This window comes from Oceanimonas sp. GK1 (assembly GCF_000243075.1).
GTDB lineage: Bacteria > Pseudomonadota > Gammaproteobacteria > Enterobacterales > Aeromonadaceae > Oceanimonas.
The window spans coordinates 287,968-344,378 of record NC_016745.1; the positions used below are offsets into that span (position 1 = coordinate 287,968).

The 56,411-nt window shown below is 62.5% G+C and carries 55 protein-coding genes and 1 riboswitch (1 of these 56 running past the window's edge); of the genes, 18 read left to right on the forward strand and 37 right to left on the reverse strand.

Going from position 1 to position 56,411, the window contains the following annotated elements; translation table 11 throughout:
• The first annotated feature begins 545 nt into the window (after positions 1–545).
• Entirely contained in the window at positions 546–1,403 is an 858-nt protein-coding gene (gene sseA, locus GU3_RS01445; RefSeq protein WP_014290780.1) for a 3-mercaptopyruvate sulfurtransferase, read from the forward strand.
• 45 nt (positions 1,404–1,448) lie between these two features.
• Here the strand turns inward: sseA and GU3_RS01450 are convergent, their stop codons facing one another.
• Positions 1,449–1,826: a YijD family membrane protein gene (locus GU3_RS01450; RefSeq protein WP_014290781.1), complete on the reverse strand. Its 378-nt coding sequence runs from the start codon at positions 1,824–1,826 to the stop codon at positions 1,449–1,451.
• 23 nt (positions 1,827–1,849) lie between these two features.
• Positions 1,850–2,461, reverse strand: coding sequence for an HTH-type transcriptional repressor FabR (gene fabR / locus GU3_RS01455; protein ID WP_014290782.1), 612 nt, complete (start codon positions 2,459–2,461; stop codon positions 1,850–1,852).
• A gap of 308 nt (positions 2,462–2,769) precedes the next feature.
• Here fabR and GU3_RS01460 point away from each other — a divergent pair, with 308 nt between their 5' ends.
• On the forward strand, positions 2,770–4,113 hold the full coding sequence (locus GU3_RS01460; RefSeq protein ID WP_014290783.1) for a sodium-dependent transporter: 1,344 nt from the start codon (positions 2,770–2,772) through the stop codon (positions 4,111–4,113).
• A gap of 426 nt (positions 4,114–4,539) precedes the next feature.
• Here GU3_RS01460 and GU3_RS01465 read toward each other — a convergent pair whose 3' ends face one another.
• From GU3_RS01465 to GU3_RS01480, 4 genes are all read right to left on the reverse strand, one after another.
• Positions 4,540–6,693: a S9 family peptidase gene (locus tag GU3_RS01465; protein ID WP_083829429.1), complete on the reverse strand. Its 2,154-nt coding sequence runs from the start codon at positions 6,691–6,693 to the stop codon at positions 4,540–4,542.
• 175 nt (positions 6,694–6,868) lie between these two features.
• A complete protein-coding gene (locus tag GU3_RS01470) occupies positions 6,869–7,183 on the reverse strand; it encodes a YdbL family protein (RefSeq protein WP_041542841.1) in 315 nt (104 codons plus the stop codon).
• Positions 7,184–7,193: 10 nt separating this feature from the next.
• The gene (locus GU3_RS01475; protein ID WP_014290786.1) at positions 7,194–7,379 is read right to left on the reverse strand and encodes a YnbE family lipoprotein; all 186 of its coding nucleotides are present in this window, start codon (positions 7,377–7,379) and stop codon (positions 7,194–7,196) included.
• Complete coding sequence (locus GU3_RS01480) at positions 7,376–9,148, reverse strand: YdbH domain-containing protein (RefSeq protein WP_014290787.1); 1,773 nt, start codon at positions 9,146–9,148, stop codon at positions 7,376–7,378. Before GU3_RS01480 ends, GU3_RS01475 begins: the two co-directional genes overlap by 4 nt.
• 89 nt (positions 9,149–9,237) lie before the next feature.
• Here GU3_RS01480 and GU3_RS01485 point away from each other — a divergent pair, with 89 nt between their 5' ends.
• Positions 9,238–9,594 (forward strand): DUF2500 domain-containing protein, encoded by a 357-nt coding sequence (locus GU3_RS01485; RefSeq protein ID WP_014290788.1) that lies wholly within the window; start codon positions 9,238–9,240, stop codon positions 9,592–9,594.
• Here GU3_RS01485 and GU3_RS01490 read toward each other — a convergent pair.
• Positions 9,575–10,003, reverse strand: a complete 429-nt coding sequence (locus GU3_RS01490; protein ID WP_014290789.1) for a DUF411 domain-containing protein — start codon at positions 10,001–10,003, stop codon at positions 9,575–9,577. The two genes, GU3_RS01485 and GU3_RS01490, sit on opposite strands and share 20 nt — an antisense overlap.
• Positions 10,004–10,144: 141 nt before the next feature.
• Here GU3_RS01490 and GU3_RS01495 point away from each other — a divergent pair, with 141 nt between their 5' ends.
• Positions 10,145–10,534, forward strand: a complete 390-nt coding sequence (locus GU3_RS01495) for a SirB2 family protein (protein WP_014290790.1) — start codon at positions 10,145–10,147, stop codon at positions 10,532–10,534.
• A 21-nt stretch (positions 10,535–10,555) separates the two neighbouring features.
• On the opposite strand, the gene GU3_RS01500 is transcribed toward GU3_RS01495, so the two are convergent.
• Positions 10,556–12,097, reverse strand: a complete 1,542-nt coding sequence (locus tag GU3_RS01500; RefSeq protein ID WP_014290791.1) for a M14 family zinc carboxypeptidase — start codon at positions 12,095–12,097, stop codon at positions 10,556–10,558.
• A 209-nt stretch (positions 12,098–12,306) separates the two neighbouring features.
• Here GU3_RS01500 and GU3_RS01505 point away from each other — a divergent pair, with 209 nt between their 5' ends.
• Positions 12,307–13,269 (forward strand): YafY family protein, encoded by a 963-nt coding sequence (locus tag GU3_RS01505; protein ID WP_014290792.1) that lies wholly within the window; start codon positions 12,307–12,309, stop codon positions 13,267–13,269.
• A 64-nt stretch (positions 13,270–13,333) separates the two neighbouring features.
• Positions 13,334–14,401, forward strand: coding sequence for a cell division protein FtsZ (gene ftsZ, locus GU3_RS01510; protein ID WP_014290793.1), 1,068 nt, complete (start codon positions 13,334–13,336; stop codon positions 14,399–14,401).
• A 66-nt stretch (positions 14,402–14,467) separates the two neighbouring features.
• On the opposite strand, the gene gltS is transcribed toward ftsZ, so the two are convergent.
• The 4 genes from gltS to GU3_RS01530 form a co-directional block, all read right to left on the reverse strand.
• A complete protein-coding gene (gene gltS, locus GU3_RS01515) occupies positions 14,468–15,676 on the reverse strand; it encodes a sodium/glutamate symporter (RefSeq protein WP_014290794.1) in 1,209 nt (402 codons plus the stop codon).
• A 34-nt stretch (positions 15,677–15,710) separates the two neighbouring features.
• Entirely contained in the window at positions 15,711–16,661 is a 951-nt protein-coding gene (gene hutG / locus GU3_RS01520; protein WP_014290795.1) for a formimidoylglutamase, read from the reverse strand.
• Between the two features lie 21 nt (positions 16,662–16,682).
• Positions 16,683–17,405: an IclR family transcriptional regulator gene (locus GU3_RS01525; protein WP_014290796.1), complete on the reverse strand. Its 723-nt coding sequence runs from the start codon at positions 17,403–17,405 to the stop codon at positions 16,683–16,685.
• A 428-nt stretch (positions 17,406–17,833) separates the two neighbouring features.
• Positions 17,834–18,946, reverse strand: a complete 1,113-nt coding sequence (locus GU3_RS01530) for an endonuclease/exonuclease/phosphatase family protein (RefSeq protein WP_014290797.1) — start codon at positions 18,944–18,946, stop codon at positions 17,834–17,836.
• Positions 18,947–19,013: 67 nt separating this feature from the next.
• Between GU3_RS01530 and GU3_RS01535 the strand changes: the two genes are divergently transcribed.
• From GU3_RS01535 to GU3_RS01550, 4 genes are all read left to right on the forward strand, one after another.
• The gene (locus tag GU3_RS01535; protein ID WP_014290798.1) at positions 19,014–19,313 is read left to right on the forward strand and encodes a DUF3634 family protein; all 300 of its coding nucleotides are present in this window, start codon (positions 19,014–19,016) and stop codon (positions 19,311–19,313) included.
• 79 nt (positions 19,314–19,392) lie between these two features.
• Complete coding sequence (locus tag GU3_RS01540) at positions 19,393–20,082, forward strand: hypothetical protein (RefSeq protein ID WP_014290799.1); 690 nt, start codon at positions 19,393–19,395, stop codon at positions 20,080–20,082.
• A gap of 127 nt (positions 20,083–20,209) precedes the next feature.
• Complete coding sequence (locus GU3_RS01545) at positions 20,210–20,884, forward strand: cytochrome b/b6 domain-containing protein (protein ID WP_014290800.1); 675 nt, start codon at positions 20,210–20,212, stop codon at positions 20,882–20,884.
• A 603-nt stretch (positions 20,885–21,487) separates the two neighbouring features.
• Positions 21,488–22,702: a choline transporter gene (locus tag GU3_RS01550; RefSeq protein WP_014290801.1), complete on the forward strand. Its 1,215-nt coding sequence runs from the start codon at positions 21,488–21,490 to the stop codon at positions 22,700–22,702.
• 50 nt (positions 22,703–22,752) lie between these two features.
• Here GU3_RS01550 and GU3_RS01555 read toward each other — a convergent pair whose 3' ends face one another.
• Positions 22,753–23,211 carry a cytochrome c gene (locus GU3_RS01555; RefSeq protein ID WP_014290802.1) on the reverse strand — a complete coding sequence of 153 codons (459 nt, stop codon included), beginning with the start codon at positions 23,209–23,211 and terminating at the stop codon, positions 22,753–22,755.
• 214 nt (positions 23,212–23,425) lie between these two features.
• Between GU3_RS01555 and GU3_RS01560 the strand changes: the two genes are divergently transcribed.
• Positions 23,426–23,842, forward strand: a complete 417-nt coding sequence (locus tag GU3_RS01560) for a universal stress protein (RefSeq protein ID WP_014290803.1) — start codon at positions 23,426–23,428, stop codon at positions 23,840–23,842.
• On the opposite strand, the gene GU3_RS01565 is transcribed toward GU3_RS01560, so the two are convergent.
• The 6 genes from GU3_RS01565 to GU3_RS01590 form a co-directional block, all read right to left on the reverse strand.
• Positions 23,839–24,465, reverse strand: coding sequence for a DUF3047 domain-containing protein (locus GU3_RS01565; RefSeq protein WP_041542844.1), 627 nt, complete (start codon positions 24,463–24,465; stop codon positions 23,839–23,841). The genes GU3_RS01560 and GU3_RS01565 overlap by 4 nt on opposite strands.
• A 32-nt stretch (positions 24,466–24,497) precedes the next feature.
• Positions 24,498–24,782, reverse strand: coding sequence for a DUF1294 domain-containing protein (locus GU3_RS01570; protein WP_014290805.1), 285 nt, complete (start codon positions 24,780–24,782; stop codon positions 24,498–24,500).
• Between the two features lie 36 nt (positions 24,783–24,818).
• Complete coding sequence (locus tag GU3_RS01575; RefSeq protein ID WP_014290806.1) at positions 24,819–25,676, reverse strand: delta-class carbonic anhydrase; 858 nt, start codon at positions 25,674–25,676, stop codon at positions 24,819–24,821.
• Positions 25,677–25,789: 113 nt separating this feature from the next.
• Positions 25,790–27,622 (reverse strand): ABC transporter ATP-binding protein/permease, encoded by a 1,833-nt coding sequence (locus tag GU3_RS01580; RefSeq protein ID WP_050899351.1) that lies wholly within the window; start codon positions 27,620–27,622, stop codon positions 25,790–25,792.
• Entirely contained in the window at positions 27,588–28,286 is a 699-nt protein-coding gene (locus tag GU3_RS01585; protein ID WP_014290808.1) for a DUF2459 domain-containing protein, read from the reverse strand. The genes GU3_RS01580 and GU3_RS01585 overlap by 35 nt, the downstream gene beginning before the upstream one ends.
• 142 nt (positions 28,287–28,428) lie before the next feature.
• Positions 28,429–28,923 carry a hypothetical protein gene (locus GU3_RS01590; RefSeq protein ID WP_014290809.1) on the reverse strand — a complete coding sequence of 165 codons (495 nt, stop codon included), beginning with the start codon at positions 28,921–28,923 and terminating at the stop codon, positions 28,429–28,431.
• Positions 28,924–29,200: 277 nt separating this feature from the next.
• Here GU3_RS01590 and zntB point away from each other — a divergent pair, with 277 nt between their 5' ends.
• The gene (gene zntB / locus GU3_RS01595) at positions 29,201–30,172 is read left to right on the forward strand and encodes a zinc transporter ZntB (protein ID WP_014290810.1); all 972 of its coding nucleotides are present in this window, start codon (positions 29,201–29,203) and stop codon (positions 30,170–30,172) included.
• 16 nt (positions 30,173–30,188) lie between these two features.
• Here the strand turns inward: zntB and GU3_RS01600 are convergent, their stop codons facing one another.
• From GU3_RS01600 to GU3_RS01615, 4 genes are read right to left on the reverse strand one after another with little or no spacing between them, the layout of a single operon-like run.
• A complete protein-coding gene (locus GU3_RS01600) occupies positions 30,189–31,568 on the reverse strand; it encodes an ABC transporter ATP-binding protein (protein WP_014290811.1) in 1,380 nt (459 codons plus the stop codon).
• Positions 31,565–32,401: an ABC transporter permease gene (locus tag GU3_RS01605; protein WP_014290812.1), complete on the reverse strand. Its 837-nt coding sequence runs from the start codon at positions 32,399–32,401 to the stop codon at positions 31,565–31,567. Before GU3_RS01605 ends, GU3_RS01600 begins: the two co-directional genes overlap by 4 nt.
• Positions 32,398–33,333 (reverse strand): ABC transporter permease, encoded by a 936-nt coding sequence (locus GU3_RS01610; RefSeq protein WP_014290813.1) that lies wholly within the window; start codon positions 33,331–33,333, stop codon positions 32,398–32,400. Before GU3_RS01610 ends, GU3_RS01605 begins: the two co-directional genes overlap by 4 nt.
• Positions 33,330–34,850, reverse strand: a complete 1,521-nt coding sequence (locus tag GU3_RS01615) for an ABC transporter substrate-binding protein (protein WP_014290814.1) — start codon at positions 34,848–34,850, stop codon at positions 33,330–33,332. Before GU3_RS01615 ends, GU3_RS01610 begins: the two co-directional genes overlap by 4 nt.
• A gap of 166 nt (positions 34,851–35,016) precedes the next feature.
• Between GU3_RS01615 and GU3_RS01620 the strand changes: the two genes are divergently transcribed.
• A complete protein-coding gene (locus GU3_RS01620) occupies positions 35,017–35,556 on the forward strand; it encodes a glutathione peroxidase (protein WP_014290815.1) in 540 nt (179 codons plus the stop codon).
• 45 nt (positions 35,557–35,601) lie between these two features.
• Here GU3_RS01620 and GU3_RS01625 read toward each other — a convergent pair whose 3' ends face one another.
• Positions 35,602–37,134, reverse strand: coding sequence for a TerC family protein (locus GU3_RS01625; RefSeq protein WP_014290816.1), 1,533 nt, complete (start codon positions 37,132–37,134; stop codon positions 35,602–35,604).
• Positions 37,135–37,474: 340 nt separating this feature from the next.
• On the opposite strand from GU3_RS01625, the gene GU3_RS01630 reads away from it, so the two are divergent.
• The 3 genes from GU3_RS01630 to GU3_RS01640 are packed head-to-tail and all read left to right on the forward strand — an operon-like array spanning position 37,475 to position 39,839.
• The gene (locus GU3_RS01630; RefSeq protein ID WP_014290817.1) at positions 37,475–38,221 is read left to right on the forward strand and encodes a 5-oxoprolinase subunit PxpA; all 747 of its coding nucleotides are present in this window, start codon (positions 37,475–37,477) and stop codon (positions 38,219–38,221) included.
• A complete protein-coding gene (pxpB, locus tag GU3_RS01635) occupies positions 38,218–38,922 on the forward strand; it encodes a 5-oxoprolinase subunit PxpB (RefSeq protein ID WP_014290818.1) in 705 nt (234 codons plus the stop codon). The genes GU3_RS01630 and pxpB overlap by 4 nt, the downstream gene beginning before the upstream one ends.
• A complete protein-coding gene (locus GU3_RS01640) occupies positions 38,919–39,839 on the forward strand; it encodes a biotin-dependent carboxyltransferase family protein (RefSeq protein ID WP_014290819.1) in 921 nt (306 codons plus the stop codon). Before pxpB ends, GU3_RS01640 begins: the two co-directional genes overlap by 4 nt.
• Positions 39,840–39,971: 132 nt before the next feature.
• Here the strand turns inward: GU3_RS01640 and GU3_RS01645 are convergent, their stop codons facing one another.
• The 12 genes from GU3_RS01645 to menA all read right to left on the reverse strand — a co-directional run bounded on the left by GU3_RS01645 (position 39,972) and on the right by menA (position 52,962).
• Complete coding sequence (locus tag GU3_RS01645) at positions 39,972–41,354, reverse strand: NAD(P)-binding domain-containing protein (protein WP_014290820.1); 1,383 nt, start codon at positions 41,352–41,354, stop codon at positions 39,972–39,974.
• A 163-nt stretch (positions 41,355–41,517) separates the two neighbouring features.
• The gene (gene thiE, locus GU3_RS01650) at positions 41,518–42,132 is read right to left on the reverse strand and encodes a thiamine phosphate synthase (protein ID WP_014290821.1); all 615 of its coding nucleotides are present in this window, start codon (positions 42,130–42,132) and stop codon (positions 41,518–41,520) included.
• The gene (gene thiM / locus GU3_RS01655) at positions 42,129–42,926 is read right to left on the reverse strand and encodes a hydroxyethylthiazole kinase (RefSeq protein WP_014290822.1); all 798 of its coding nucleotides are present in this window, start codon (positions 42,924–42,926) and stop codon (positions 42,129–42,131) included. Before thiM ends, thiE (GU3_RS01650) begins: the two co-directional genes overlap by 4 nt.
• Before the next feature lie 141 nt (positions 42,927–43,067).
• Positions 43,068–43,469: a TM2 domain-containing protein gene (locus tag GU3_RS01660; protein WP_041543439.1), complete on the reverse strand. Its 402-nt coding sequence runs from the start codon at positions 43,467–43,469 to the stop codon at positions 43,068–43,070.
• Positions 43,470–43,957: 488 nt separating this feature from the next.
• Positions 43,958–44,971 carry an IS110 family transposase gene (locus GU3_RS01665; RefSeq protein ID WP_014290824.1) on the reverse strand — a complete coding sequence of 338 codons (1,014 nt, stop codon included), beginning with the start codon at positions 44,969–44,971 and terminating at the stop codon, positions 43,958–43,960.
• 205 nt (positions 44,972–45,176) lie between these two features.
• A complete protein-coding gene (gene thiH, locus GU3_RS01670) occupies positions 45,177–46,298 on the reverse strand; it encodes a 2-iminoacetate synthase ThiH (RefSeq protein WP_014290825.1) in 1,122 nt (373 codons plus the stop codon).
• Positions 46,295–47,065 (reverse strand): thiazole synthase, encoded by a 771-nt coding sequence (locus tag GU3_RS01675; RefSeq protein WP_014290826.1) that lies wholly within the window; start codon positions 47,063–47,065, stop codon positions 46,295–46,297. Before GU3_RS01675 ends, thiH begins: the two co-directional genes overlap by 4 nt.
• A gap of 1 nt (position 47,066) precedes the next feature.
• Entirely contained in the window at positions 47,067–47,267 is a 201-nt protein-coding gene (gene thiS, locus GU3_RS01680; protein ID WP_014290827.1) for a sulfur carrier protein ThiS, read from the reverse strand.
• Complete coding sequence (locus GU3_RS01685) at positions 47,267–48,025, reverse strand: molybdopterin-synthase adenylyltransferase MoeB (RefSeq protein WP_014290828.1); 759 nt, start codon at positions 48,023–48,025, stop codon at positions 47,267–47,269. The genes thiS and GU3_RS01685 overlap by 1 nt, the downstream gene beginning before the upstream one ends.
• Positions 48,026–48,027: 2 nt before the next feature.
• Positions 48,028–49,536, reverse strand: a complete 1,509-nt coding sequence (gene thiE / locus GU3_RS01690; protein ID WP_014290829.1) for a thiamine phosphate synthase — start codon at positions 49,534–49,536, stop codon at positions 48,028–48,030.
• Positions 49,533–51,488: a phosphomethylpyrimidine synthase ThiC gene (gene thiC, locus GU3_RS01695; RefSeq protein WP_014290830.1), complete on the reverse strand. Its 1,956-nt coding sequence runs from the start codon at positions 51,486–51,488 to the stop codon at positions 49,533–49,535. Before thiC ends, thiE (GU3_RS01690) begins: the two co-directional genes overlap by 4 nt.
• Positions 51,489–51,561: 73 nt before the next feature.
• Positions 51,562–51,663, reverse strand: a riboswitch (TPP riboswitch).
• Positions 51,664–52,089: 426 nt separating this feature from the next.
• A complete protein-coding gene (gene menA / locus GU3_RS01700) occupies positions 52,090–52,962 on the reverse strand; it encodes a 1,4-dihydroxy-2-naphthoate octaprenyltransferase (RefSeq protein WP_014290831.1) in 873 nt (290 codons plus the stop codon).
• Between the two features lie 126 nt (positions 52,963–53,088).
• Here menA and GU3_RS01705 point away from each other — a divergent pair, with 126 nt between their 5' ends.
• Positions 53,089–53,997: an o-succinylbenzoic acid (OSB) synthetase gene (locus GU3_RS01705; RefSeq protein ID WP_014290832.1), complete on the forward strand. Its 909-nt coding sequence runs from the start codon at positions 53,089–53,091 to the stop codon at positions 53,995–53,997.
• A gap of 109 nt (positions 53,998–54,106) precedes the next feature.
• Positions 54,107–56,086, forward strand: coding sequence for an exoribonuclease II (locus GU3_RS01710; protein WP_014290833.1), 1,980 nt, complete (start codon positions 54,107–54,109; stop codon positions 56,084–56,086).
• 121 nt (positions 56,087–56,207) lie between these two features.
• Here GU3_RS01710 and rhuM read toward each other — a convergent pair whose 3' ends face one another.
• Positions 56,208–56,411: the final stretch of a virulence protein RhuM/Fic/DOC family protein gene (gene rhuM, locus GU3_RS01715; RefSeq protein WP_014290834.1), read on the reverse strand. The gene runs 804 nt beyond the window's last position; the window shows 204 of its 1,008 coding nt (coding positions 805–1,008); the start codon falls outside the window, past its right edge; the stop codon is at positions 56,208–56,210.

The following is a 56,411-nucleotide window of genomic DNA, read 5'->3' on the forward strand; positions in this document are numbered from 1 at the left end:
CATGTCACCCCCTTTTGGGTTGTCGTATGGTTAGTCCGTAAACCAAGTTGCTCCCTGCAATCCCTGACAATACCTTTTCCTTAAGGTGATCCTCTTCCCGTTCCGTCGGTGCGTCCTATGGTCATCCTGACCGCAGTTCATCCTGAGCTGCTTGACTGTCTCCGTCCTGGGAGGTGTCCCTTACCGCGTCCTGCGGTGTTCCTTTCGCCGTTCCTGGCAGCCGGTCTTTCCTGACCAACTTCCCTTGCTCCTTGCCCTTCTAACTATAGGGAACTTTGATTTTGCCTCAAGTCACCGACCGGAGATAAACCCATGCCTCATCGTACGTCATAATATGCATATAGAATACAAGCGTTTGTTTATAAACAAGAAAGTGAGATTATGCTCAGTATATTCCGCAACCGAAAACGCCTTTTCCCACACACCAAGTAAGAGATCTCGCACAAGGCTACGGGACATTATCGCCACCCACTGACCCGACAACAAAAGGGTGGCGCGTCTGCCCGGGCTTCCTTAGGATAATCCAGTCTATTGAGGGAGGTTTTATGCACAAACTGGAATTACCGTCGCCACTGGTAGAAGCCCAATGGCTGGCTGATCACCTGGACCATCCGGATCTGGTGGTGCTGGATGCCAGCTGGCACATGCCCGCCACCGGCCGCAATGGCCTGGAAGAATGGCGACAGCAACGTCTTCCCGGTGCCCGCTTCTTTGACTTTGACGGTCGCATCAAGGATCAGCATACCAGCCTGCCCCATATGCTGCCGGACGAAACCCTGTTCGCCCGGGAAGTCTCCGCACTGGGCGTCAGCAACCACCAGACCATTGTCATCTACGACAGCCTGGGCCTGTTTGCCGCGCCCCGGGCCTGGTGGATGTTTCGTGCCATGGGCCACGAGAACGTAGCCGTGCTTAACGGTGGCCTGCCCGCCTGGCAACAGGCCGGTCTGCCCCTGGAACAGGGGGAACCCGCCGCCGTTGAGCCGGGCCGGTTTACTGCCGAGCGCCAGTCTCACTGGATAGCCGACGCCACCGCGGTGGAGCAGGCGCTGCAGCAGGACGGTTACCGGGTGCTGGATGCCCGCAGCCGGGAACGTTTCAGCGGCGCCGCCGCCGATCCCCGCCCTGGCGTGCGCGCCGGCCACATGCCCGGCGCCGCCTGTCTGCCCTTTAACGAGCTGCTGAAAGACGGTTACCTGCTGCCCGCCGAGCAATTGCGCGCCATCCTGTCCCCCCTGGTGAAGGCCGAACAAAAACTGATCTGCAGTTGCGGCTCGGGCGTGACCGCCGCCATTCTGGCCCTGGCCGCCGAGCTGGCCGGGCATCACCATATCGCGGTGTACGACGGCTCCTGGACCGAATGGGGCGGCTCGGCCCATCTGCCGGTGGAAAAAAACGCATAAAAAAACCCGCCGAGAGGCGGGTTTTTCAATGCCAGGGGCAGAAACTTACTTCTGCGCTTCGGCCTTGGGCGCCGGGCGCTCGGCCACACCCATCTTGATGGCCAGCCAGATCACCAGCACCAGGGTGATCATCACCGACAGGTAGTTGGTGCCCATTTCCGGAAACTGGGTACGCAAAAAGGCGGAGTAACCAAATACGCCAATCAGAAAACTCAGCAGGGCGCATACCGGGGTATCGCCTTCCATGGGCACGCTCAGGTATTCCTGATACAGCATGTGGGCCGCCAGTACCAGCGAGATGATGGGGAAAATGGAAAACGCCAGCTCACTGACGCTGAGCGTGGCCAGGGTGGCGTTGCCACACAGCCCCACCAGCAGTGCCAGCAAAATGGGTTTACGGCGAATGTTCTTGTTTCCAGACATAGTGATCCTTCCTGATTTAAGGCCTAGAGCCGTTTTGCCTTGTTATATGCATCTGCGCCCTTGGCGATCATGCGCAGCTGCAGAATCATGCGCTCCGCCAGTGCGGCACGCTCTTCCTCGTTCATGTCCAGCGCATCGGCGCCGGCACTGAACACCAGCGTCACCATGGCCTGGGCCTGGGCCTCGGCATAGTCGCGGCTGGTATTCTGCTTCTCTTCCAGGTAGTCGGTGAGCTCGGCGGTAAAATGCTGGATCTCCCGGGCCACCGCCTGACGAAAAGCCGCAGAGGTGCCCGACCGCTCCCGCAACAGCAAGCGGAACACGTCGGGACTGCTGTCGATAAATTCCATAAAGGTCTTTACCGAAATCTGAATCACACTGCCGCCGTCGGCAATGCGCTGGCGCGCCTGGCGCATCAGCTGGCGCAGGGTCAGCCCACCCTCGTCCACCAGCGTCAGCCCCAGCTCTTCCATGTCCTTGAAATGACGGTAAAAGGACGTTGGCGCCAACCCCGCTTCCCGGGCCACCTCGCGCAGGCTGAGACTGGAAAAACTGCGCTCGGCGCTCAGCTGACGAAACGCGGCTTCCACCAGGGACCGCCGGGTTTTTTCTTTTTGTTGCGCGCGAACGCCCACGACACACCACGCTCAAAACTTTAATGGTCGAATCATACCTTGTTGTGCCGAACCGGTCAGCCCCGATTGGTCAATTTGTGATTGTCCGCAGTCCGGCCTTCAAGACGACGCAAGCAATCAGCTCTGAGTGACGCCATTCCGCCACCATTTTTACCCTATCTTTCGCTTGTTAAAGGAGGGAGATCACTATTGAATCCTGCCCCTCCCGGTTTCCTTTGACAAAAACTCTGCAAAACTCCATAGTCTTCGCCATTTTCTACCTAAGCCAACTGTATGCTTAAGTTTACAGTCACCAGGAGCAAGCAGACGTGAATGCAAGGGCGCAGTTCAGCAGCAAGCTGGGATTTGTCATGGCCGCCGCCGGCTCGGCCATCGGCGTGGGCAACATATGGGGCTTTCCCACTCAGGCGGCCAGCAACGGCGGTGGCGCCTTTTTGCTGGTCTATCTGCTGATGATAGGGTTGTTGGGCTACCCCATGCTGGTGGCCGAGATCACCATCGGCCGCCACGGCCAGGCCGGCCCCTTTCACGCCCTGCAGAAACTCACCGGCAATGGCGCCGGCAAGGCCATCGCCGGCCTGGTGGGGCTGGCGGCGGTCATCACCGTCAGCCTGATATTCACCTTCTATGCCATCGTCTCCGGCTGGTTTATCGCCTATGCGCTCGAGCCCCTGGCCCGTCTGCTGGGCATGAACGCCGACTGGCTGACCGGCTTTTCCACCTCGCGCAACCTGGTGTTCACCCTGCTGTTTGCACTGCTGAGCCTCTATGTGGTCAGCCGGGGCCTGGAGCAGGGCATCGAGAAGTGGTCGAGCCGGCTGATGCCGCTGCTGCTGATGATGCTGATCGTGCTCACCGGCTATATGCTGACCCAGCCCGGTGCCGGCGAAGGCCTGAAGGCCTACCTGGTACCCGACTTCGACCGCGTACTGCACCGGGACGTGCTGATCGGGGCCCTTGGCCAGAGCTTTTTCTCCCTGTCGCTGGGCGCGGCAGTCATGATGCTGTACGGCTCCTACCTCAGCCGCCAGGCCAGCATTCCGGCGCTGGCCGCTCAGGTAACCCTGCTTGATACCAGCGTGGCCTTTCTCGCCGGCCTGCTGATTTTGCCGGCCATGTACGTGGCCCAGCATAACGGCGTGGCCATTTTTGCCGACGACGGCAGCCTGCTGAGCTCCGACACCCTGGTGTTTTCGGTGCTGCCGGCGCTGTTCGAAACCATGGGTCAGGCCCAGTACCTGATCGCTTTTGCCTTTTTCCTGCTGATGATAGTGGCGGCGCTGACGTCCTCCATCTCGATGCTGGAAGCGCCGGTGTCCCTGGCCATGGAAAGCACCGGCCTGTCACGCATCAAGGCCACCTGGCTGATGACCGCCCTGTGTACCCTGGTCAGCGTGATCATCGTGTTCAACTTCGCCAGCCTGTTCGGGCTGGTGATCACCGTCACCACCCAGTATGCCCAGCCGCTGGTCAGCCTGTGCATCACTCTCTATGCCGGCTGGGTCTGGCAGCGTAACAAGGTGCTGGCCGAGCTCAAGGCCGGCTGCCCCGGGGTGGAGCAGGGCCTGTTCTGGAAAATCTGGCCCTGGTATGTGCGCTTTGTGTGCCCGGTGCTGGTGCTGGTGGTCATTATTCAGTCCATCGGCGGCTAAACACCTCACACTCCCAAAATACAAAAGGGCCGCCATGCGGCCCTTTTGCGTGGTCGTCTGTTAGCCAGATGCAAGCACGAAGCACCAGCAGAGTTGCCTCCACCGACACGCTTCCAGCCCATCCATGGGACGCTCGTCAAATGTCATCCATGACATTTGACGGTCGGTTACGGCAATCCCTGCTGTTGCTTCGTTGAGCATGGGCGCCGCATGTTGGAAGCAGGCTGGCAACCCGGTGTTGAGCAATGAAGGACAAAGGGTATTGTTTCGCCGCACTCTCTGCGCCATCCCTGGCGCAGCGAAGCCTACATGGATGTATTCACGGCGTGTCGGCGAAACAGTGCGCTTTGGCCGACGATATCGCACGGCCAGGCAGCTGACGAATAAACCAAAGGGCCGCATGGCGGCCCTTTGGCTTTTACCTGCTTAGCGCGTGACTTCACCGTCCGGGGCACTGAGGCCCGCGGCCAGGCGAGTGCCCTGCTCTTCGTCGGCCAGGGCCAGCAGGAAGGCGTATTCCCGGGCCAGTTCGCGGTAGGATTCAAAGCGACCCGATTTGCCGCCGTGACCGCTGTCCATGTCGCAATGCAGCAGCAGCAGGTTATCGTCGGTCTTCATTTCCCGCAGCTTGGCCACCCACTTGGCCGGCTCCCAGTACTGCACCTGAGAGTCGTGCAGGCCGGTGGTCACCAGCATATTGGGGTAAGCCTGGGGCTTCACCTGATCGTAGGGGCTGTAGGACTTCATGTAATGGTAATAGTCGGCGTCGTTGGGATTGCCCCACTCGCCGTATTCACCGGTGGTGAGCGGAATCGACTCGTCCAGCATGGTGGTCACCACATCCACAAAGGGCACCGCTGCCACTACCCCCTTGTACAGATCCGGTGCCATGTTGACCACCGCCGCCACCAGCAGGCCGCCGGCGCTGCCGCCGGACGCAAACACCCGCCCCTTGTCGCCGTAACCCTGCTGCACCAGCGACTCGGTCACGTCGATAAAGTCGTTAAAGGTGTTCTGCTTGCTCATCAGCCGGCCCTGCTCGTACCAGTCCCGGCCCAGCTCCTCACCGCCACGCACGTGGGCGATGGCATACACAAAGCCCCGGTCAAGCAGGCTCAGGCGGGCGCTGCTGAAATCCGGATCCATGCTGGCACCGTAGGAGCCGTAGGCATACACCAGCAGCGGATTGCTGCCGTCGCGCCTGAATCTGTCGGCCCGGTATACCAGAGACACCGGCACCCTGGCCCCGTCCCGCGCCGTAACCCAGACCCGCTCGCTGCGATAGTCGTCGGCGTTGAAGTGGTCGCCCACATACTGCTGCTTGAGCTCCCGGCGCTCCTGAGTGTCCATGTTCACTTCATAAATGGTCACCGGCCGGGTCATGGAGGAATAACCGTAACGCAGCCAGGGCGTATCGGCCTCGGGGTTGGTGCCCATCCAGCTGACATAGGCGGGATCGTCAAACTGAAGCTGACGCTCGCGGCCATCCTGGCGATGGATCTGGCGCAGATGCAACAGGCCCTCGCTGCGCTCTTCCAGTACCAGCCAGTCGCGGAACAGGGCAAAGCCCTCCAGCAGCACTTCGTCCCGGGCGGGGATCACCGGCTGCCATTGCGCGGGCTTGCCGGCCGTGTCGGTGACGTAGAGGCCGAAGTTGGCGCCGTCCTTGTTGGTGCGCACATAAAACTGCCCCTGGTAATGGTCCAGATCATACTCGTGACCATGCTGGCGGGGCAGAAACACTTGGGGCTCGGCATTCGGATCATCGGCCGGAATAAGGTGGATCTCACTGGCGTCGGTATTCCAGGCGCCGATGAAGATGTAGTCTCCCGAGCGGCTCTTGTAGAGGCTGGTATAAAAGCCGCTGTCCTGCTCCTCGTGCACCAGCACGTCCTCGCTCTGCGCGGTGCCCAACGTATGGCGATAAACCTGGAACGGCAGCAGGGTGCTGTCGTCCTGTTTCACGTAAAACAGGGTTTTACCGTCTTTTGCCCACACCAGGTTGCCGGAGGTATTTTCCAGCACCTCGGGGTAAAGCTCGCCGGTGTCCAGCGACTTGAAGCGCACCTGGTACTGGCGGCGGGACAGAAAGTCTTCGGAAAAGGCCAGGGTACGCTGATCCGGGCTCACCGCCATCTGCCCCTGCCCATAATAGGACTGGCCCTCGGCGCGCTGATTGCCGTCGAGCAGCACTTGCACCTGGTCCGGCTGGCCGTCGGGATAGCGCTCGGCAATGCCGTATTCCTGGCCCTGCTGATAGCGGGTGCGATACCACCAGCCCTGCTTCAGGTAGGGAACCGTGTTGTCGTCCTGGCGAATCCGCGCCACCATCTCCTGAAACAGCGACTCCTGCAGCCCGTCGAGGGGCGTCAACACCCGCTCGCTGTAGCGGTTTTCCTGTTCCAGGTAGTTGAGCACGTCGGGATCATCGCGCTCGTCGTCGCGCATCCAGTGATAATTGTCCACACGCAAATCGTCGTGGCTGGAAAGCACATGGGGGATTTTTTTGGCGACAGGCGGTTTTACTTCCACGTCGGTTCCTTTGGCATAGGGTTTGGCACAAGCCACCCATGCTAACATCAGGCAAAGCCGTACCCTATTGCGCACGCGTCACTCCTTTTCGCTTTGTATAAAAAACGAACGAATACTATCTACAGAATACGACGCCAGCCAGCCAAACCGGTGAAAAATGCCAAATAAAACAGGAAAAAAATTCAAATGAAGCCGCTGGGCGCGGCCGTTTAAGGGAAAGTGATCACTTACGCTGCCAGCGGCCGTCGGCCAGCTGTACATACTGGCCGGCGGGGGTGCGCTCTATGTTGAGCTGACCGGCCCGGCTTTGCACCACCACCAGGCTGGTACCGGTTTTTTGGGCAATATCCCGGTAGCTTTCCAGCCGCTTGCGGTTAATGTCGTTCACAATGGCACTGACCTGAGCATTGCCCTGCACCGCCCCCACCAAGCCGTTGAGTTGTTCGCCAATCAGTCCCTGCTGCTTGGCCTGTTGCAGATCCAGCGCCCAGGCCGACAGGCTCAGGGTTGCCGCCAGAAACATCGCCAACCATCGCATATTCCGCTCCTCAGAACAGTTCCTGCTCTTGTTCAAACAGTTTTTCCAGCTCCCGGTCTACCCGGACCCGGATCTCGTGATCCACCTTGACGTTAAGGTTCACCGTAATGGGCTTGTCGGGCACCATTACCTCTACCCGGGGGGTACAGGCGGCCAGCAGCAACAGGCCCCCGAGCACAACCGCTATCGGTTTCATTGATTCGTCTCCCCTTGCAGGCGCGCCGGCAGCCGCTCACTCAACTGCCCGGCAAAGCGCAGGCTTGCCAGCAACTGTAACAGGTTTTCCTGGTGCCGGTAATTGAAGTTAACCGGGTGCAGTTTTCCTGCCACCGGCGCCTGGCCCTGCAACCGGGTCAGCACCACTGCCTCGCCGTCCCCGGCCATCGACACCTCGGCATCCAGGTGGTGATACCGCAAATCCTGCAGCATGCCCAGAGTCAGACTCAGGGAGAGATTGTCTTCGGCGGTGGTGGCCAGGGACTCCCCGGCCTGGTAGGAGACCCAGCCATCCCGCCCCCACACACGGCCGTTTGCCACGCTTACGCCGCCGGCCATCACAAAGGGCAGCCGGCCCTGCAGCTTGCCGTCACCGGTCAGCCCCGGCACTGCCGCCAGGTTCAGCAAGCGCGCCAGGGAAATGTCCTGCAGGTGCAGCTCCCCCTGCGTGGGAGTGCTCAGCGGCATGGGAGACAGCGCCAACCGGCCTTCCAGCACTTTTCCGGTGAGCCCGGACAGCCAGGGCCCTCCCTGACGCCAGTCCAGGGCGGCGTGAATGTCGGTCACCGGCACCCCGGTGCTGAGCTCGCCGATGGCCAGGCCGCTGTGCGGGCTCAGTGCCGGCCGTCCGTTCCGCCAGACCAGCCCAAGCCTGCCCGCCACTTGCTCGGCACGCAGCTCGCCCCGGCGCAACCGGCCGTCCTTCAGCACCAGATCCAGCGCTGGTACGGCATTCGGCTGGCTGCCAATCCGTCCCGCCAGTCGCAGCTCGCCGCTGTCCACCTCAAACGCGGGCAGCTGCAGCCAGCCATTCAGCCAGCCGGCCACCGCCGCCAGTGACAACGTCTGTTCGGGCAGGGTCAGCATCAGGCCCTGCTGCCATTGCCAGTGGCCACTGACTTGCAGCTCCGGATTCAGCCGCAAGCGCAACCCGCCATGACGATGATCGGTCAACGCCAGATCCAGCTCTGCTCCGGGCAACGGCTGTTGCTGCCAGCGCCCATCCTGCCAGCCCAGGGTCCAGCGGCCGAGGCCGTTCAGCGGCAGCGTACTCGCCGGGCGCAGGCTCAGCCCGCGCAGCCGCAGCTGTCGCCAGGCCAGGGTTTCCATGGTCAGACGAGTCTCTGGCCGCCATTGCCAGCCCCTCTCGGTGGTGTCCAGCACCCCGTTCAGCCGCAGGGTGCCCGCCAGCGGTGCCGGTAGCGCCGTGGTGGCGGTCAGTTGCAGTGCCTGCCCCGGACGCCAGTCGCCCTGCATCTGTACCGGCCCGCTCAGGCTCGGCAACAGCAGGCGGCCGGGCAGCTCGCCTTGCCAGCGCCAGCCGCCCTGATCCGGCCTCAGCAGCACCGCCAGGGCACCGGCCTCGGTGTGCCAGTCAACCTGCACGCCGGTGTCGCTGCGCCGCAGCAGCGCCGGGCCGGCCAGTACGGCGTCACCGGGCAGGTACAGGGTGAGCTGTTCAATGGAAAAGTCGATCGGCGGCAGGGTCAGCAGCAGCGACAGCGCATTACCCTCGCCTTCCGCGCCCCGGTTACCGCTGCGCGAGCAGGTCAGATCCAGGCTCAGCTCGGCCAGGCTGCCGCTGAGTTCGCCTTCACGCCAGTGCAGGCGGAACGCCTCTGCCCGCTCCCTGGGACAGGCCGGCACCCGTGCCCGTTCCAGACTGGCGTCCAGCGTCAGCCCGGGAGGCGGCGCCTGTGCCGACACCAGCCCGGTCCAGAGCAAGGCCGCCAGGAGGCAGCATCCCATTCGGCAAGATGGCACCGTCATAGCAAAAATCCACTTGCGTCGTTCGGCCGAGGCCTTAAGCTGAAGCCAACGACAAGGAGGGAGCCAATATGGACAAGTTCGTGCTCTGGGCCATTATCATCGTCGCCTTCGTGGTGCTCGGCCGGCAGCTGTACCGGCGTTTTTACGACCATATTCAGCCTCAGCACAGCCTCAAGGTGGTGATCACCGGCAAGCAGGTGCGGGAATTCATGGGCCGCACCCGCCAGGAAGAAACCGATCTGCCTCCGGCCCGGATCAATTACTACGTGAGCTTTCGACCCCGGAGCGGCGGTCGGGAGCGGGAGTTCCAGGTCAGCGAGCACCTTTACGAGCAGCTCACTCCCAACACCGCCGGCACCCTGGTGATCAAGGGCCGGCGTTTTATCGCCTTTGAGCCGGACGAAGTTATCCTGGATAACGACTGAACAGGCTGGTATTGCCCTGCTCGTCAAAGCTCATGACCTCGTAAGGCGTGCCGGGAATGTCCATGCCCGGCGCGCTCTGGGGCATGCCGGGAATGGTCAGGCCGCGCACCTCGGGCTGCTGCTCCAGCAGCCGTTTTACGTCTGCCGCCGGCACATGCCCTTCAATCACATAGCCCCCGACGTGGGCAGTGTGGCAGGATGCCAGCTCCCGTTTGACTCCGGCCCTGACCTTGATCGACTCCATGTGCTCGGTGTCGATGCTGTTCACCTCAAAACCGGACTCGCGCATGTGCGCCACCCAGTCTTCACAGCAGCCACAGGTGGGCGACTTGTACACGGTGACCGGCCCGGTGGCGGCCAGCACCGGCGCCGCCAACAGTGCGGCCAGACTCAAAACGACTTTTTTCATCGGTAATTTCCTCTCGTCAAGCAACGGCTCCAGACTAGCAAACCCGGCGGGCAAGATCCCCTGCCAGCGGTATTCAGACCGGCGTCAAACGGTTATGCTAGCGCCACTTATTGTTCATTCTACCGCGTTTCCGGAGTCCCAATGTCATACTTTGCCGTCAAGCATGCGCACATGATGTTCGCCATGATCAGCATAGTGCTGTTTATGCTGAGAGCCTGGCTGGCCGTGCCTTCTCCCGCCCGGATCAGCAACAAGCTGCTGAAAATACTGCCCCACGTCAACGACACCCTGCTGCTGCTGTGCGGCATCTGGCTGGCGGTCAGCCTTAACCAGATCCCCTTTGGCAACAGCCCCTGGCTCACCGCCAAGGTCGTGGGCCTGGTGCTGTACATCATTGTCGGCACCATCGCCATCAAGCGCGGCAAAACTCAAGGGCAGCGGCTGGTGGCGGCGCTGGCCGCCATCGCCATCTTTGCCTACATCTACGGCGCCGCCGTCAGCAAGTCGCCGCTGTCCTGGCTGGCACTGTAATCCCGCCGCCCGGCGGCCTGCCTATTGCTCGTCGCCGGGCCCGTTCAGCCACACCGGAAAGACCGGAAAGGGGCCCGGCGCCAGCCAGCGCCACGCCGGCTCCTGATACAGGGCATTGGCCGAACGCGGATCCAGCATCAGCGCCGCCAGCGGTCCCAGGGGTTGCGCCGTGGGCACCAGCAAGTCGCCAGGCCCCAGGGTCACCCGCGCGGATTCGGCCCTGGCCTTGACCCGCCACTTTTCCCGCACCCCGGGCCGGGCCCGGGGCTGAGGCAGCAGGGCATCAATCTGCAGCCGCTCCGCCGCCAGCACGCGCGGCGCCCGCACCGTCTCAAAGCGAATATGATGCCGTTGCAGCCAGCGGGCCATGCGCTCCCGCTCCCGGGTCACCCCATAGGCCGGCGGCAGTACCACCGGCTCGCCGGTGATAATGGCATTGTGATTGGCAAAGGCATGGTATTGGCGATGGCCATCGACCAGCCGTACCAGCGGCAGCCATACCTCGGGTTGCGCTGCGTTGGGGCCGAAATGCACATCCATCCACAGGGTGCGACCGTCTTCCCCGGCTCCCCGCCAGCCGCTGCGGGCTTGCCGCGACACCGCCACCAGCCGGGCACTGTCTTCGGCGGCCAGCTGCAACAGGCTCAGCAGCGCCAGGTGCTGCTTGCGCACTCGCTCGGCAATGTTGCGCGGCGTGGGGTAACGGCCCGCCTTGTTGTCGAGCCGGCTTTCCACCAGCACCGATACCCGCCCCTGCAGGGCCGCGTAGTTGCGCAGGTTGGTGATGCCCAGCCCGCCCCGGGCCACGATCTGCCCCAAGTGCGTAATTTCACCCCGGTAGGGCTCGGCCCGCACGCCGGCCTCCGTCACCCGCTGCACCAGCGCCGGCAGCAAATACCGCTGGGTATACTCCCGCAGGCCGGCATCAATATTGGGGTTGTTGCCCACCTCGAACTGCACTTCCACGTCGGTCAACCAGCCCTGCTGTTTGGTGAGCACCCGCTTCCAGATGCCGGACTCGTGGGCGTCGTACACCAGATCCGGATCAAAGGTCTGCAGGGCATCCACCAGCAGGCGGGTTTCGCCGGCGCTGAGCGCCACATAGTCAATATTGGTATTGTCGTCGTTGGCGTTGTGGCGACGGGACAGATCCCGCCCGTCGGGGTTGGCCATGGCCACCAGCACCAGGTTGAGTCGCTCCAGCAGGGCGCTGTGCTCACCATTGGCCAGCTCCCGGATCAGCCGCTGCACCGCCTCCGCCCCCGCCGGCTCGTTGCCGTGCTGGGCCGCCAGCACCAGCACCGTGGCCTTGTCCGGCTCGGGCCGGTAACGGTGCAAAAAGGCCGGAGACGACGACACCAGCATGGCCTGCACCGGCCGGCCGCCGGCGGAGTTGCCCAGCGGCACCAGCCGAGCCTGTTCGACGCCCTGATCGAGCTCGGCAAGGTAATGGCCAATGTCGCGACTGTCGGGCAACACCAAAAAGTGTTCGTTTTCCAGGGGGGGGAGCGGCACCACAGCAGCCCAGCCGAGACCGCTGCACACCCACACCAGTAACGCCATCAACCTCATAATAAACCCGAAAAGAGTCAGCTATTTCAGTTAGTTATAGCTGCTGTTCGGGCTGCAGCGCAAACGGTGCAGCACGTCAGAAATGGTCCCAATCCGGGCATCTGTAGAAAAATAGCGACACTCGCCCACGAAAAGCATGCGTCAGAACTTGTCACACCCTCTGCCTAGGATACAATCATCCCAAGCAAGAGGGCATAACCATGAGTAAGAAACTGCTGAGACAACTGACCCTGGCGCGCTGTGTTCCCTATCGTCCCTACAAGCTGACCGCGCGCCAGCTGCAAGAAAAACTGGAAGAGGAAGGAATTCAGGTCAGCCTGCGGACCGTGCAGCGGGATCTGGAAGAAATGTCCGGCATGGGCCTGTTCGATCTGACCTCGGATGATCGCAGCAAACCCCATGGCTGGTGTTTCGAACGCAATGGTTTGAACGACTTCGCCAACTTCATGCCGCTGGGTCTGGCCATGGCGCTCAAGACCTGGAACGACCAGGCCGCCGATCTGCTGCCGGCCAGCGTGCTGACCGAACTCAACCCCATCATCGACAAGGCGACCCAGGTCATCAACGACAGCCAGAGCGAGCTGGCCAGCCGCTGGATGGAAAACGTGGTGCAACTGCCCAAGCCTTTCCCCGGCAGCCCGGAAATGCGCCGCGCCACCACCATTCGTGACGCCCTGTGGCGAGGCCGCAAGTTCAGCGCCGAAATCAAGCGGCTGATCAAGGGCCGTACCGTCTGGCTGCGCTATGAACAGGTGAACCCGCTCGGCATCGTCACCCGCAAAGACGGCCCCATGCTGCTGTGCACCGTGTCGGACATGGATCCCAAGATCTACGGCATTCCCTTTGAGCACATCAAGGACGTGGAGCTGACCAGCCGGCCGGTGACCCAGCCGCGGGAATTCAGCGTGCACAAACTGATCCGTGAAAAGGGCTATCAGGAAGAAACGGAAACAATTCATTTCGTGGGCCGCATCGCCAACCCGAGCCGCTCCCTGCTGGAAGAAACCATTCCGGGCCACAATCCCCGATTGACCCGTTATGACAAGCAAAGCATGATGGTGGAAACCGACGTGAAAGATTCGCCCGAATTTCGTCGCTGGCTGACCGACATGGCCGGCAAGGTAGAAATCCTGGCGCCCGAATCACTGAAAACCCCCAAGTAACAGCATCGACACCGATGGCAAGGGCTGACTGGTTCAGCCCTTTTGTTTTTCCACGGAGACCAGGATGGATCAGTTCCTTTTTGAACCCGCCGAACCCGACTGCGACACCATCCGCATCAGCGTGGTGGGCGTGGGCGGCTGCGGCGGCAACACCGTCAATCTGCTGGCCGAGCACAGCCTGCCGGCCCACGTCAGCACCATGGCCATGAACACCGACGCCAAGGCCCTGCAGCAATGCCGGGTGGAAACCCTGCAACTGGGCCGGGAACTGACCCGGGGCCTCGGCGCCGGCGCCGAGGCGGAAGTGGGCCGCCAGGCCGCGGAAGAAAGCGAAGCCGATATTCGTGCCCGCCTGCAGGGGGCGGATCTGTGCTTTATTACCGCTGGCATGGGCGGTGGCACCGGCACCGGCGCCGCGCCCGTGGTGGCGCGTCTGGCCCGGGAAATGAACATCATGACGGTGGCCATCGTCACCCGCCCCTTTGGCTTTGAGGGCAAAAAGCGCGCCCGCATGGCCGAACAGGGCCTGGAGACCCTGGCCGAGCACACCGACGCCCTGCTGGTGCTGCCCAACGACTACCTGCTGCGGGTGTTGGGTGCGCGCACGCCGTTGCTCAAGGCGTTTTCCGAAAGCAGCAAGGTCATTCAGAACGCGGTGCGCGGCCTGGCGGACATCATTGGCCAGACCGGCCTGATTAACATCGACTTTGCCGACGTGCGCACCATCATGAGCCAGCAGGGCAAGGCGGTGATGGGCATTGGCCTGGCCCGGGGCGACAACAAGGTGGAAGAAGCCACCCTGCAGGCGCTGAACAACCCGCTGCTGGAAAAGGTGGAGCTGGAAGGCGCTCGAGGGGTACTGCTCAACGTGGTGGCCTCCATGGACATCGGCCTCGACGACTTTCAGAAAATCGGCGACCGGGTGGCCGAGTGCGTGGGCGAGGACGCGACCGTGGTGTCGGGTATCACCCTGGATCCGGAGCTGACCGACAGCATTCAGGTCACCATGATCGCCACCGGCATTCAGCCGCCGAAAGAAACCATAGCGCCGGTGCAGCCCCAGCCGCAGGCCGAAGCGCCGCTGCAGGAAGGGCTCGATATTCCCGCCTTTCTGCGCCAGCGCCAGCAGTAGGCGCCCGCGCTCAAACAACAAAAAGGCCGACGCAAGCGTCGGCCTTTTTCGTGCTGATGTTCAGGCTCAGCCGAACACGTTCAGGCACCAGGTAATGGCGGGAATGGCCACAATGTCGATCAGCACGGCGCCACACAGCGGCGCTATGATAAAGGCCTTGTGGGAGAACACTCGGTAGCGGTCGCACACCGCGCCCATGTTGGCCACCGCATTGGGCGTGGCCCCCAGGCCATGGCCCACGAAACCGGCGCAGAGCACGGCGGCATCGTAGTTGCCGCCCATCAGCCGGAACATCAGGAAATAGGCCAGCAAAATGATAGCCAGGGTCTGAACCGCCAGAATGATAATCAGCGTGCCGCCCAGATCCGCCAGCTGCCACAGTTTCAGCGACATCATCGCCATGGTCAGGAAAATGCCCAGGCAAAAATCCCCCACCACATTGTTGGCGCTGTCGGACAGCGGCAGCAGACGCACCACCTCATTCAGGTTGCGCAGCACGATGGCCACAAACATGGCCCCCACGTAAGACGGCAGAATTATGTCGAAGTGTTCGCGCAGGTTGCCGCTCAGCCACAGCCCCGCCACCATGGTACACAACACCACGGCCACGCTCTTCAGCAGCAGGGTGCCGGTCACCGGCTCACGGCTGGGCTTTTCCGCTTCTTTCAGCGCTTCCAGCTCATGCACCTGCTCCGCCTCAATGGTCACCTTATGGCGCTTGATCAGCAGCCGGGCCACCGGCGCGCCCAGCAGGCCGCCGGCCACCATACCAAAGGTCGCCGCCGCCAGCGCCGCCGTGGTAGCACCGGTCACCCCCAGGGCCTCGGCCTCGGGGCCAAAGGCGGCGGCAGCGCCAAAGCCGCCTTCCAGCGACACCGCACCAGCCATCAGCCCCAGCAGGGGATGCTCGCCCAGCGCCGAGGCCATGCCAATGCCGATGCCGTTCTGCAGCAGTGCCAGCAACCAGCAGGCGACCAGGTAAACGCCCAGCACCTTGCCGCCCTTTTTCAGCAGGGCCAGGCTGCCGCCCAGGCCCACGGTGGCGAAAAAGGCGATCATCAGCGGGCTTTGCAGCGCCAGATCGAAGGTGATTTCCACCTGGGCCCAATCCCGGGCCAGCCAGGCGAACACGGCAAAGCCAAAGCCGCCGATCACCGGGGCCGGCACGCACAGCTGGTGCAGCACGGGGATGCGTCGCTGCAGGTACATGCCCAGCATCAGCAACAGGGCCGCCAGGGTGGTGGTGGTCATCACATCGAATGAAATCACGTTCATAAAACTTCCCTATAGATACAGCTTGAGGGGCCTGTCAGCCGGTTAATCTTGCCAACAGGCGGGCGGCCACGCGGGCCGTGAGTGACTGGTGATCACGGGCCGGATTGAGCTCGGCAATATCGGCCATCATCACCTTGTTGCTGGCAAGAATGCGGTCGATTGCCGCTTCCAGCAGACCCATGTCCATGCCCCGCACCGCCGGCGCGCTCACGCCGGGTGCCAGGCTGGCAGGCAACACATCCAGGCAGATGGTCAGGTAGATCACGTCCACCTCGGCCAGCGCCTGATCCAGTGCGTCAAACAACGGCACCGGATTCCAGCCGGCCAACTGCTCATCCAGCACAATGCGGGTGTTCAGCTGCTCGGCCCGTTCAAACAGCGCCGCCGTATTGTGGTAGCGGCTGACGCCAATGCAGGTGTAATGAAAGGGAATGCCCAGTTGCTCGCACAACAGCGCGCACTGGTTAAAGGGGGTGCCGGAGCTGGCCCGGGCGGAGCGGCGCAGATCCAGGTGGGCATCGAAGTTGATGATGCCCACCCGGGGCAAGGCCCGCCTGTCCTGCAGGTGCCGCATCAGGCCGGTAAAGCTGCCATAGGCAATTTCATGGCCGCCGCCCAGACCCACCACCCGGTGACCGGCGCCCAGCAACCGGGCCACCTGCTCGGCATAGAGCGACTGGGCCTGCTCCAGTTCGTCTTCATGGCAGACCACGTCACCGGCGTCGTAGAGCGCATGCTTACCATGCCACGACAGATTGGCGGCGGCGGCACGCAACGCCTTGGGGCCCATGGCGGCACCGGGGTTGCCCTGGTTGCGGCGCACCCCGGCATCGCTGCAAAAGCCAAGCAGCGCCACCCCGGCCGGAGACGCACCGGCCAGCGACTGCACCTGCTGGTGCCAGCGCAAGGCCAGGGGGCCCTCGTCGGTATCGACCCGGCCCTGCCACAGGTTCATGTCGGCCAGTTTGTAGGTGGTTTGCTTCATGATTGACTCCTGCATATTGGTTCAGTAACTCATGGCGCCCAGGCGTTGGGCGGCGTCACAGGTCCAGCGAATCCACTGGCCGGCGGCGGGCCCCACCCGCTCTGCCGGCGCCATCAGGCTGATGCCGCCCAGCAGGTGCTCCCGGCTGCTCAGCACCGGCACGCTCACGCCCCAGATGTTGGGGTCTATCTCCCCTTCCGACACCGCGTACCCCTGCTCGCGCACGGCTGCCAGCTCGGTCTCAAGCGCCGCCTGTTCGGCAGGCCGCAGGCCCGCCAGTACCGCCTCGCGCAGCGAAGGCTCGGCAAAGGCCAGCAGCGCCTTGGCACTGGCACCGCGCAGCAGCGGCTGGGAATGGCCCTTCTGGTAGCAGCAGCGCAAGGCCTGGGAGCTGTCGATCATTTCCACGCACAGGGCACGGCGGCCCGACAGCATCATCAGGGCGGCACTTTCCCCGGTGCGCACCGCCAGCTCGCTGAGCAGAGGCCGGGCCCAGGTCAGCACGCTGTTGTGCTGCTCAAAGCCCGCCGCCAGCTGTACCGCCATGGGGCCGGGGGCGTAATGGCCACTGTGGCGTTCCTGCACCAATGACCAGCGCGTCAGCACCGCCAGATAGCGGTAGGTGCTCGACAGCGGCTGGCCGGTGCGCTCGGCCAGGGTCCGGGCCGTCAGCGGCTCGGCCGCCACGGCCAGGGCCGACAGCAGCGCAAATACCTTGTCCTGGGATGGTGTTTTTTCAGCCATGACGTCCTCCTGGGGCCGCGACCTTCGCTCAGAAAGCGAACGGTGTAAAACTTAATTCTCGAAATATGAGAAATAATGGCAATTTAAATTGACTTATTCCACTAATATGAAAAGAGAGATACTCTGACCCCAGCCACGGCGGACAGGACAGCAGTAGGCAGAAAAGGATCACAGCAGGCAGGAAAGGACAGCAAGGCACCGAAAAAACGGACGAAAAAAAGGGCAGGCCGGTCGGCCTGCCCCGAGATGAAGGAATTCAGCGAATTCTCCGGGTCACCATCCCGGACAACTGAAGCTTCGAAAGCAATCTAGGGTCTCAGGAAGCATTTAATCGTTAAAAATAACCGCTTCCCAGCCTTTCATCCCCAATGTTTGATGTCGCTCCCGTTCTGGCCTGGCAAGCCCGTAAAAGCGTGAAGACTCTCACATCACAGGGCGATATCCACCCACACCAGCCGGTGATCCGAGCCCAGCGAGCGCCGCGCCGGACGGCCGTTACGGCGCCAGAACCAGCCGGCCTCATCCTGCTCCGGCACCGGCCAGAGCACCCCGCTGGCGAGGGCCGTGAGCGTGGCGGCGGGCAGCACATAATCCAGCCGCAGCCCGTTAATGTGGGTCCACAGACGGGCCGGGCCCCGGCGCGGCTCAGGGGGCCGCAAGCGCACCGCTCCTGCCGAAGCCGGCCGCAGCCGCCCCCGGCTGACCGCCTGATTCAGCCGGGGATCCGCCAGCAAGGCGCGGATCCCGGTTCGAAAGCCGTTGCCGTCCACCGGATCCGCGTTCAGATCCCCCAGGATCACAAAGTCGGCACCGGCGTCCAGGCCGCCCCGTCGGCCATTGTCGTCCTCCAGGTAATCTCCCCGGCCCGGACGAATATAGTCGTGCCAGAGCCTGAGCTCGTCGTGATTACGGCAGCTATTGCGCCGCTCCGGGCCCTCGTCGATGGGCGGTGCCGGATGACAGGCCAGCAGGTGCAGCACCCGGCCGCCGGGCAGGCGCACCGGCAGATCCAGGTGGTTCTTGGAAGACAGCGGCAGAAACGCCAGCACCTCGGGCGGATAGTAAGGCCGGCCATCCATCCGGGGCAGCCGGGCCCCGGGCATGTGCTGCCATAAAAAGCGGCGAAAACTGCGCAACCGGTCCAGTTCCAGTGGCAAACGGGACAAAATGGCAAAGCCATACTGGCCGTGAAAGGTGCCAAAGCCCAGGCCGTCCTGAGGCAATACCGGCACCAGGCCGCCATTCAGGGCCAGCGGGCCCGGCAGGCCGGTGTTAACCGGCGCCAGATAGCGGCAGGGATAATCAATGCCGCCTTCGCCTGCCGCCAGGTAAGCCTCGGCAAAGGCCGTCAGGTGGCCGCTGTCGCTGGCGTCGCCGTCGTGATCGAACTCGTTCAGCAACAGAATATCCGGCCGCACCTGCTGCACCATGGCGGCGATATGGCGCAGCTGCGGGCTGCCGTTTGCTATCTCGGCGGCCAGGGCGCCGGGGGCGCTGCGATCCAGCGCCACATTAAAGCTGGCGATTCGTATTTTTTGCACGGAAGTGATTGCCTTTGGCGTTCAAAATGTCATCATTTTGTCTTCAATGTTTTCAGGGAAGAAAACCATGTTCGGCACACTGGCTGCAACCTCGGCCTTGCTGTTTGCGCTGCTCTATCTGCTGCGCCGGCGCCAGGAAAGTTTCTGCATCACCATTCACGATGAACGCCTCGATATCAAGCGTGGCCATCCTCCCCAGGATCTGCTCAGCCACTGCCGGCAAATGGTGCAGGAAGCCCGAACCTTGAGGGGCACCATTCGCGGCATTCGCCGGGGCAACGAGGTGGTATTGATGTGCTCACGCAGCATTCCCGCCTCCTACCGCCAGGATATTCGCCTGTTCTGGCAAAAGCAGACGCGCCAGTAGGCGTTAAACGAGTCCGCCTCTTGACTTGATCGGCGTTTCCCGCTTTGCTGGTTATATTACTTTTCCAAGAGACTGCACCATGAAAAAACTCAGCCCGCTTCTGCTGTGCGCCCTGCTTGCCGCCTGTGCCGGCAAGCCCGATTCCGGGGCCGAGACCCAGGCCGACGACCAGACCCAAAGCGCCCAGACCGACGCGCAGGAACAGGGCCCGGTCACGCCCAGGGGCGAGTTCGCTCAGATTGACGTCAGCCGCTCCCAGCAGGCGATGGACGACATTAGCGGCGGCAAGGCCGACACCATCAACACCATTTTGCAAAGCCCCAACGACTACGCCCCGCCGGTGCTGTATCTGATGTCGGCCATCATGTTCGATAACGACTACCAGGATCAGGGGACCTTCTGGTATTACGCCGCCCAGCTGCGCGCCCGCAGTGACGCCAACAAGTCGGGGGATGACACCACCCACGCCGCCGTCAGCCAGCTGAATCAGCAGTTTGGCGTGCGTATCGGCCCTCACTCCCTGGGCAACCCGGAGCGGCTCCAGTCCATTGTGAACCAGGTGCTGAAGTGGGACAGCGAGCAAAGCCGCAACTACGATCCCCGCTGGATTGCCCTGCAGGGTCGGGATGTGGTGACCGAAACCCAGGTAGACTTCGCCCCCCGGGAAAAATGGCAGGAAATCGACGCCCTTACCCGCAACCAGTTCCGCCAGGGGCTGGAGCAGGCCCTGACCGAAATTCGCAACCGTCAGTCCCAGCCGGCCCAGTAAGCCCTCCTCCGCCGTTATACTCATCCCGGTCTTTACCGGGATGTTTTATTTTGGCACCCTCATGCACCTAATGGTCTTACCAATCTGCCCGCTGACGGGCGGCTGATGACGCGGAGAATCATTGCTGATGAATACATCCTCTTCTTCCCCGGTTCGCGTATGGGACTGGTCGGTTCGCCTGTTTCACTGGAGCCTGCCGGTACTGCTGGGGCTGCTGTGGTACTACGCCGGCGAAGACATGGACCGGCACATGCTGTTTGCCCAAATACTGATGAGCCTGCTGCTGTACCGGCTGATCTGGGGCTTTGTGGGCACCCCCTACGCCCGCTTTCGTCACTTTCTGTACCACCCGCGCCATGTGCTGGCCTATGTGCGCGCCAGCCTGAGCCCGCAAAAGCCGGTGTACCTCAGCCACAACCCCCTGGGCGGCCTGATGGTGCTGGTGCTGCTGGGCGGTTTGCTGTTGCAGGGCGGCACCGGGCTGTTTGCCACCGACGACATTTTCTACACCGGCCCGCTCTACGATTATGTGAGCGGCGACACCGCCGACGCCATGACCCGCTGGCACAAACGCTGGTTTTACTGGGGTCTGCTGGTGCTGGTGGGCCTGCACCTGCTGGCGGTGCTGCTGTACCGGTTGCGGGGAGAAAACCTGGTGGGCCCCATGATCACCGGCCGCAAGCAGGCACCGGCCGACAGGGTCGCCGACCACCTGCAACAAGAGCACGCCTTTCCCTGGCTGCGCTTTGTGCTGACCGCCGCCATGGCCTGGGGCGCGGTGGAAGCCCTGTTCCGGCTGTAAATAACCCACCCGGCTTTTCCCCGGTGGGGCGGTGCCCGCCCCACCTGCCCCCTTGCCATTCATGCAATGGCAACCCTCCACTCCCGCTCTGTCTTCTTCAGACGCCGCACGCGAACAATGCCATGGTGACCGGAAATTCGCCCCGTCCCGGTGGGATCTTGTGGCCGTGACGGCCGTCGCCGGTGATGACAGCCGGCCAAAACTGGTTTTAACCCGTCACGATTTGATGGCAAAAGACACCGCTGAACACTCCAAGAGCGTGTGCAAAAGCCGGCCAAAAGTGACAAAAATCCCTTAAAAACCGAGAAAAACGATAGAGCCATCGTGCCCATGGCAAATCTGATCAGCGTGTTGATCATTTCAGCCCTAAGCTTTATTATCTTCGCATATTGAACGTTCAATTAATAAAAACTCGTTCCGAGCGTCCTTTCAGACTTTAACTATCGCAACCGGTCATCGCATGCCGGCCCCGCGATACTTAAGGCCTGACTTGCGCCATCATCAGGCTTTACCGTGCGCAGGCGGATCGCTCCTTGTGTTGCTCAACAAAGGAGAAATACCCGTGTTTGTTATCAATAGGGAAATCAACGGAGGGTCCCCGTCATGACCACTCTGTTGTCTGCAGGGATCCTGTTCACCTTCGCCGCCATCGCCCTGATCCTGTACAAATGGGGCAATATTCGCTGCATCGGTGTGACGCCGGTACGCACCTTTACCTTTATCGCCATTCTGTTCACCTCGGGGCTGGACGTGGGCCTGATCATGTTTCCGCTCACCGAGTTCGCCGGTTACGCGGATCTGGCCGCCAATCCCGAATACGGCTTCGCCAATCCCCTGGCCATCGAGTTCGGTTTCTGGGGCTTTTTGATCTGGGGCTTTTATTTTCTCACCTGTTTTTATTTCTGCGTGATCGAGCCCCGGGTCGGCTTTTTCGAACTGCCCCTGGTCAAGCTGATCAACAACGTGGTGATCATCGGCACCTGCGCCTTTACCGCGTTTTTGCTGCTGAACAACCTGCCCTGGTACGTGCCCGGCCTGGGTGACGGCGAAACCGTGGTGGCCAGCTTTTATCTCATCGTGTTGCTGGTGATCGCCGCCTCCGTGCATTCCAGCACCAGCCTGCGCTACGTGAAAATTCTGAGCCTGGGCACCAGCTGGCTGTTCATCGGTCTGATCGTCCTGATGTGGGGCGGCGCCTTTATCGGCCAGGGGGGCATGGGAGCCTTCGTCGAGACCCTGGCACTGGTGGGGGGCTACTTTGGCAACATCCATCATTTTGTGCTGCCCATCAACGACTACCACGAGTTCTATCTGTTCTGGTGGTTCTCCTGGAGCATCATGATCGGCCAGTTCACCGCCCGCTTCGTTGGCGGCCTGCGCACCTGGCAATTGCTGGCGGCCATGCTGGCCTTTCCTTCCATCGCCATTGCCACCTGGTTCACCGTGCTCTACTACTTCCAGGATAACGGCCTGAGCACGGCCGGCTTCTACAACTGGGCCATGGTGATAGTGGGCATCAGCATGGTGGTGAATTCACTGGATTCACTGATCCGCCTCTACACCGACAACCTGGGCCTGACCGTGGCCCGGCTGGGCAAGACCCGTTACTTTCTCGGCAACCTGACCGCCCTGGCGGCCCTGACGCTGCTGTTCCGTCTCGACTTCCTGCAAATTCAGTGGGTCGGCGCCCTGGTCATTGGCCTGTTCTTCGCCTGCGGCACCTATATTGTTGCCAGCAAACGCGACACCGTGCTGGCCATCGCGGGCTCACCCCAAGCCAACCGCATCGACTACCGCAAAATCGAGCTGGCCAACTGAACAAACAAAAACGGCACCGCAAGGGTGCCGTTGTGAGCTTCAACGACAGATCAATCCTTGCGGTAGTCGTCGTGGCAGCCCTTGCAGGTTTTGAACAGCTCGCCGGCGGCCTTGCGGGCCTGGGCCTGATCAAAGCCCGCTTCGCCGGATACCTGCACCAGGTTCTGCAGCGCCTCACCAAAGTCCTTGCCCCTGGCCTGCATGCCTTCCCGGTCTTCCCAGCCCTTGGCCAGCATGTTGCTCGCCTTCACTTCACGGGTTTCGGGGAAATAGGTTTCTCCCAGCAGGCCGGCGGCGTTGCTCAGGTTAATGGCACGCTGGTGCAGGGCGGCGGCGTCAAAGTCGATCTCGCCCTTGGCCATGCCACCGATCACGCCCGCCTGCGCAGCCATCACCTGATACAGGGACTGACGATACTTGACCGCGTCTTCGGGTTTGAACAGCTCGGCCTGGGCGGAAACCGAGGCGGCAAACAGGGCGGTGCTCACGATCAGTGCTTTCTTCAACATGACAATGCTCCTTGGAAGTAAGAAGGTGCTCAAAAGGCACCATTTTTAATTAGCGTTCCACGATATATCACTCATTCGCCGGGATCTAGCGCCATCCCCGGAAAACGCGTGTGCAGCAACAAAGTCTGCCCGGGACCGACCTCTTCCCTGAGCTCTGCAATACTGTGAGACAGGGCAAGCCCGCCCCTGTTTTCACGGCAACAAGGAGCCCAGCATGTACCAGCACATCATGATTCCAGTGGATCTGGCCCACAAAGAACGGCTGGAAAAAGCCCTGAACACCGGCGCCGACCTGGCCCGGCTGTACGACATTCCCGTGTGTTACGTCGGCGTGTCTTCCAACGCCCCCGGTGAGGTGGCCCACAACCCTCAGGAGTTTGAACAGAAGCTGAAGCACTTCGCCAGCGAGCAGGCGGCCAAACACCGGTTACGTGAGGTAAGCAGCAAGGCCTGCATCAGTCACGATCCGGCCGTCGATCTGGACAAAACCCTGCTGGCAGCGGTGAAGGAAAGCGGTGCCGATCTGGTGGTAATGGCCTCACACGTGCCCGGCCTGGCCGAACACCTCTTTGCCTCCAACGCCGGTTACATTGCGAAGCATGCCGAGGTGTCGGTGCTGGTGGTGCGCTAGTGCGCACTGAACATCAGGCTGTCGTAATAACCGATGGCGGTACCGCCGCCGTTGTCGGCATCGGTCATGATGGCCACCGCCTCAAGGTATCGAAAGTCCTTGCCGAACAGCCGTCGCAAGTCGTCCTTGAGGTTGCGTTTTTCCTGCGCCCAGCCCGGCTTTGAACCCTGTTGCAATGCCAGCATCATGGCCTTGTCGCCGGCGAAGGGATTGGGCCAGACCCGCCCCGCCGGCATTTGTTTAGTCCACACATAACTGATGGCCTTGCTGCTGAACCGGGTCCAGCCGTCGCGCACCACCACATAGACCCGAAGCGCAAAATCGTCACCGGCCTTTTCTCGTTCATTACCCACCGCCGGAAACCGCTCTACCCGCCATTGCCAGCGCAGCCAGGGCGTGGCCTGCAGATCGATACGCCCTTCGTAAACCAATCCCGAGGCCGCCCCCCGGCTCTCGGCCCTGAGCACTCGCCGCTGCAGTTCGGGCACGAGCACCAGCCGGTAGTCGGTGCGCCCCTCAAAACGCTCCTGCTGCCAGCCCAGCATGTCGGCCGGGGTAAAGGTCAGTGCTCGGGCCGGCACCGCCAGCAGCAGCAACAACATGACAAACACACGACATCGCATGGCAAGGTCCGCTCAACCAGTGTTCTGCAAGTTTAGCCCCAACGCCCCCACCACAGGGCCACCGGCAGCAGCAGGTTGAGCAGCACCGTGAGCCAAAACACCGCCTGAAACGACGGCTTGCGCGATTTGTGCCTGAGCCAGCGCTGGCCCAGCCAGGCCCCGGGCCAGCCGCCCAGCAGCGCCAGCCCGTGCAGGGTGCGTTCACTCACCCGCCACTGGCCGAGCCGGGCGGCGCGCTTGTCCCACCAGTACACGCCAAAGGTGAGCAGGCTGAGCACCCCATACCACAGCGCCAGCCCGGCATAGACTCGGATCATGACGGTCACTCCTCAGGTTCCCGGCAGTGCACCACCTCAGAAACGGCCGTCGGACAGCAGCTCGGGGTTGGTCACCAGATTCCGCACGCCGTGGGCGTGATCTTCGTTAAAGTCGTTCTGCCGGCACCACTCGCCCACGGAGGCGATGTTGACCTTGAGCACCTCAGGGCGCACCCGCCAGGTCACCTGAAAGGGCGAGCCCTTTTCGTTGTAGGCCGGACCTGTGGTGGAGCCGGCATACTGCACCGGCACCCCGGTGTTGGCGGGAATATTCAGGCCCTGATGACGCCCGTTGCGAACCCCGTGGGCGGCCAGCTCGGCAAAGTCGGCGGCGCCGGCATCATTCACCAGCACATAGACTTGGGCTTCCACCCGCAGTTGCGGGTTCTGCCCGGCCTCGCTCAGACAGGCACCCAGCGTCGGTCCGGGTGAAACCCGGGCGCTGGAATGCACATAGTGCACTTCAATGGTATCGCCGGGGTAAAGCCCGCCGTGGCGGCTCGGGCAGATCTCGCCCTGCACCGGCGCCAGCTCTTGCTCGCTCAGCAAACCCGAGTAACGATAACCACCGTGATAACCCCGGCCATCGCCGTTACCTGCAAACAACGTGAATTCACCGCCCTTGTGCTCGGCGTTCTTGTGAAAGTGAATGTTGCACAAATTCATCTGGCTGGCCGGCGGTGCCGGGCTGAAGATGACCGGGTTGCGGCCTTCCAGCCGGTCGATGTCCCGGGGCGATTGGGGGCCAATACCCTGATCGCGGGTGTTTTGCGACAACTGCTGACGTTGCTGCGCAATCACCTCGTCCGAAACCGGTCCCTTGAACACGTCAGCCATCACGACCGAGGGGGTCAACACGGCGGTAGCCAGTGTGAAAAGCGTCGCTGCGTGCATTCTCTTCCTTGTATCGAGCAAATGGGACTCGGATGCTAACCACCCCTGCCGGTCTGTCAACCCGTCGCCGGGGGCCGCCGGCATGGCCCCCCGCAAGGACGCCGCCGGAACACCTACCGCCCAGCGGGAGTCGGCCCGTGGTGTTCAGGCCCGTCCTGCTGCCGCTGTCGCTGCTGCTGTTGCAGCCGCCACAGTTGGGCGTAAAGGCCGTCTGCGGCCAGCAACTGCTCGTGGTTGCCCTGCTCGGCGATGCGACCCTCCTGCATCACCAGAATATGGTCGGCGTCCACGATGGTGGACAGCCGGTGGGCGATCACCAGGCTGCTCTGGCCCCGGGATACCTCGCGAATGGCCTGCAATATGCTGCGCTCGGAGCGGCTGTCCAGGGATGAGGTGGCCTCGTCGAACACCAGTATCGGCGGGCGTTTCAATATGGTGCGGGCAATGGCCACCCGCTGTTTTTCGCCGCCGCTGAGTTTCAGCCCCCGCTCCCCCACCAGGGTGGCGCTGCCTTCCGGCAGGCTGACAATAAAATCGCTGAGGTGGGCGAGGCGAATGGCCTCGTTCACTTCCTCTTCGCTGGCGTCGATGCGGCCGTAACGAATGTTGTCGTAAATGGAGGCGTTAAACAGCACCGTATCTTGCGGCACTATGCCAATGGCCCGGCGCAGGGAAGCCTGGCTTACTTCGCGAATGTCCTGGCCGTCGATCAGAATGGCGCCCGCGTTCACCTCGTAAAACCGAAACAGCAGCTTCACCAGGGTGGACTTGCCCGAGCCGCTGGCCCCCACCACCGCCAGTTTTTGCCGGGGCTGAAGGGTAAAGCTGAGATCGTGCAGAATGGGCCGATCGGGGCGGTAACCAAAACTCACGTTGCGAAACTCGATTTCGCCCCGGCTGACCTTGAGCTCAGGCGCGTTGTCCGCATCGTTGATTTGAGGCCGGCGGCGCAGCAGGGCAAACAGGCGCTCGATGTTGGCCAGCGACCCCTTCATCTCCCGGTACACAAAGCCGAGAAAATTGAGCGGCAGAAACAACTGCATCATAAAGGCGTTGATCAGCACAAAGTCGCCCAAGGTCATGGTGCCCGCCACCACCTGCTGGCCGGCCAGCACCATCATGGCGGTCATGGCCAGGGCGATGATCAGCGCCTGGCCGCCGTTCAGGGCAAACAGGCTGAGCCGGTTGTTGCGCCGGGCCCGCTCCCACTCGGCCAGATCGTCGTCGTACCGGCCCGCCTCGTACTGCTCGTTGTTGAAGTATTTCACCGTTTCAAAGTTGAGCAGGCTGTCCACCGCCCGGCTGTGGGTTTGCGAGTCGGCCTGGTTGGCGGCGCGCACAAAGCCGGTGCGCCAGTCGGTGGCCACCACCGACCAGGCCACGTACACCACCACCGCCCCCAGGGTAATCAGCGCAAACCACACCGAGTAGTTGATCAGCAGCAGCGCCGTGACCAGGCCGATTTCCAGCAGGGTGGGCACAATGTTGAACACCATAAAACGCAGCAAAAAGCCCACTCCGGTCACCCCCCGCTCTATGTCCCGGGACAGGCCGCCGGTGCTGCGATTAAGGTGAAAGTCGAGCTCCAGCCGGTGCAGGTGGTTGAACACACTCAGGCCAATGCGGCGCATGGCCCGCTCGGTCACCCGACCAAACAGGGCGTCGCGAATTTCCCCAAACAGCACGTTGGCAAAGCGCACCGTGCCGTAGGCCAGCAGCAGCCCCAGGGGCAGCGCCACCACCGTGCTGACGGCGGTGTCCATGCCATCGACAATGTGCTTGAGAATAAAGGGCAACCCCACGCTGGCCAGCTTGGCCGCCACCAGGCAGCACAGGGCCAGGGCGATGCGGCCCTTGTAGTCCAGCAGGTAGGGGATCAGGGTTTTCAGGGTACGGACATTGATGGTGGCGTCATCCATCTCCGGATGCCAGGAGCTTCGGCGCATAACTCGGTCTGTTGCGGAAGGAATGAGCGTCATCATACTCCCCTTTGGCGCAGCAGGCAGCCTGGCGCATCAGGCCGCCGGCGGTGAACGCCAGTGCCGGGCGCAGGGGCAGCCCCGCCGCCACCAGCCGCCGGGCCACCCAGGTGTTGCAGGTGTGCAGCAGGTGATAGGACTCTACCGAGGCGTAAAAGCGGCCGCCGCCGTAACGCCCCGCCCCCACTTCCTTCACATTGCCCGCCTCATTCCGCGTAAAGGAGGTCGCCACCTCCCTCAGCAACCGCTCCATGCCGGCGGGCGGCACACTCAACTCAAGCACCGGCAGCCCGGGGAACACCATATTCGGCGGCTGCGACAGCGGCACCAGGTGCAGCACGGCGTCCGTGGGCCAGAGCAGGGCCCGCAGCGCCAGCCCGGCCCCAGCGTGCTCATGCTGATAAAAGGCCCGATCGCCCCAGCCCACCTCCATCAAACGGGCGTCGGGAAAATCCTCTTTCAGCGCCGGCAAATACCGCTGCAACTCATCCGCCGGCACCACCAGCCCCACATGCAGGCCGTGATCCACCAGATAGAGGGCTTGCCCCCGCTCCTCCACCGGCCGCCACTCACCCACCGCACCGCAACCGGTGCAGAGCAGACTGAGTAGCAGAATGAACCAAGGGTGCATAGTGACCTTTCGAGTGATGGGGCTGATCTTGAGTATTGCAGATTGGGCAAGCTAAACGGGCCTGAAGGGCCCATTGGGGGGGGGTAGTTTTTAACGTTTCAACCACCGGAACTTAAAAGTAAGTTAGAAATTATAATTTATATTACATCAACGATGGTGTGTATGCGTTGGTTGCAAAAAACAACAGCATCCCACCAATCACAACAAAGAGATTTCTTATCGTTTTTCGAAGTATTATTTGCGACTCTAGATTCATTTCATCTATATATGTTTGCGGTGAAAGTATGCTAGTAAAAAACAAGCACCCAATAAATGTAAAACCAATCAAAAAGAAATAAACTGGCTTCCAATACCTAAAAGTGGTGATACTTTTAAATTCCCTGAAAAGTCGAGCATTTTCAAGCCCATCGGTTCGAATGTGAGCACCTGCAGCAACGAAAGACAGAACCCACAAGTCTAAAAAATACTGTGGCAATTCAACATGAAAGAGTTCAATGAATTTAGAAAATATCAACCTGTAATACTGAATAAAGTCTAGAAACACCCCCTTTAGGCCAACATCAAAAGAATGCTGAATCAAGCTTATAAGACTTAACATGCTTAAGATAATTGCTAGTGGTTGCAAGGTTTTATTCATTTATCCCCCCTCACACATGCCGACCTATTCAATTGAGATAAAAACTTACTGACAACATAATTTCTTAATGTGAACTCTGCCACCCAGCAAAATAATACCATAAGGCAGAACTATTACCTCTCCACCTGCTGAACGATTGATTTTTCCTAATTCTGCCGCTTCATCGGCAAAAGGCAATGACTAACTGCCTTTTTAGCGAATCTGCCAAAAAGCCCCGAATGATACCTCCCCAGCCTTGGTGTAAGCTGGTGCTTTCGGATGGGGAGGAGAAAGGCCGATGGAACAGTTGCCGAAACAGTGCATTTACCGCCTGCAGCTCAGCAGCAAGGGCGGGCTGGAACCCTTGCCGGCGGGGTCTGAGCTGCCGGCCACCACGGCGGCGCCGGTGTGGCTGCATCTGGACTACGAGCAGCCCCAGGCCGCCGACTGGCTGCGTAATTCCGAGCTGGTCAGCGAGGCGGCCCGCGAGGCGCTGCTGGGCCAGAGCAGCCGGCCCAAGCTGGTGCGCCAGGGCGACAACCTGCTGCTCACCCTGCGCGGCATCAACCACAACCAGGGCGACAGCCCGGAAGAAATGGTCGCCCTGCGCATCTACATCACGCCCTCGCTTATTATCAGCAGCCGGCACCGGCCGCTGCTGTCGGAGCAGGACGTGTACGAGCTGCTGGGCAACAGCGATGAACAGGTCACCCTGGGCGACTGGCTGGTGGAGATGTGCGATGCCCTCACCGACCGGGCCGGCGAGTTTGTGGAAGACCTGCACGATCACATTCTGGAGCTGGAAGAGCAGATACTGATGCGGGAGCTGCCCACCAACGGCCGACTGGGCCGCATTCGCAAACAGATGATTTTGGTGCGCCGTTATCTTTCTCCCCAGCGGGATCTGATCGCCCGGCTGGCCAGCGAAAAAATCGGCTGGCTCAACGACGACGATCGCCGTCGCCTGCTCGATATTGCCGACCGGCTGCGCCGCTGGCTGGACGATCTGGACGCCGGCCTGGCCCGCACCGCCGTGCTGGCGGACGAGGTTAATAACCTGATGACCGAAGCCACCAACCAGCGCGCCTACCAGATGTCGATCATGGCGCTGATGTTTCTGCCCGCCAGCTTTCTCACCGGCCTGTTCGGCATCAACCTGGGCGGCATGCCGGGGGCTAACCACCCCGCCGCCTTCTGGATTTTCTGCCTGAGCCTGCTGGCCCTGGGTGGCGGCCTGGCGGTATGGCTACGGCGCAACCGCTGGTGGTAGCCTCGTCGGCTCGAAGTCAGCCCAGGGTCAGCACCCGATCCGCCAACTTGTTCACTAGCGCCGCCTCGTGGCTCACCAGCAGCAGGGCGCAGCCCCGCTCCCGGGCCAGGCTGGTGAGCAGCCGGATGGTCTGCTGCTGGGTCACCAGATCCAGCCGCGAGGTGGGCTCGTCGGCAAACAGCAGCACCGGCTCCAGCAGCAGGATGCGCAAAATCGCCAGCCGCTGCAGCTCGCCGCCGGATACCTCCCGGGGCGAGCGCGCCAGCAGGTCGGGCGAAAGCCCCAGCCGGGGCAACAGCCGCTCCACCTCGGCCCAGTCCTTCTGGTGCAGCTTTACCACATCCTTCAGGCTTCGGCCCAGGCTGCACCAGGGCGCAAAAGCAGCGGGCGGATCCTGGTAGAGCTTCTGGTAGCGGGTGCGGGCCAGCGCGGGGTCGCGCCACACCGAGCCGGCGTCCGGCTCCAGCAATCCTAAGCAGATGCTGCCCAGGGTGCTCTTGCCGCAGCCGCTGGGGCCCACCACCCCCATGATTTCGCCGGCGTTCAGCTCGAAGGAGATGTCCTGGAACAGGGGCCGGCCGCCCCGCTCCTTGGCCAGCCCGTCCACCTTCAGCACGGTGGCGCCGGCGTTCAGGGGCGCCAGTGCCGGCCAGGCGGCGGGCTCGGCGGCCAGCAGGGCCCGGCCGTAGTCGCTGGCGGGCGCCTTCAGCACGGCTTCTGCCGGGCCGGATTCCAGCACCTCGCCGCCCCGCACTATCATCACCTCGCCGCCCAGCTGGTGGGCCACGGCGATGTCGTGGGTGATGGTCAGCAGGCCGCCGCCCGCCTCCGCCACCTGCCGGAGCAGGCCGGTCACCTGGTCGCGGCTGCCGGCGTCCAGGCCCTTGGTGGGCTCGTCGGCAATCACGATGTCGGCGCCGCCGGTGCCGGCGGCAGCAAAGGCCAGCCGCTGCATCATGCCGCCCGAGAGCTGGCCCGGCAGCCGGTGCAGGGCGTGCCCCAGGCCGAGCCGGGTCAGGTCTTGCGTGGCCTGGCGGCGGGCCTGAGCCCAGTCGGCGCCGGCCAGGTAGCGGTAGCCTTCGGCCACCTGCTCCACCGCCTGCATGGTCGGATCCAGCGCCAGCCAGGGCTCCTGGGGCAGCATGGCGAGTTGGCGTCCCCACAGCCGGCGCCGGGCGGCGGGGGCCAGGCCGCTGAGCTCTTGGCCCCGCAGCCAGATCCGGCCCCGGGCCTGCAGCCCCGCGGGCAGGTTGCCCATAATGGCCTGGGCAATCAGGCTTTTGCCGGAGCCGGTTTCCCCCAGCAGGGTCAACGGCCGGCCGGCCCTGAGGGTAAACGACAGCGGCCGCACAATGCCGGACACCGCCAGTTGTTCCGCTTTCAGCAGTTCGGTCATGGCTTGCGGCCTCCCGCCAGCAGGTTGAGGGCCAGCACCAGCAGGAACACCGCCGCTATGGGTTGCAGCAGCACCCAGGGCGCCTCGTGGTAATAGGGCAGCAGCTCGGTCATCATCAGGCCCAGTTCGGCGGTGGGCGGGCGCAGCCCCACGCTAACAAAGCCCAGGGCGGCAATGGCCAGAATGGCGGTGGCGGCGCCGAAGGCGCCCAGAGTCAGCACCACCGGCGCCAGGGCCGGCCACAGGTGGCGGCGCAGTATGTAGCCGGGGCCGAAGCCGAGCAGGCGCGAGGCCTCGATTTGCGGCGAGGCCATCAGGGTGCGGGTGGTCAGGCGCACCACCCGGAAGTATTCGATCCACAGCACCAGGGCGATGCCCACATACAGGGTCCAGAAGTTGCCCGGCGCTATGGCCACCAGCAGCAACACCAGCAGCAGGCCGGGCAGGGCCAGCAGGGTGTCGGCCAGCACGCCCAGGGCCCGGTCCACCCAGCCGCCGCGCCAGCCGGCGAGCACGCCCAGCAGCACGCCGGGCACGGCGGCGGTCAGCACCCCGAGCAGGGAAAGGCCGAGGGAAAGCTGCACCGCCGAGCTCATGCGGGCCAGCATGCTGCGGCCCAGGTGATCGGTACCCAGGGGCTCGGCCAGGCTGGGCGCGGCCAGAATCTGGCTGTAGTTCTGCCGGGCCGGATCCAGCTCGGTCACCAGCGGCAGGCCGAGGCCGAACAGGGCCAGCGCCAGCAGCAGGGCGGCGCCCAGGCGCTGGCGGGGGCTCAACCAGCGGCGGCCGGCGGCGGGGGCAGCCGGGGCGGCCAGGGTTGCGGTTTGGGTCATGCCTCCCTCCTTCTCGGGTCGATACGGTGGCACAGCAGGTCCACCAGGGCGTTGAGCAGCACGAACATCAGCCCCAGCACCAGGGCGGTGCCCTGGATCATGGGTACGTCCCGCGCCACTATGGCGTGCACCAGGGCATGGCCGATGCCGGGCCAGGCAAACAGGGTTTCCACCACCACCACGCCTTCAATCAGATACACCAGCTGCATGGCCTGGTGGGCCAGCACCGGCACCGCCACGTTGCGAAGGCCGTGGCGCAGGAACACCCGGCCCTCGCCCAGGCCCTTGGTGCGGCCGAAGGCGTAATAGGCGGATCCGGCGACCCCCTGCATGGCGTTGCGGCTCACCCGGCAGGCCACGGCGGCCAGTCCCAGGGCCAGGGTCAGCGCCGGCAGCAGGGTGTGGGCCGCGCTGCCGTGGCCGGCGGCGGGCAGCCAGCCCAGCTGCACCGCCAGCAGCATCACCAGCAGGATGCCGATCACGAACTGGGGCAGGGCCCGCAACACGGTCGCCAGCAGCAGGGTCAGCCGGTCGAGCCGGCCGCCGGGCCTGAGCCCGGCCAGGATGCCGAGCGGCGGGCCCAGCAGCAGCGACAGCCCCACGGCGGCGGCGGCCAGCTTGAAGGAATGGCCCAGCTGGTGGCGCAGCTCGTCCATCACCGCCTCGCCGCTCACCAGCGAATGGCCCAGATCCAGCCGCAGCAGGTCCCACAGCCAGTGGCCCAGGGCCTGCCAGGCGGGCAGGTCCAGGCCCAGCTCGGCGCGCACCGCGGCGGCGGCCGCCGCGTTCACATAGTCGTAGCCGTAGCGGCCGGCGGCGATGCGAAAGGCCATGTCCCCGGGCAGGGCATGGGTGAGGATATAGGTCAGCACCCCCACCATCAGCGCCACCAGGGCGGCCTGCATCAGCCGGTAGCTCAATACCGGTATCACTGGGCCCACCTCATTCCGCTCACCCGATAGTTACGCTCGAAGGGATCAATGCTGAAGCCCTCCACCTTGTTGGACACGGCGGCGGTTTGCTGGTACCAGGCCACCGGGATCACCGGCAGCTGTTCATGCAGCAGGGTGGCGGCCTCATGGCGCAGCCCTGCTGCGGTCCCACCGTCGGTTTGTGCCAGCAGTTGCTGCAAAATCTCGCCCAGGCGCGGGGAATGCCAGTTCATGGCGCCCCAGTCGCCGCCTTCGGGGCCATAGTCCTGCAGCAGGGTGCCGAGGGGATCCGGCACCAGGGCGAAGTTGCGAGCCATCAGACCCAGCTGCAGGCTGCCGTCTCTATGGCCGGCGGGGATCTCGCTGGAGTTGGTGACGTTGACCGTCAGCTCCACCCCCAGTTCCCGCAGTTGATCCTGCATGGCGGTGGCCAGCAGCGGCAGCTCGGGCCGGTCGGCGAAGGTGGTCAGGGTCAGCTTGAAGGGTTCGCCGTTGCGGCTGAGCATGCCCTTGTCGTCCGCCTGCCAGCCCAGGCCGGCCAGCAGGGTTCTGGCCTGCTCCAGATCCCGTTCGGCGCCGGCCACCTCGCTCAGGTGCCAGTCGGTCAAAGACGGCGGAAACAGCTGGCCGGCCGCCGCCTCGGGGTTGCGCAGCAGAGCCACGGCCATACCGGTGCGATCCAGCGCCAGGCTCAGGGCCCGCCGGGCCTCGGGCTCGGCCAGCAAGGGATGGCCGGCGTTCACCTTCAGGGTCACGGTGCGGGGGATGGGCTCGGAATGCACACTCAGCCGGTTGCTGCGCTGCAGCCGGGCCTGGCTGGCCGGATCCAGGGTGAAGACGATGTCGGCGTCGCCGCTCTCGGCCAGCAGCGCCCGGGTCTCGCCCCGGCCGGCGGCCAGGTAACTGATCTGTTCGATGGCGGGCGCCTCGCCCCAGTAATCGTTGAAGGCGGCGGCGGTCAGCTTTTGCGGTATCTGCAACTGCTCGATACGGTAGGGGCCGGTGCCGATCACCCGGGTGGCCTCGCCGGCCTCGTTATAGGAAGCCGGCGCCAGGATCTGGGCGGAGCTGTGGGCCAGCAGCGCCGGCAGCGGCGCGAAGGGGCTGGCCAGGCGGATCTGCAGCTCATCGCCCTCGGCGGTAATGGCCGCTATCGGCGCCTCGGTCAGCATGCCGGGCTTGGCCAGGGCCAGTTGCAGCGCCTTGGCCGCCACCTCGGCGGTAAGCGGGCTGCCGTCGTGGAAGCGCACACCCGGCCGCACGGTAAAGCGCCAGCTCAGCTGGTCGTCGGACACCGTCCAGCTTTCGGCCAGGCCGGGCTTGGGGTGGCCCTGGTTGTCCACCTCCACCAGGGTTTCGCCGATCTGCAGCCGGGTATAGACATAGCCGGCCTTGGCGGGATCGGTACTGCCGATTTCCCAGGGCGCGACGATGTCGAGCACCCCGTCGGTGGCATGGGTGGAAGCGGCAACGGCCAGCAGGCCGGCACCGAGGAAGGAAGATCGCACTGGCATCATGGGGGCTACCTGAACAATGGATACGAATGAGAACAAATCATTTGGTTATAATATAACATCACAATTCATCCCCATCGTCACCCTCGCTGCAAGGATTTTTTATTCGCCAGGGTCTTTGTGGCTGTAACCTTAAGCCATGCCCGTGGACCATCAGGGAGAGAACGAAATGAAAAAGCTGTTTAGCGGCCTGTGCGGCCTGCTGCTGTGGCAGACCGCCAGCGCGACGGAGCCAAACACTGCCGCCCTTTTTGAGCACCAGCTGCCCCGGCTGCATTCCGATACCACCCTCGACATGCGCCAGCTCGCCGGCCAGCCGCTGCTGGTGGTGAACACCGCCAGCCACTGCGGCTTTACCGGTCAGTTCGAGGGGCTGGAGGCGCTGCATCAGCAATACAAGGATCAGGGCCTGAGAGTGGTGGGTTTTCCGTCCAACGACTTCAATCAGGAAGCCAAAAGCGAGGAAGAGGCGGCCCAGGTGTGCTTTCAGAACTTTGGCGTCACCTTTGACATGGCGGCCCCCATCAGCGTGAAAGGGGATCAGGCTCACCCCATTTTCAAGGAAATCACCCGCCAGAGCGGCAAGCAGCCCCGCTGGAATTTTTACAAGTTCGTGATTGACAGAAACGGCCGGGTCACCGAGGTGTTTTCCAGCATTACCGGGCCCGAGAGCGGCCGGCTGAAGGCCGCGATTGAGCAGGTGCTGTAATAAAAAAGGGAGCACAGTGTGCTCCCTTTGGATTTGGGTTTAGGCTTATGCGGCCAGCGGCGTGATGCGCACCTGAGCGATGCGGAAGTCGGCCACTTCCGTTACCTCAAAGCGCAGATCCTCGTGTTCAAACACGGCGCCGGCTTCCGGCAACTGGCCGGCCAGCGCCAGCAGCATGCCCGCCAGGGTGGCGTATTCGTCATCCGGATCCACCAGCCCCTTGCGCGCCAGCACCTGCTCCAGGTAGTGCAGATCGGTGCTGCCCTTCACCAGCCAGCCGTTTTCTTCCACCAGCACTTCCGGATCTTCGTCCTCGTCGAGAAACTCACCGACAATGGCCTCCAGCAGGTCGTGGGGCGTGACCAGGCCCTGTACGGTGCCGAATTCGTCGTTCACCAGCACCATATGGCCCCGGGCGTCGCGCAGCACGTTGAGCAGGCGGATCACGCTGATGCTGTCGGGCACGATGATGGGCGCGCCGCCTTCCGCCAGCTCGGCCAGGGTTTTGCCCGCCTTGAGACCGGCCATCAGATCCTTGGCGCGCACCACCCCCAGCAGGTTGTCGAGCTCGCCGTCGCACACCGGAAACTGGCTGTGGGACGACGCCATCAGCTCCGCCACCTGCTCTTCCCGGCTGTCGTTCACGTCCAGCCACACAATGTCGGCGCGGGGGGTCATCACGGTGCGAATGGAACGCTCGGCCAGCGACAGTACGCCGCTTATCATGTTGCGCTCTTCTTCCACAAAGCCCTGCTGTTCGCTTTGCCGGGGCGTTTCCCGGGATGCCTCTTCGGTTTTGTCCTTGCCGCCCATCAGCCGGAAAATGGCGTCGGTGGTACGCTCCCGCAACGGACGGTGGGCTTCCTGCAGCACTTTGTTGCGCTGGGCCAGCTGGTTAAAGAACTCAATCAGAATCGAGAAGCCAATGGCGGCATAGAGGTAGCCCTTGGGAATATGGAAGCCAAAGCCCTCGGCCACCAGGCTGAAGCCGATCATCAGCAGGAAGCTCAGGCACAGCACCACCACAGTGGGGTGGGCATTCACAAAGTCGGTGAGGGATTTGGACGCCGCCAGCATTACCACCATGGCCACCACCACGGCAATCATCATCACCGACAGGTGATCGACCATGCCCACGGCGGTAATAATGGAGTCGAGCGAGAACACCGCATCCAGCACCAGGATCTGGGCAATCACCACCCCAAAGCCGGCATAAACGTTGCTGGTCTCCTCCTCATGCATATTGCCTTCCAGCCGCTCGTGCAGCTCGGAAGTGGCCTTGAACAGCAGGAACAGACCACCGGCCATCAGAATAAGATCCCGTCCGGAGAAGCTGAACTCCCCCAGGGTGACCAGCGGCGTAGTGAGCGTGACCAGCCAGGACACCACGCTGAGCAGGCCCAGTCGCATTACCAGCGCCAGGGTCAGACCTATCACCCGCGCCCGGTCGCGCTGATGAGGTGGCAGCTTTTTCACCAGAATGGCAATGAACACCAGGTTGTCGATGCCCAGTACGATTTCAAGAATAACCAGTGTCAGCAAACCCGCCCACACAGACGGATCCATCAGGAATTCCATGTTTTACCTCGTTGAGAGAATGTGGTTGAGCGGATCAGCGAACAACGCGCGCCAGACCGGAAACGTGAGTATAGCCGGGGCAGCGAGGGAGTCGGAACAAAGCGGCGGACGCCAGAAACAGCGGGAAAAGGCGGGAAAATGAATGATTAACAGCGTGTTGCAAGCAACTTCGCGAGCAGTCCATATCGTACACCGGCGGTTGGCCGGACCTCTTGGTTAAAATGAGCGCATATCATAATCGGAATCCGGGCGCTGGCAATAGCCTTTACATCGCCCGGGCGGACAACCCCCTGCTCGCGCAGTAGAATGGGAACACGTTATTATTCAGGGAAAGCACAACATGGCCACACTGCTGCTCAACGCCGACATGGGAGAAAGCTTCGGACCCTGGTCCATGGGCCAGGACGAGGCGGTGATGCCCTATGTGGATCTGGCCAACGTGGCCTGCGGCTTTCACGCCGCCGATCCCGACACCATGCGCCGCACCGTGCATCTGGCCAAGGCCCATGGCGTGAAAGTGGGGGCTCACCCCGCCTACCCGGATCTGGTGGGCTTTGGCCGTCGTTCCCTGGCCTGCTCGCCGGCGGAAGTGGAAAACCTGGTGCTCTACCAGCTGGGGGCGCTCGATGCCATCTGCCGGGCCGAGGGTACCCGCGTGCACTACGTCAAACCCCACGGTGCGCTCTATAACGACATGATGAAAAACGAGGCCATTCTGGCGGCGGTGATGCGCGCCGTGGCCGCCTTTGACCCCGGGCTGCCGCTGATGCTGATGGCCACCGCCAACTCACGCCCGGCGACAACACTGGCCGGGCAGCACGGCATTACCCTGTGGTTCGAGGCCTTTGCCGACCGCGCCTATGACGAGGCCGGTTTTCTGGTGCCCCGCAGCCAGGCCGGCGCCGTGCACCACGAGCCGGCGGTGATCGTCGAGCAGGCCCGCCGTATCGCCACCGGCGAGCCGCTCACCGCCATCGACGGCACCCCGCTCAGGCTTGCCGCCCACACCCTCTGTGTGCACGGCGACAATCCCGAGTCGATCGCGGCGGTGGCCGCCATTCGCCGCCTGCTGGACGACCTGCCATGAATCCCCGGCTGGAAAACGCCGGACTGGATGCCTGGCTGGTGCGGCTGTTCGACGACATCGACGAAGCCAATATGAACTGGATAGCGGCGTTGGTTAAAGAATGTGAGCGCACCTTTGGCAAGCATCTGGTGGATCTGGTGCCGTCCTACACCACCCTGCTGGTGCAGTTCGATCCGCTGCGGCTTGATCACGGCGAAGCCCGCCGCCTGCTGCAAACCCTGCTGGCCACCCTCACCCCACTGGAAGACGACCCTCAGGCCACGGTCAAAGCTCTGCCGGTATGGTATCACCCCAGTGTGGGACCGGATCTGGCCCGAGTGGAGCGGCACACCGGCCTGAGTACCAGGCGGGTGATTGAACTGCACAGCGGCCACACCTACCGGGTGTTTGCCTTAGGCTTTGCTCCCGGCTTTGCCTTTATGGGCACCCTGCCTGCCGAGCTGGACATACCCCGTCACGCCAGCCCGCGTTCAAGGGTGCCCGCCGGCAGCGTGGCCATTGCCGGCCGCCAGACCGCCGCCTACCCCCGCGCCACGCCGGGCGGCTGGAACCTGCTGGGGCGCACCCCGGCCCGGCTGTTTGACCCCGCCAGCCGCAGCCTGAGCCTGCTGCAGGTAGGCGACCGGGTCCGCTTTGAGCCGGTGAGCCGCGCCGAGTTTGAACGGCTGGGGGGCGATACTACTCCCATGGAGGCACCGTGAGCCTGCACATTGAAAAGCCCGGCCCACTCAGCACCCTGCAGGACGCCGGCCGCGTTGGTGTGCGGCATCTGGGCGTGGCTCAAGGGGGACCGGCAGATGTACATGCCTGGGCCTGGGCCAACTGGCTGGCGGGTAACGGCTGGGGCAGCACGGCACTGGAAATCACCTTGGGAGGGCTGACCCTCACCGCCCGGCAATGCTGCCGGCTGGCGCTGACCGGCGCCGATATGCAGGCTCGAGTAAACGGTGAGCCTCTGGCCAACTGGCACGCCTTTACCCTGAACGCCGGCGACACCCTTGCCCTTGGCATGGCCCGGCATGGTGTGCGCAGCTATCTGGCGGTGGCCGGTGGCTTTACGGCAGACCCCGTGCTGGGCAGCACCGCCTGCGTAGTGCGCGACGGCCTGGGCGGCCACCGCGGTGACGGCAGCCCGCTGGCCGCCGGTGACGAACTGATGTTTGATGCCAACGCGCAGGAAAATACGTTAACTCGTGGCCTTCCCGCTCAAGAAAAGCCTGATTACCAGGACGAGCCGGTGTTGGCGCTGATCCCCGGTGCCCAGTTTCGCCATTTTGAAGATCACAGCCTGATCGACGCCTTTAACCGGCCCTGGACCGTGGATCCTCGCTCGGATCGCATGGGGATCCGACTGCAAGGATCTTTATTGCAGTGCAACATGGGATCGCTGGTTTCGGAAGGGCTGACCCTGGGCGCGGTACAGGTGCCACCAAACGGCCAGCCCATCGTCCTGCTGAACGACCGTCAAACAATTGGCGGTTACCCTCGTCTGGGTACCCTCACGCCCCTGGCCTGCGCCCGCCTGGCCCAGTGCCGGCCGGGCCAGTCGCTGAGGCTGACCACCAGCACCGCCACCGAGGCCCAGCGACAATACCGGGATTTTCGGGCGCAGTTTTAGCCCAGTGAAACCGCGTTATCCCCGACGCGTAAAAACGTATTCCCGCGAAGGCGGGGGCATGACCAGATACGGGACAACAACCACAAAAAAGCCCGCTCGAAAGCGGGCTTTGTATCATTTCAGAGACAAGGATCAGTCAACCTTGTCAAAGCTCTTGTTCTCGGCAAAGTCGAGGGACATAAAGCTTTCCAGGGAGTCGTCCTTGATCTCCAGCCAGCTGGCCGGCAGGCGGGTGGCCATGGTGCCGGTAACGGTAGAACGGTAGCACTTCTCGCGAAAGTTCATGATGCCTTCCTGCTTGTGCTGCTGCCATTCCTTCAGCAACGCCGCCTGCTGCTCCACCTTGAACTCGGGATAGTCGGTGGGGCCGAGCAAATCACGAATGTAGCTGGCCTGAAAGTCGATGGAGTCGCAACAGCCACCCAGTTGCTCATGGCGTTCCAGCCAGTGCTGCATGTCGTTGCGCCGCTCCTCGGCTGGTGGCAGCGCAATGCGGCCCAGGATCACGTCCCGGGCATACCAGGCCTGGGCGTCGAACATGTTGAAAGTGAAATACTGATCCTGCATGCCCAGATAGATCATCTTGGGGTTGTTCTGGAAGAAAATGCCCTTGTACAGGTTGTCCGGATACAGGCAGTTGTGGGTCTTGAGCCGCAGCGCGTCCGGCAGGAACGGAAAGTGGAACAGGTAGCCGGTGCACATAATGATGGCATCGAACTCCTTGCTGGAGCCGTCGGCAAAATAGCCGGTGTTGCCATCAAAGTGGGCCAGCAGCGGACGCTCTTCCATGCCCTCGGGCCAGTCAAAGCCCAGCGGGTTGCTGCGATAGCTGATGGTGACGGATTTGGCACCGTACTTGTAGCACTGGGAGCCGATGTCTTCCGCCGAGTAACTGGCACCCACCAGCAGCACGTGCTTGTCCTTGAATTCCAAGGCATCGCGGAAGTCATGGGCATGCAGTACCCGGCCGGGGAACTGCTCCACCCCTTCAAAGTAAGGCATGTTCGGGGTGGAGAAGTGACCGGTAGCCACCACCACGTAGTCGAATTCGTCACTTTCCTGCTGACCGGTCTGGTGGTTCATCACCGTCACGGTGAACTTGCCGGTGACATCGTCATGGCTGACCCAGCGAACCGGGCATTCGAAACGGATGTATTTAGAAATGGCCTGCTTGTCGATTCGACCCATGATGTAGTCTTTCAGCACGGCACGCGGCGGATAGGAAGGAATGGCCCGGCCAAAGTGCTCGTCGAAGGAGTAGTCGGCAAATTCCAGACACTCCTTCGGGCCGTTGGACCACAAATACCGATACATGCTGCCATGAACTGGCTCGCCATTTTTATCTAAACCCGTGCGCCATGTGTAGTTCCACATGCCACCAATGTCGCTTTGCTTTTCAAAACAAACGATGTCCGGCAGATCCTGAACCCCTGCCTTGCGAGCTGCCTCAAACGCTCTCAACTGTGCCAGACCACTGGGACCGGCGCCCAAAATCGCGATTTTTTGCTTGCTCACAATCTAACTCCTTCTACTGCAAAAACCTTGCCATACTAAAGGAATTAGCCAAGCATTTACAGGCACCTGCGCAAAAATACTCCAAAAATACCAAAAACCACGAAACAATATGGCACTAAACGCTTATGTGAAATGCAAAGGCAGCCATTTGCCTGTTCTATTGTCATGCCATCATTTGGCGCAGCTTTTTGGCCGCCGTTCGCGGACAGGACGCGGCGCAAATGGCCGATACCAGGGCCACGCCGTGCACACCGGTTTGTACCACTTGCTGCAGGTTATCTGCATGAATGCCGCCAATGGCGACAATAGGGCGTGAACTGTGCGACAGGGCCCGCTGCAGGCCGTCGATGCCCCAGTGCCTTTTTAAATCGGTTTTGGTGGGCGTGGCAAAGATGGCACTCAGGCCCAGGTAGTCCACCGGCAATGATTCGGACTCGAATAGTTGCTGTTCCGTTTCCACCGACAGCCCCAGCAGCCGATCCGGGCCCAGCAAGCGCCGGGCATGAGTGGCGGGCATGTCGGACTGGCCCAGGTGCACGCCGTCGGCATCCACCGCCAGCGCCACGTCGACCCGGTCGTTGATGATCAGCGGCACGCCGGTGCCCTGCAGCACCGCCTTCACCGCCTCGGCCCGCTCGATAAAGGCGCGCACGTCCCCGTGCTTTTCCCGCACCTGCACCAGGGTCACGCCACCGGCCACCGCCTCCCGGACCACGGTTTGCAGGGTGTCGATGGGCTGACGGTCGTCGGTCACCAGATACAAACGATAAGGGTTCATGGCGCGGTGACCTTTACTTTCAGACGATGATTCAGGGCCTCGGTATCCAGCCGGTACAGCGCATCGAGCAGGTTCAGCTGCAGGCTGCCCGGCCCCGGTGAAAGTTCAGCGGCCACCTCGCCGGCCACGCCCACCACCGCTGCGGCAGCCACGCCAGACGTCTCGCCCACGGCGGCAAAGGCGCCGGTCAGAGCCGACAGGGTGCAGCCCATGCCGGTGACAAAGGGCATCATGGCATGGCCGTTGTTCAGCCTGATTTCGCGGTTTTCACCGAGAATGATGTCGGTTTCACCGGAAATAACCACACTGGCATGATAATCTCGCACCAGTTGCTGCCCTGCCGCCAATGCGGCTTCGCTGCCATCCATGGCATCTACCCCCTTGCTATTGGCAGCCGCACCGGCCAGGGCAATGATTTCCGAGGCATTGGCGCGAATAATCAGCTGCTCGGCCATCTCTGCCAGCCGCCGCGAAGTCTGGGTACGCAAACTGCTGGCCCCACAGCCCACCGGATCCAGCACCACCGGCTTGCCATGCCGGTTGGCCAGCTCCACCGCCATTTCCATGCGCGCAATCCAGCTGCGGTCGAGGGTGCCGATATTGACCACCACCGCCCCCACCAGCGGCACCAGCTCGGCCAGCTCATCCCGGGAATGGGCCATGATCGGCGAGGCCCCCAGCGCCAGCAGGCCGTTGGCGCTGTTGTTCATCACCACGTAGTTGGTGATATTCAGCACCAGCGGCTTTTGCGCCCGCACCGCCGCAAGGGCGGTGATGATTTGTTTGTTGTTCATCGGTTTTTCGCCAACATGGAATACATGAAGGGATTTTATGGCATTTGGCGGTGAACAAGCAGGCTTTTAAGCCAAATGTCTAAGATGCCAGACAGCAAAAAGCCCGCCGTGGCGGGCCTTTGATACACCGGAAAAGAAACCTCAGCCAAAGCGCCGGGAACGGCGGTTGACCTCGTCGATCTGGGTGTTAAGGGTGCAGTAGTCGTAGAGGTAGCCGAGCAGGAACAGGCCGCCGGTGAGGAACCAGATAATGGCGGTGACCCACTTGCCCAGATAGAGCCGGTGCAGGCCGAAGAAACCGAGAAAGGTCATCAGTATCCAGGTGATGCTGTAATCCTTGGGGCCGGTGGCGTAGCGTTGGTCGGCATCCCTGTCCATGGACGGAATAAGAAACAGATCCACAATCCAGCCGATAAAGAACAGTCCAAGAGTAAAGAAGTAGATGGTGCCGCTGACGGGGCGGCCATAGTAAAAACGGTGGGCGCCCATGAACCCGAAGATCCACAGTATGTAGCCGATCACCTTGCTGTGCGTGTTGTTCATGCTGCCTCGGAGCGGGGTGATAAAAACGACCATTCTAGACGTTGCCGCGGGCAACTGCCATGCCTGCCGGCGAAGCGGCGACCCGGTTCGTCGTGCCCCTTGGGGAGCTTACCAAACGAAGCATCAGTGCGGTTGCACTCCGCCGACACGCTACAAGTACATCCATGTAACGCTCGAAAATGCCATATATGGACACCTCGCTTTTCGCCAGTGGGGTTTCCGTGTTTTGGCAGCCAGGATTAACTGCATCCGTATATTCGGCCTGTGTTGATGAGTGAGTCATTGGCTCACTCTGGCCCTAATGAGAACCGCGCCCTTGCTGCCTATCGTCCCTACGGAGTTCAGACTCCTGACATTTTCTCGGCGTTTGCAAGGGCCGGTTTAACCTGTTGCCTCATTCACGTTTTCCACATCGCGTTTCGACGGGGTGATAACCTCTTGTTTTCCTTCCTGCCAAACGGGGGTTAATTCGGTTTCTTCATGTCAGCTCAGGCTGCCCGATAGTGCTCCTGCCGGAACAGCATGACCCAGATAATCCGTGCCAGCTTGTTGGCAGTGGCCACCGCAGCTCGCTGCTTGCCTCTGCGTTCGACCAGCTGTTTGACCCACTGCGATAACCGGTCTGAGGCCTTGTTCAGGTGCCGGATAATCGACCAGGCACCTTGTATCAACAGCTTGCGCAAGTACCCATTACCACGCTTGGTGATACTGCCCAGCTTTTGCTTGCCGCCACTGGAATGCTCTTTCGGTACCAGCCCCAGGTTGGCAGAAAAGTGCCGGGCATTGCGGTACTGACTGCCGTTGCCGACAAAGGCGACCATGGCGGTCGCGGTCACCGCGCCTACACCTCGAATGTCAGTGAGTCGGGCGCAGGCCTCGTTATCGCGACATTGCTGTTCGATGTCTTTATCCAGGCACCGAATAGCCTCATCCAGTTGCTGCCATTCTTCCAGGATGTCACGACAATAGGCCCGAGCCCGTGGCGTCAGCTCGTTACTGGCATCTTCCAGCAGCAAGGGCATGGCCTGCCTTAACGCCTCTTTACCCCCAGCCAGAACGATGCCGTACTCATTCAGCAGTCCCCGTAACTGGTTAATCAACCGGGTTCGCTCGCCGATGCGGCGCTCTCGCAGCCGGTGTACCAGGCTGATGTCGGTCTGCTCCAGCGTACGCGGCGGTACAAACGTCATGTTGGGGCGGCGTGCCGCCTCACAGATAGCAAAGGCATCATTACGGTCGTTCTTGTTCCCCTTGACGAAGGGTTTCACGTGCTGGGGCGGCAGCAACATCACCTGATGTCCCCGCTGCTGCAGGGCTCGGCCCCAGTAATTGGAGCCACTGCAGGCTTCCATCGCAATGGGTACCTGAGGGTACTGACTAAGCAGCTCCAATACCTTATGCCGGGTCACCTTGCGGTTGAACACCGCCTTGCCAGCTTGATTAACACCACAAATCTGAATCACATTCTTTGCCAAATCGAGACCAATGAGCGTAATGTTCATAGTGGACACCTTTTGTGGATATTTGAGCTTCAACCCAAATATGGCGCATTACGACGCCGGTTACCCAAGAGGTGTCCATCTCATCATCCATGGCATTTTATGGTCGGCTCCGGCAATCCCCACTGCTGCTTCGAGCAAGGCCTGCGTTGTCTATAGCCAACTGCGGGCGGCTTATAGCTGTCAGCTTACGGCTTAAAGCTATCAGTTACCGGCTGGCAGAGTAACTGTTGTCCCAGTCCTTCCACACCGGCTGCAAACCGCTGGCGACGATGGCCTTGGCCACCTCTGCCGGGCTGCGATCGTCGTCGATCTCGAACTGTTCCAGCTCTTCTTTGACGTTTTCCACATAGCCGCCGGGCTGGGTCTTGGAGCCGGCACTGATGCTGGTAACGCCGAGGGGAATCACCTTGTCGCGGAACTCCTGGGCTTCCCGGGTCGACAGGCTCAGTTCCAGCTCGCCGTCGAGCAGGCGGTAGGCGCAGATCAGCTGCACCAGCTGGCGATCGGTCATGATCGACTTGGGCTGCAGGCCGCCGGTGCAGGGCCGCAGGCGCGGGAAGGACACCGAATAACGGGTCTTCCAGTAGTGCTTCTGCAGGTAGCGCAGGTGCGAGGCCACATAGAAGCTGTCGGCCCGCCAGTCTTCCAGCCCGAACAGGGCGCCCAGGCCAATCTTGTCGATGCCGGCCTTGCCCAGGCGATCCGGGGTTTCCAGGCGCCAGCGAAAATCCTTCTTCTTGCCGCGAATATGGTGCTCGTCATAGGTCAGGTGCTGGTAGGTTTCCTGATACACCATGACGCTGTCGAGGCCGTACTGGCGCAGCTCGGCGTACTCTTCCTGAGACAGCGGCTGCACTTCCATCATCACATAGCTGAAGTGGCGCTTGATGATGGGCAGCATTTGCTTGAAGTAGTCCAGCCCCACCTTGCCCTCGTGCTCGCCGGTCACCAGCAGCACGGTGTCGAAGCCCATGGCCTTGATGGCCAGGCATTCCTGTTCGATTTCCTCGGCGCTCAGGGTCTTGCGCTTGAGCCGGTTGCTCATGGAGAAACCGCAATAGGTGCAGTCGTTGGCGCACAGGTTGGACAGATACAGCGGAATGTAAAATCCCACGGTATTGCCGAAACGCTGGCGGGTCAGCCGGTACGACTCCTGGGCCATGCGCTCCAGATAGGGCTCGGCCGCCGGCGAGATCAGCGCCATGAAGTCGTTCAGATCCCGCTTGGGTTTGGCCAGCGCCCGCTCCACGTCCCTGGGCTGCTTGCCGTAAATGCTCATCTTGACGTCATCCCAGTCCATGGATGACCAGACATCGAAGAAACTCATAAGGTCTCCAGGAAGGCGGTCAGCGGGCTGGACGCCTGCGCCACCCGGCTCTGGCCGGCCAGGCCGGCTTCGTAGCCCATGCGACCGGCGATCACCGCCCGGCGGAAGGCGTCGCCCATGGCCACGGGATCACCGGCCACGGCGATGGCGGTGTTCACCAGCACGGCGTCGGCGCCCAGCTCCATGGCGTAGGCGGCGTGGCTGGGCGCGCCGATGCCGGCGTCCACCACCACGGGTACATTGGACTGCTCGATGATGATTTCGAGGAAGTCATGGGTCACCAGGCCCTTGTTGGAGCCGATGGGTGCGCCCAGGGGCATGACGGCGGCACAGCCGACTTCTTCCAGTCGCTTGCACAGCACGGGATCGGCGCCGCAATAGGGAAGCACCACAAAACCTTCCTTCACCAGCCGCTCGGCGGCCTTCAGGGTCTCGATGGGATCGGGCAGCAGGTACTTGGGGTCCGGGTGGATTTCCAGCTTCAGCCAGTTAGTACCCAGGGCTTCCCGGGCCAGACGGGCCGCGAACAGCGCCTCGTCGGCATCCTTGGCGCCCGAGGTGTTGGGCAGCAGGTTCACACCCAGTTCCAGCAGCGGCGGCAGAATGTCGTCGCTGTGGTTGTTCAGGTCCACCCGCTTCAGCGCCATGGTCACCAGTTGCGAACCGGACGCGGCCAGGGCGTCCTGCATCAGGCGGCCGTTGGCAAACTTGCCGGTGCCGGTAAACAGGCGGGATTCAAAGGTTTTATCGGCAATAGTCAGACTCATTTCAGCCTCCGGCAATGGCGTGGAACAGGGTGATGTTGTCGTTGTGCGCGAGCTGACGCTCGGCCCACAGGCTGCGCGCCACCACCTCGCGGTTCAGCGCCACCGCCACACCGGGCTTGTCCTGCTCCAGCTCGGCCAGCAGCTGAGCCAGAGTGGTCCCCTCGGTCAGGGAATGTTGTTCGTCATTCAGAATTATGTGCATCAGTCCTCACTCCCCTTGATTCCACATACCGGACAGGCCGGGTCTTTCGGCACCTTGAGGCCGTGCCAGCGGTGCACCTTGGCGTCAAACAGCTTGAGCTCACCCCAGGGCACGGTACCGGTGCCGGTTAAATACTTGATGGCCTCGAGCGCCTGCAGCAGGCCTATGGTGCCCACCACGGGGCCGATGACACCCGAGTTGCTGCAGGTCAGCCGCTCCTCGATGTCGGGGCCGTAGAGACAGCGATAACATCCGTGTTCCCGGGCCGGATCCAGCGCCAGCAGCTGGCCTTCAAAACGAATGGCCGCACCCACCAGCAGGGGTTTGCCCTGAGCGTAACAGGCGGCGTTCAGCGCCTGCCGAACCCCGATGTTGTCGGTACAGTCCAGCACCAGATCCGCCTCGGCCACGAAGTCGGTCAGACTCTGGCCGTCCATCTTCTGGTTGACCGCGATCAGCTCGACTTCCGGGTTCAGCGCCTGCAGCTTCTCCCGGGCCACCTCGGCCTTGGGCCGCTTGACGCTGTCGACGTCGTACAGGGTCTGGCGTTGCAGGTTGCTGACGTCGACCTGGTCGAAGTCGGCCAGCCACAGGGTGCCGACCCCGGCCGCCGCCAGATACTGGGAGGCGGGCGAGCCCAGGCCGCCCAGGCCGACGATCAGCACGGAGGCGTTTTTCAGCTTGAGCTGGCCTTCCTCGCCCACTTCTTCCAGCAGCAGATGCCGGCTGTAACGGATGAATTCGCTGTCACTGAGCATGATTACCCCTCCACCATTTGCAGCAGTTCCCGGGTCGCCGCGTCCGGATCCGCCGCCTCGGTAATGGCGGTGACCAGGGCGATGCTGCCCACACCGGTTTGTGCCACCAGCGGCACCCGGTCCTTGCTGATGCCGCCGATGGCCACCAGCGGGAACTCGTCCTGCATCAGCGCCACGTAGCGGTGCAGCCGCTCCAGGCCCTGGGGCCGGGACGGCATGTCCTTGGTGCGGGTGGGAAAGATATGCCCCAGCGCCAGGTAGGAGGGCTTCAGCTCCCGGGCCCGCAGCATTTCATAATAGCCGTGGGTGGACAGACCCAGCTTGAGACCGGCGGCGCGAATGGCCTCCAGATCCGCCACCTCGATGTCTTCCTGGCCCAGGTGCACACCGTAGGCGCCGTGCTTGATGGCCAGACGCCAGTAGTCGTTGATGAACAGGCGGGCGTTGTAGCGCTTGCCCAGCTCAACCGCGGCGCGTACGTCGGCTTCCACCTCGGCGTCGGTCTTGTCTTTAATGCGCAGCTGTAGGGTGCGAACGCCCTGCTTCAGCAGCCGCTCCAGCCAGGCGACCGTGGTCACCACCGGGTACAGGCCCAGCTGGTTGGTGTCCATGGCGGCAAAAGCGCCCTGGGGATGCGGACCACTTATACCCAACTGCTCGGCCAACTTGCTGCCCGGCATGACCACGGCGGGGAAGTCGGCCAGGTTGGTCGGCCAGCCCAGGTGCGCCACCGGGCCGGCGCCGGCGCCGATGCCTTCGGCGCCCTTGAGGCCCTGGTTGACGTAGGCCTTGGCCAGTACCAGGGCGTCCTCAATCGGGTAGTCCAGGGCCACGGCGGTGGCAATGGCCGAGGACAGGGTGCAGCCGGTGCCATGACCGTGTTGCGTGTCCAGACGCGGACTGGCCAGCCAGATTTCCCGCTCGCCGTCGCTGTAGAAGTCGATGGCCTGATCGCCGGTCCAGTCGAGGTGGCCGCCCTTGACCAGGACGGCACCGACACCCATTTCCCGCAGGGCGGCGGCGCCGGCCCGAAGGGCCTGGGGCGAGTCGGGCGCGATGCCCGACAGTGCTTCCAGCTCCACGGCGTTGGGGGTGATCAGATCCACTTCTGGCAGCAGGTGGGTCTTGATGGCCGGCAGCAGGTTGGCCTCGGCCATGGACTGGCCGGTGCTGGCGATGGCCACCGGATCCAGCACCACCCAGGGCTGCCACTGGCGGCGGTATTCTTTCAGGTAGCGCGCCAGCACCTCGGCCCGCAGGCCGCCGGGCAGAAGGCCAATCTTGATGGCGGCGGCCTGCATGTCGGTGGCCAGGGACACCAGCTGGCTGGTAAAGGCCTGCATCAGCACCGGCTCCACCATGGACACCGAGACCGAATTTTGCGCCGTGATGGCGGAAATCACCGAGCAGCCGTGGCCGCCCAGTGCCTGAATGGTGTGCAGGTCGGCCTGAATGCCGGCCCCGCCGCCCGAGTCGGAACCGGCAATGGTCCAGACGATGGGTTTGGTCATAGAGATTCTCGCTCCAGTTTGTCGGCCTGGTGATACAACTCACCGCCGCGTTTCTTGAATTCTTCCGACATTTTCGCCATGCCGGCCTGCACCAGCTCGGGCTGGCCGTCCATGCCCACCAGCTGCACCTGAATGTTGTTCTCCAGGCTGGCGGCGTAGTCACGCACGTCCTGGGTGATCTTCATGGAGCAGAACTTGGGTCCGCACATGGAGCAGAAATGCGCCACCTTACCCGATTCCTGAGGCAGGGTCTCGTCGTGGTATTCCCGCGCGGTTTCCGGATCCAGGGCCAGGTTGAACTGGTCGTTCCAGCGGAACTCAAAGCGCGCCTTGGACATGGCGTTGTCGCGGATCTGGGCGCCCGGGTGGCCCTTGGCCAGGTCGGCGGCATGGGCGGCGATCTTGTAGGTGATCAGGCCCTGTTTGACGTCTTCCTTGTTGGGCAGGCCCAGGTGCTCTTTGGGCGTCACATAACAGAGCATGGCACAGCCGTACCAGCCGATCAGCGCGGCGCCGATGCCGGAGGTAAAGTGGTCGTAGCCCGGGGCGATGTCGGTGGTCAGCGGGCCCAAAGTGTAGAAGGGGGCTTCATGGCAGTGCTCGAGCTGCTCTTCCATGTTGCGCTTGATCATGTGCATCGGAATGTGGCCGGGACCTTCGATGATCACCTGCACGTCGTATTCCCAGGCGATTTTGGTCAGTTCCCCAAGAGTGTGCAGTTCGGCGAACTGGGCCTCGTCGTTGGCGTCGGCGATGGAGCCGGGACGCATGCCGTCACCCAGGGACAGGGAAACGTCGTAGGCGGCACAGATTTCGCAAATTTCGCGGAAGTTCTCGTACAGGAAGCTTTCCTTGTGGTGGGTCAGACACCACTTGGCCATGATGGAGCCGCCGCGGGACACAATGCCGGTCACCCGTTTGGCGGTCATGGGCACATAACGCAGCAGCACGCCGGCGTGAATGGTGAAATAGTCCACGCCCTGCTCGGCCTGCTCGATCAGGGTGTCGCGGAACACTTCCCAGGTCAGGTCTTCGGCCACGCCGTTCACCTTTTCCAGCGCCTGGTAGATGGGCACGGTACCGATGGGCACCGGGCTGTTGCGCAGGATCCACTCACGGGTTTCGTGAATGTAGCGGCCGGTAGACAGGTCCATAACGGTGTCGGCACCCCAGCGGGTGGACCACACCAGTTTCTCCACTTCTTCCTCAATGGAGGAAGTCACCGCCGAGTTGCCGATGTTGGCGTTGATCTTCACCAGGAAGTTGCGGCCGATGATCATGGGCTCGGCTTCCGGGTGGTTGATGTTGGCGGGAATGATGGCGCGGCCTTCGGCCACTTCCTTGCGCACGAATTCGGGAGTGATGTTTTCCGGCAGGTTGGCGCCGAAGTTTTCGCCCGGATGTTGCTTGAGCAGCAGTTCGTCGCGCACCCGCTCACGGCCCATGTTTTCACGGATGGCGATGTATTCCATCTCGGGGGTGATAATGCCGCGACGGGCATAATGCATCTGGGTCACGCACTGACCGATCTTGGCCTTGCGCGGCTTGGGCAGGTGCTCGAAACGCAGGTGATCCAGGCCGTCGTCGGCCATGCGCTGCTGGGTAAAGTGGGAAGTGGCGCTGGCCAGCTCGACCGTGTCGTTACGTTCCAGGATCCACTGCTGACGCAGCGGGGGCAGGCCCTTGCGCACATCGATTTCGGACTCGGGATCGCCGTAGGCACCGGAAGTGTCGTACACGGGTACCGGTGCATTGGGTTCAAAGATGGGGTTGTCTTCGCTACCGCCCTTGAAGCTGTCGGCCAGGGCGATTTCGCGCATGGCGACTTTTATATCCGGGCGTGAGCCTTCAAGATAAATGCGGGAGGAATTCGGAAAGGGTTCGCCCTTCAGGTTGTGAATGTATTCCTGGGCCTGGCTGCGAACTTCACGACGGTTTACTTTGGTTGACATAGCAATCTCACTTTTATCCATAGGGTGAAAATGCTTGTCGGGAGTGTTGATAAAGAACTGCGTACATCCGGTGGCGGGTTCTTTACTTGCTTCCCTTCGCAGGTATTAGCCTGATCAGGTTCAACGGATCCCGCTTTCGCGGTCTCAGCCCAAAAGGGCACTCCGACAAGATGGTCGCAGTATAACCAGACCAAGTTCACAAAAGCAAAGGCGTTCTCCGGCCCGTCCACAGCCGAAAACGTACCGGGCGCTTACTTTTTTGCATAAGGTGGCTGATGGCACACGGCCTGATGTTCCTCTACCAGAAGCAACAACAGGGTTGCCTCCACCGACACGCTGCGAGTACCTCCATGTAGCGCTCAGCAAATGCCATCCATGGCATTTGATGGTCGGTTACGGCAATCCCTGCTGCTGCTTCGAGCAACATCGGTGTTGTCTGCTTGCTGTCAGTCAGCTCCATACATTCCAAGGAGGGCAAAGGGTGTCTGCTTCGCCGTGCCCTTTGCGCCATGGATGGCGCAACGGAGCCCCCATGGAAGGGTTTACGGCGTGCCGGAGAAGCAGTGCCCTTTGGCCGACGACAGTGCACACCCCCGCAGGTTCAGGCCGTTACCAACCCCAATGCCAGCCCGGCGGTCAATACCAGGGTACCCTTGGCGGTGAGCGCCAGTGCCCGGTTCAGCTCGGCGCCTTCACGGGTTAGCACCAGCTTCAGCCCTTGGGCCAGTGGCCACAGCCCCGCCAATGCCAGATATCCCCAGCCGGTCATCAGCCGCTCGCCCGCCAGCAGGGCCAGCGCCAGCACCGCGCCCTGCCAGGCCCGGGCCAGGGGCAGCCCCAGCCGCAGCGCCAGGGTGTGCTTGCCGGCCAGGCGGTCACCGTCCAGATCGCGAATGTTGTTGATGTTGAGCACCGCCATCGACAGCAACCCCGCCACCAATGCCGCCCAGCCACCGGTGGCGGTGAGTTCGGGCCGCATCAGCCAGCCGGTGCCGAGCACCGCCACCGGGCCGAAGAACACAAACACCGCCGCATCTCCCAGCCCCGAGTAGCCGTAGGGCCGCCGGCCCAGGGTATAACCCAGCGCCGCCAGCACCGACAGCGCTCCCAGCAGCAAAAACCCGAGCCAGGCGGCCAGGTTGCTGCCCAGCGCCAAGGTCAGCAGCGCCAGTCCGCTCGCCATTGCCAGCCCCACCACCCATACCATGGCCCGGCGCAGCTGCGCCGCCGTGACCCGCCCCGAGGCCAGCACTCGGGCCGGCCCGATGCGCTCATGGCCGTCGGTGCCGCGCAGACCGTCGCCGTAGTCGTTGGCCAGGTTCGACAATATCTGCAACAGCAGCGCCGTGAGCAGCGCCAATGCCAGCACGCCGGCATGGATGGTGCAGGCAGACGCCGCTCCCAGCACAATCGAGGCCACCGCCAGCGGCAGGGTTTTGGGGCGAATGGCCAGCAGCCAGGTCGTCAGGGGCATGAAAACAAATTCCCTCTTGTAGAAGTGGCCTTATGATACTCACTCGGCCCCGGCAATAAACACCTCTGTCGCTCACCGTGCCACCATGTTACCTTTATGTGAAAGTAAATAGCTGAGCGCCTTGCCATGTCCATTTCGGTTTACCGCTATGCCCTGCCCCTGACCAAAGAGAAGCTGATCGACGGCGTGACCGTGCGCCGCCGCCACGGCTTTTATGTCCATATTAACGGCCACTGGGCCGAGGTGGCCCCGCCGGTAACCGCCGATCCGGCCGCCACCGAAACCGAACTGCTGGCCGCCTGCAAACAGCTTGAACAAGGCCTTGAACCCAATACCACACTCCCCTGGATACGTTTTGGGCTGGGCTGTGCGCTCATGCCACTCACCGCGCCCCCCGCCCCCAGCCTGCCGCTGCTGGAAGGGGAACGGGAAGCCATTATTCGCGCCTGGCGCTGCCGCCGAGTGCATCCCACTCAGGCCTGGCTGACCCTGACCGGCGATGTGCAGTTTGACGCCGGCCTGGTGCGGGAGCTGTCTATTCTGGTGCCCGGACTAAGACTGGTGCTGGATGCCGGCGGCCGCCTCAGCGAAGCACAGCTGATGGATCTCTGGCGGCACATCGACCGCCGCGCCATTCACTGGCTGCTGGACCCCGGTGTGGATGAGGCAAGCACTCAGGCCCTTGCCCGGCAGCACGGCTGGCCGGTGGCACTCAGTGCCGAGCGCTGCGGCGGCCGGGTGCCGGTCGTCTTTGACGAGCTGAAGGCTCTGGTGCTGCGCCCGTCCCTGCTGGGCGAGCCGGCACTGTGCCGGCAACTGGCCACTGCGGCTCAGGCACAAGGAGTGGACGTGATGCTGGCGGGCAATCTGGAAAGCGGCCTGGGTCACCACCACATTGCCCAACTGGCGGGCGAGCTGACCCCGGGCCAGCCGGCCCTGCTCGATGGCCTGCGTTATTTGCTGCACAGCGGCGTGAACCTGGCGGGGCAACCGCAAGCCCGTCACCTCACCCTGATTTACGGACCGGGCTGTTGATAAAACAGCCACTCAAAACGCACCAAATTGGTGCAAAACACAAGGTTTTCTTGGCAATCCAAGGGTAAATCCGTATAGTCAGGCCGATATTTCGACAGGTTCCCGACACATGTTTCAAGACAACCCCCTGCTGGCCCAGCTCAAGCAACAAATCCGCGACACCCTTCCCACCAAGGAAGGCATGGTCAAAGGCACCTCCAAGGGCTTCGGCTTTCTCGAAGTCAGCGACAAGGAAAGCTACTTCATTCCGCCGCCCCACATGAAAAAGGTGATGCACGGCGATCGCATCACCGCCGTGCTGCGCACCGAAAACGACAAGGAGTTGGTGGAGCCCGAAACCCTGCTTGAGCCCGGTCTGACCCGCTTTGTGGCCAGGGTAAAGTGGTTCCGTGACCGGCTCAATATTGTGCCGGATCACCCGCTGATGAAAGACGCCATCAAGGCCCGCACCGGCAAGGGGCTGGACGAGAAGAACCTGAAGGAAGGCGACTGGGTACTGGCGGATCTCAAGCGCCACGCCCTGAAAGACAACGGCTTTTTCGCCGAAGTGGTGGAGCTGATTGCCGCGGTGGACGATCCCATCGCCCCCTGGTGGGTGGTGCTGGCCCGCAACAGCCTGGCCAACCAGGCGCCCCAGGATCGGGAACAGTGGGAGCTGCTGGAAGAGACCCTGCCCCGCCAGAACCTGACCGAAGTGCCCTTTTTCACCATCGACAGCGAGTCCACCCAGGACATGGACGACGCCCTAAGCGTGAAAAAACGGGATAACGGCGGCTGGGAGCTGCTGGTGGCCATTGCCGATCCTACCGCCTATGTGGCCCACGACAGCGAGCTGGACAGCATCGCCGCCAAGCGCGCCTTTACCGTCTACCTGCCGGGCCGCAACATTCCCATGCTGCCGCGCACCCTGGCCGACGAGCTGTGCTCCCTGAAGGAAGGCGAAGACCGCCACGCCCTGTGCGCCCGCATTCATATCGATGCCGATGGCAAGGTCGCCGACGACGCCGAGTTTTTTGCCGCCCGCATTCGCTCCCACGCCCGCCTGGCCTACGACAAGGTCTCCGACTGGGTAGAAGGCACCGGCGACTGGCAGCCCGCAAGCGAGGTAATCGCCGAGCAGCTGCGCGAGCTGACCGCCTTCACCCGCGCCCGCAACACCTGGCGCAGCACCCACGCCATCGTGTTTCCGGACCGTCCCGACTTCCGCTTTGAACTGGACGACGCCAGCAACGTGGTGGCCATTCATGCCGATCACCGCCGCATCGCCAACCAGATGGTGGAAGAGTCGATGATCGCCGCCAACCTGGCCTGCGGCAACTGGCTGACCAAACACTGCGGCACCGGCGTGTTCAACGTGCATGCCGGCTTTGACGAAGAGAAGCTGGCCCAGCTGCAGGAACTGCTGCAGGAGCACGGCGCCCCGGTAGACCCGGAGCGGCTGACCACCCTGGAAGGCTTCTGCGAGCTGCGCCGCTGGCTGGACGCCCGCGACACCAGCTACCTGGACAACCGAGTGCGCCGCTTCCAGTCCTTCGCCGCCATGAGCGTGACTCCGGGCGAGCACTACGGCCTGGGCCTGGACGCCTACGCCACCTGGACCTCGCCCATTCGTAAATACGGCGACATCATCAACCACCGCCTGATCAAGGCCATTCTGGCCGAGAAGGCCCACGACGCCCACGCCCCCAATGCCGAGCTGGCGGTACACCTGTCCGAGCAGCGCCGCATGCACCGCCGTGCCGAGCGCGACATCGCCGACTGGCTGTATGTGCGCTACCTGCAACCGGCGGTGGCCAGCGGCCACCCCTTTGACGCCGAGATCATCGACATCGGCCGGGGCGGCGTGAAACTGCGCCTGCAGGAAAACGGCGCCGTGGTGTTTATGCCGTCTTCCCTGATCCTGGCCAACCGGGACCGGCTGGAATGCAGCTGGGACGACGGCCGGGTCTACCTCGACAAACAGCCGGTGTACGAGCTGGGTCAGCACATTCAGGTGATCCTGACCGAAGCCATTGAAGACACCCGCTCGCTCATCGCCAAGCCGGCCATTCCGCTGGTACCGGAGAAGCAGGAAAAGCCCGCTTCCTGAGAGTGACAACCTAATACTGAAAAGGCCTGCAACTGCAGGCCTTTCTTTTTATTATCTTTTTAACCGCCAATTCAGCAGCAATTCGGCAAACCAGACCAAGCACTGTGGTTCCAGTTGCTTTTCAGTCAGTGGATGAAGACTTCTTCCCAGCCGACTCCTTGAGCAGGATAAAATGCTCGATTAACCGGATCATCAGGGTTTTCTGATCCGGCAGGCTTTCCGCCACCAGCAGCGCCAGGGCCACCAGGGTGTTGTCGTTGATTAGTTGTTCAACCGGCCGGGCCAGCAGTGCCGCATTACGGCGCAGGTACCACAAAAACAGGAA

Coding starts and splice junctions, on each gene's coding strand:
- GU3_RS01545 (WP_014290800.1), top strand. CDS start 20,210: ATGAATACATCCTCTTCTTCCCCGGTTCGCGTATGGGACTGGTCGGTT.
- thiE (WP_014290829.1), bottom strand. CDS start 49,536: ATGACCAAACCCATCGTCTGGACCATTGCCGGTTCCGACTCGGGCGGC.
- GU3_RS01705 (WP_014290832.1), top strand. CDS start 53,089: ATGTCCATTTCGGTTTACCGCTATGCCCTGCCCCTGACCAAAGAGAAG.
- menA (WP_014290831.1), bottom strand. CDS start 52,962: ATGCCCCTGACGACCTGGCTGCTGGCCATTCGCCCCAAAACCCTGCCG.
- GU3_RS01590 (WP_014290809.1), bottom strand. CDS start 28,923: ATGAATAAAACCTTGCAACCACTAGCAATTATCTTAAGCATGTTAAGT.
- thiS (WP_014290827.1), bottom strand. CDS start 47,267: ATGCACATAATTCTGAATGACGAACAACATTCCCTGACCGAGGGGACC.
- GU3_RS01450 (WP_014290781.1), bottom strand. CDS start 1,826: ATGTCTGGAAACAAGAACATTCGCCGTAAACCCATTTTGCTGGCACTG.
- GU3_RS01565 (WP_041542844.1), bottom strand. CDS start 24,465: ATGCGATGTCGTGTGTTTGTCATGTTGTTGCTGCTGCTGGCGGTGCCG.
- GU3_RS01570 (WP_014290805.1), bottom strand. CDS start 24,782: ATGATCCGAGTCTATGCCGGGCTGGCGCTGTGGTATGGGGTGCTCAGC.
- ftsZ (WP_014290793.1), top strand. CDS start 13,334: ATGGATCAGTTCCTTTTTGAACCCGCCGAACCCGACTGCGACACCATC.
- GU3_RS01485 (WP_014290788.1), top strand. CDS start 9,238: ATGGACAAGTTCGTGCTCTGGGCCATTATCATCGTCGCCTTCGTGGTG.
- GU3_RS01475 (WP_014290786.1), bottom strand. CDS start 7,379: ATGAAACCGATAGCGGTTGTGCTCGGGGGCCTGTTGCTGCTGGCCGCC.
- GU3_RS01675 (WP_014290826.1), bottom strand. CDS start 47,065: ATGAGTCTGACTATTGCCGATAAAACCTTTGAATCCCGCCTGTTTACC.
- GU3_RS01535 (WP_014290798.1), top strand. CDS start 19,014: ATGTTCGGCACACTGGCTGCAACCTCGGCCTTGCTGTTTGCGCTGCTC.
- pxpB (WP_014290818.1), top strand. CDS start 38,218: ATGAATCCCCGGCTGGAAAACGCCGGACTGGATGCCTGGCTGGTGCGG.
- GU3_RS01665 (WP_014290824.1), bottom strand. CDS start 44,971: ATGAACATTACGCTCATTGGTCTCGATTTGGCAAAGAATGTGATTCAG.
- GU3_RS01615 (WP_014290814.1), bottom strand. CDS start 34,850: ATGATGCCAGTGCGATCTTCCTTCCTCGGTGCCGGCCTGCTGGCCGTT.
- GU3_RS01470 (WP_041542841.1), bottom strand. CDS start 7,183: ATGCGATGGTTGGCGATGTTTCTGGCGGCAACCCTGAGCCTGTCGGCC.
- GU3_RS01605 (WP_014290812.1), bottom strand. CDS start 32,401: ATGACCCAAACCGCAACCCTGGCCGCCCCGGCTGCCCCCGCCGCCGGC.
- GU3_RS01630 (WP_014290817.1), top strand. CDS start 37,475: ATGGCCACACTGCTGCTCAACGCCGACATGGGAGAAAGCTTCGGACCC.
- GU3_RS01500 (WP_014290791.1), bottom strand. CDS start 12,097: ATGGCGTTACTGGTGTGGGTGTGCAGCGGTCTCGGCTGGGCTGCTGTG.
- GU3_RS01620 (WP_014290815.1), top strand. CDS start 35,017: ATGAAAAAGCTGTTTAGCGGCCTGTGCGGCCTGCTGCTGTGGCAGACC.
- thiC (WP_014290830.1), bottom strand. CDS start 51,488: ATGTCAACCAAAGTAAACCGTCGTGAAGTTCGCAGCCAGGCCCAGGAA.
- GU3_RS01660 (WP_041543439.1), bottom strand. CDS start 43,469: ATGAACAACACGCACAGCAAGGTGATCGGCTACATACTGTGGATCTTC.
- GU3_RS01625 (WP_014290816.1), bottom strand. CDS start 37,134: ATGGAATTCCTGATGGATCCGTCTGTGTGGGCGGGTTTGCTGACACTG.
- GU3_RS01490 (WP_014290789.1), bottom strand. CDS start 10,003: ATGAAAAAAGTCGTTTTGAGTCTGGCCGCACTGTTGGCGGCGCCGGTG.
- GU3_RS01600 (WP_014290811.1), bottom strand. CDS start 31,568: ATGACCGAACTGCTGAAAGCGGAACAACTGGCGGTGTCCGGCATTGTG.
- GU3_RS01465 (WP_083829429.1), bottom strand. CDS start 6,693: ATGTTAGCATGGGTGGCTTGTGCCAAACCCTATGCCAAAGGAACCGAC.
- sseA (WP_014290780.1), top strand. CDS start 546: ATGCACAAACTGGAATTACCGTCGCCACTGGTAGAAGCCCAATGGCTG.
- gltS (WP_014290794.1), bottom strand. CDS start 15,676: ATGAACGTGATTTCATTCGATGTGATGACCACCACCACCCTGGCGGCC.
- GU3_RS01525 (WP_014290796.1), bottom strand. CDS start 17,405: ATGGCTGAAAAAACACCATCCCAGGACAAGGTATTTGCGCTGCTGTCG.
- GU3_RS01550 (WP_014290801.1), top strand. CDS start 21,488: ATGACCACTCTGTTGTCTGCAGGGATCCTGTTCACCTTCGCCGCCATC.
- GU3_RS01560 (WP_014290803.1), top strand. CDS start 23,426: ATGTACCAGCACATCATGATTCCAGTGGATCTGGCCCACAAAGAACGG.
- GU3_RS01480 (WP_014290787.1), bottom strand. CDS start 9,148: ATGGGATGCTGCCTCCTGGCGGCCTTGCTCTGGACCGGGCTGGTGTCG.
- thiE (WP_014290821.1), bottom strand. CDS start 42,132: ATGAACCCTTATCGTTTGTATCTGGTGACCGACGACCGTCAGCCCATC.
- GU3_RS01710 (WP_014290833.1), top strand. CDS start 54,107: ATGTTTCAAGACAACCCCCTGCTGGCCCAGCTCAAGCAACAAATCCGC.
- GU3_RS01585 (WP_014290808.1), bottom strand. CDS start 28,286: ATGCACCCTTGGTTCATTCTGCTACTCAGTCTGCTCTGCACCGGTTGC.
- GU3_RS01495 (WP_014290790.1), top strand. CDS start 10,145: ATGTCATACTTTGCCGTCAAGCATGCGCACATGATGTTCGCCATGATC.
- hutG (WP_014290795.1), bottom strand. CDS start 16,661: ATGAAGCAAACCACCTACAAACTGGCCGACATGAACCTGTGGCAGGGC.
- GU3_RS01580 (WP_050899351.1), bottom strand. CDS start 27,622: ATGCGCCGAAGCTCCTGGCATCCGGAGATGGATGACGCCACCATCAAT.
- GU3_RS01575 (WP_014290806.1), bottom strand. CDS start 25,676: ATGCACGCAGCGACGCTTTTCACACTGGCTACCGCCGTGTTGACCCCC.
- GU3_RS01555 (WP_014290802.1), bottom strand. CDS start 23,211: ATGTTGAAGAAAGCACTGATCGTGAGCACCGCCCTGTTTGCCGCCTCG.
- GU3_RS01685 (WP_014290828.1), bottom strand. CDS start 48,025: ATGCTCAGTGACAGCGAATTCATCCGTTACAGCCGGCATCTGCTGCTG.
- thiM (WP_014290822.1), bottom strand. CDS start 42,926: ATGAACAACAAACAAATCATCACCGCCCTTGCGGCGGTGCGGGCGCAA.
- zntB (WP_014290810.1), top strand. CDS start 29,201: ATGGAACAGTTGCCGAAACAGTGCATTTACCGCCTGCAGCTCAGCAGC.
- thiH (WP_014290825.1), bottom strand. CDS start 46,298: ATGAGTTTCTTCGATGTCTGGTCATCCATGGACTGGGATGACGTCAAG.
- GU3_RS01505 (WP_014290792.1), top strand. CDS start 12,307: ATGAGTAAGAAACTGCTGAGACAACTGACCCTGGCGCGCTGTGTTCCC.
- GU3_RS01540 (WP_014290799.1), top strand. CDS start 19,393: ATGAAAAAACTCAGCCCGCTTCTGCTGTGCGCCCTGCTTGCCGCCTGT.